Annotated in this window: 50 protein-coding genes (1 of these 50 cut by a window edge); 32 read left to right on the forward strand and 18 right to left on the reverse strand. The window is 68.4% G+C overall.

Going from position 1 to position 57,304, the window contains the following annotated elements; translation table 11 throughout:
• The 3 genes from ACFV2O_RS12740 to ACFV2O_RS12750 form a co-directional block, all read left to right on the forward strand.
• Positions 1–10,809: amino acid adenylation domain-containing protein (locus ACFV2O_RS12740; RefSeq protein WP_379251926.1), on the forward strand; the 10,809-nt coding region annotated here is incomplete at its 5' end.
• Positions 10,810–11,047: 238 nt separating this feature from the next.
• A complete protein-coding gene (locus ACFV2O_RS12745; RefSeq protein ID WP_355076310.1) occupies positions 11,048–12,037 on the forward strand; it encodes an alpha/beta hydrolase family protein in 990 nt (329 codons plus the stop codon).
• Between the two features lie 134 nt (positions 12,038–12,171).
• On the forward strand, positions 12,172–13,413 hold the full coding sequence (locus ACFV2O_RS12750; RefSeq protein WP_355076312.1) for an Nramp family divalent metal transporter: 1,242 nt from the start codon (positions 12,172–12,174) through the stop codon (positions 13,411–13,413).
• Positions 13,414–13,435: 22 nt separating this feature from the next.
• Here ACFV2O_RS12750 and ACFV2O_RS12755 read toward each other — a convergent pair whose 3' ends face one another.
• Complete coding sequence (locus ACFV2O_RS12755; RefSeq protein ID WP_356964880.1) at positions 13,436–14,461, reverse strand: SDR family oxidoreductase; 1,026 nt, start codon at positions 14,459–14,461, stop codon at positions 13,436–13,438.
• A 48-nt stretch (positions 14,462–14,509) separates the two neighbouring features.
• Entirely contained in the window at positions 14,510–15,325 is an 816-nt protein-coding gene (locus ACFV2O_RS12760) for an enoyl-CoA hydratase-related protein (RefSeq protein ID WP_379251927.1), read from the reverse strand.
• A gap of 127 nt (positions 15,326–15,452) precedes the next feature.
• Here ACFV2O_RS12760 and ACFV2O_RS12765 point away from each other — a divergent pair, with 127 nt between their 5' ends.
• Positions 15,453–16,721: a TetR/AcrR family transcriptional regulator gene (locus ACFV2O_RS12765; RefSeq protein WP_379251928.1), complete on the forward strand. Its 1,269-nt coding sequence runs from the start codon at positions 15,453–15,455 to the stop codon at positions 16,719–16,721.
• A 254-nt stretch (positions 16,722–16,975) separates the two neighbouring features.
• Here the strand turns inward: ACFV2O_RS12765 and ACFV2O_RS12770 are convergent, their stop codons facing one another.
• On the reverse strand, positions 16,976–18,502 hold the full coding sequence (locus ACFV2O_RS12770) for an aldehyde dehydrogenase family protein (RefSeq protein WP_356964898.1): 1,527 nt from the start codon (positions 18,500–18,502) through the stop codon (positions 16,976–16,978).
• 365 nt (positions 18,503–18,867) lie between these two features.
• Between ACFV2O_RS12770 and ACFV2O_RS12775 the strand changes: the two genes are divergently transcribed.
• From ACFV2O_RS12775 to ACFV2O_RS12785, 3 genes are read left to right on the forward strand one after another with little or no spacing between them, the layout of a single operon-like run.
• Positions 18,868–19,851, forward strand: a complete 984-nt coding sequence (locus tag ACFV2O_RS12775; protein WP_355076010.1) for an ATP-binding cassette domain-containing protein — start codon at positions 18,868–18,870, stop codon at positions 19,849–19,851.
• Positions 19,852–19,886: 35 nt separating this feature from the next.
• On the forward strand, positions 19,887–20,672 hold the full coding sequence (locus ACFV2O_RS12780; protein WP_355076316.1) for an ABC transporter permease: 786 nt from the start codon (positions 19,887–19,889) through the stop codon (positions 20,670–20,672).
• The gene (locus ACFV2O_RS12785; RefSeq protein WP_356964876.1) at positions 20,669–21,547 is read left to right on the forward strand and encodes an ABC transporter permease; all 879 of its coding nucleotides are present in this window, start codon (positions 20,669–20,671) and stop codon (positions 21,545–21,547) included. The genes ACFV2O_RS12780 and ACFV2O_RS12785 overlap by 4 nt, the downstream gene beginning before the upstream one ends.
• Before the next feature lie 31 nt (positions 21,548–21,578).
• On the opposite strand, the gene ACFV2O_RS12790 is transcribed toward ACFV2O_RS12785, so the two are convergent.
• A complete protein-coding gene (locus tag ACFV2O_RS12790) occupies positions 21,579–22,775 on the reverse strand; it encodes a lycopene cyclase family protein (RefSeq protein ID WP_379251929.1) in 1,197 nt (398 codons plus the stop codon).
• A gap of 234 nt (positions 22,776–23,009) precedes the next feature.
• Here ACFV2O_RS12790 and ACFV2O_RS12795 point away from each other — a divergent pair, with 234 nt between their 5' ends.
• Genes ACFV2O_RS12795 through ACFV2O_RS12805 form a run of 3 tightly spaced genes read left to right on the forward strand, consistent with a single transcriptional unit; the run spans position 23,010 to position 25,749 of the window.
• Positions 23,010–24,017, forward strand: coding sequence for an alpha/beta hydrolase (locus tag ACFV2O_RS12795; protein ID WP_379251930.1), 1,008 nt, complete (start codon positions 23,010–23,012; stop codon positions 24,015–24,017).
• A gap of 16 nt (positions 24,018–24,033) precedes the next feature.
• A complete protein-coding gene (locus ACFV2O_RS12800) occupies positions 24,034–24,969 on the forward strand; it encodes a lipase family alpha/beta hydrolase (protein WP_379251931.1) in 936 nt (311 codons plus the stop codon).
• A gap of 42 nt (positions 24,970–25,011) precedes the next feature.
• Complete coding sequence (locus tag ACFV2O_RS12805; protein WP_379251932.1) at positions 25,012–25,749, forward strand: ATP-binding cassette domain-containing protein; 738 nt, start codon at positions 25,012–25,014, stop codon at positions 25,747–25,749.
• Here the strand turns inward: ACFV2O_RS12805 and ACFV2O_RS12810 are convergent.
• Positions 25,736–26,212: a hotdog fold domain-containing protein gene (locus ACFV2O_RS12810; protein WP_379251933.1), complete on the reverse strand. Its 477-nt coding sequence runs from the start codon at positions 26,210–26,212 to the stop codon at positions 25,736–25,738. The genes ACFV2O_RS12805 and ACFV2O_RS12810 overlap by 14 nt on opposite strands.
• Before the next feature lie 435 nt (positions 26,213–26,647).
• Between ACFV2O_RS12810 and rpsJ the strand changes: the two genes are divergently transcribed.
• The 12 genes from rpsJ (at position 26,648) to ACFV2O_RS12870 (ending at position 32,929) form a co-directional block, all read left to right on the forward strand.
• Positions 26,648–26,953 (forward strand): 30S ribosomal protein S10, encoded by a 306-nt coding sequence (gene rpsJ, locus ACFV2O_RS12815; RefSeq protein WP_003938093.1) that lies wholly within the window; start codon positions 26,648–26,650, stop codon positions 26,951–26,953.
• 14 nt (positions 26,954–26,967) lie between these two features.
• Entirely contained in the window at positions 26,968–27,633 is a 666-nt protein-coding gene (rplC, locus tag ACFV2O_RS12820; RefSeq protein ID WP_355076024.1) for a 50S ribosomal protein L3, read from the forward strand.
• A complete protein-coding gene (gene rplD, locus ACFV2O_RS12825; protein WP_039795438.1) occupies positions 27,630–28,304 on the forward strand; it encodes a 50S ribosomal protein L4 in 675 nt (224 codons plus the stop codon). The genes rplC and rplD overlap by 4 nt, the downstream gene beginning before the upstream one ends.
• Positions 28,301–28,606 carry a 50S ribosomal protein L23 gene (rplW, locus tag ACFV2O_RS12830; RefSeq protein WP_011207266.1) on the forward strand — a complete coding sequence of 102 codons (306 nt, stop codon included), beginning with the start codon at positions 28,301–28,303 and terminating at the stop codon, positions 28,604–28,606. The genes rplD and rplW overlap by 4 nt, the downstream gene beginning before the upstream one ends.
• A 33-nt stretch (positions 28,607–28,639) precedes the next feature.
• Positions 28,640–29,476, forward strand: coding sequence for a 50S ribosomal protein L2 (rplB, locus tag ACFV2O_RS12835; RefSeq protein ID WP_039795441.1), 837 nt, complete (start codon positions 28,640–28,642; stop codon positions 29,474–29,476).
• A 15-nt stretch (positions 29,477–29,491) separates the two neighbouring features.
• On the forward strand, positions 29,492–29,773 hold the full coding sequence (gene rpsS, locus ACFV2O_RS12840) for a 30S ribosomal protein S19 (protein ID WP_014981659.1): 282 nt from the start codon (positions 29,492–29,494) through the stop codon (positions 29,771–29,773).
• On the forward strand, positions 29,770–30,174 hold the full coding sequence (rplV, locus tag ACFV2O_RS12845; protein ID WP_063021257.1) for a 50S ribosomal protein L22: 405 nt from the start codon (positions 29,770–29,772) through the stop codon (positions 30,172–30,174). Before rpsS ends, rplV begins: the two co-directional genes overlap by 4 nt.
• Positions 30,175–30,969, forward strand: coding sequence for a 30S ribosomal protein S3 (rpsC, locus tag ACFV2O_RS12850; protein ID WP_379251934.1), 795 nt, complete (start codon positions 30,175–30,177; stop codon positions 30,967–30,969).
• Between the two features lie 3 nt (positions 30,970–30,972).
• Entirely contained in the window at positions 30,973–31,389 is a 417-nt protein-coding gene (rplP, locus tag ACFV2O_RS12855) for a 50S ribosomal protein L16 (RefSeq protein ID WP_063021258.1), read from the forward strand.
• Positions 31,389–31,628 carry a 50S ribosomal protein L29 gene (gene rpmC, locus ACFV2O_RS12860; RefSeq protein ID WP_040864843.1) on the forward strand — a complete coding sequence of 80 codons (240 nt, stop codon included), beginning with the start codon at positions 31,389–31,391 and terminating at the stop codon, positions 31,626–31,628. The genes rplP and rpmC overlap by 1 nt, the downstream gene beginning before the upstream one ends.
• A complete protein-coding gene (gene rpsQ / locus ACFV2O_RS12865) occupies positions 31,625–31,897 on the forward strand; it encodes a 30S ribosomal protein S17 (protein WP_355076029.1) in 273 nt (90 codons plus the stop codon). The genes rpmC and rpsQ overlap by 4 nt, the downstream gene beginning before the upstream one ends.
• A gap of 219 nt (positions 31,898–32,116) precedes the next feature.
• Positions 32,117–32,929, forward strand: a complete 813-nt coding sequence (locus tag ACFV2O_RS12870) for a phosphatase (RefSeq protein WP_379251935.1) — start codon at positions 32,117–32,119, stop codon at positions 32,927–32,929.
• Here ACFV2O_RS12870 and ACFV2O_RS12875 read toward each other — a convergent pair.
• Complete coding sequence (locus ACFV2O_RS12875) at positions 32,919–33,824, reverse strand: NAD-dependent epimerase/dehydratase family protein (protein WP_379251936.1); 906 nt, start codon at positions 33,822–33,824, stop codon at positions 32,919–32,921. The genes ACFV2O_RS12870 and ACFV2O_RS12875 overlap by 11 nt on opposite strands.
• A gap of 82 nt (positions 33,825–33,906) precedes the next feature.
• Here ACFV2O_RS12875 and ACFV2O_RS12880 point away from each other — a divergent pair, with 82 nt between their 5' ends.
• From ACFV2O_RS12880 to ACFV2O_RS12900, 5 genes are all read left to right on the forward strand, one after another.
• Complete coding sequence (locus ACFV2O_RS12880) at positions 33,907–34,131, forward strand: CopG family transcriptional regulator (protein ID WP_051046219.1); 225 nt, start codon at positions 33,907–33,909, stop codon at positions 34,129–34,131.
• Entirely contained in the window at positions 34,128–34,574 is a 447-nt protein-coding gene (locus ACFV2O_RS12885; protein WP_379251937.1) for a type II toxin-antitoxin system VapC family toxin, read from the forward strand. The genes ACFV2O_RS12880 and ACFV2O_RS12885 overlap by 4 nt, the downstream gene beginning before the upstream one ends.
• A gap of 80 nt (positions 34,575–34,654) precedes the next feature.
• Complete coding sequence (locus ACFV2O_RS12890) at positions 34,655–35,113, forward strand: NUDIX domain-containing protein (protein ID WP_379252174.1); 459 nt, start codon at positions 34,655–34,657, stop codon at positions 35,111–35,113.
• A 200-nt stretch (positions 35,114–35,313) separates the two neighbouring features.
• Positions 35,314–35,793 carry an EXLDI protein gene (locus ACFV2O_RS12895; protein WP_364430669.1) on the forward strand — a complete coding sequence of 160 codons (480 nt, stop codon included), beginning with the start codon at positions 35,314–35,316 and terminating at the stop codon, positions 35,791–35,793.
• Between the two features lie 42 nt (positions 35,794–35,835).
• Positions 35,836–37,986 carry an MMPL family transporter gene (locus ACFV2O_RS12900; RefSeq protein ID WP_379251938.1) on the forward strand — a complete coding sequence of 717 codons (2,151 nt, stop codon included), beginning with the start codon at positions 35,836–35,838 and terminating at the stop codon, positions 37,984–37,986.
• A gap of 387 nt (positions 37,987–38,373) precedes the next feature.
• Here ACFV2O_RS12900 and ACFV2O_RS12905 read toward each other — a convergent pair whose 3' ends face one another.
• Entirely contained in the window at positions 38,374–39,561 is a 1,188-nt protein-coding gene (locus ACFV2O_RS12905; protein WP_379251939.1) for a helix-turn-helix domain-containing protein, read from the reverse strand.
• A 142-nt stretch (positions 39,562–39,703) separates the two neighbouring features.
• On the opposite strand from ACFV2O_RS12905, the gene ACFV2O_RS12910 reads away from it, so the two are divergent.
• Entirely contained in the window at positions 39,704–39,868 is a 165-nt protein-coding gene (locus tag ACFV2O_RS12910) for a hypothetical protein (protein ID WP_379251940.1), read from the forward strand.
• Positions 39,869–40,075: 207 nt separating this feature from the next.
• Here the strand turns inward: ACFV2O_RS12910 and ACFV2O_RS12915 are convergent, their stop codons facing one another.
• Positions 40,076–41,185: an FAD-dependent oxidoreductase gene (locus ACFV2O_RS12915; RefSeq protein ID WP_379251941.1), complete on the reverse strand. Its 1,110-nt coding sequence runs from the start codon at positions 41,183–41,185 to the stop codon at positions 40,076–40,078.
• Positions 41,186–41,290: 105 nt separating this feature from the next.
• On the opposite strand from ACFV2O_RS12915, the gene ACFV2O_RS12920 reads away from it, so the two are divergent.
• Positions 41,291–41,932: a TetR/AcrR family transcriptional regulator gene (locus ACFV2O_RS12920; RefSeq protein WP_379251942.1), complete on the forward strand. Its 642-nt coding sequence runs from the start codon at positions 41,291–41,293 to the stop codon at positions 41,930–41,932.
• Between the two features lie 129 nt (positions 41,933–42,061).
• Here the strand turns inward: ACFV2O_RS12920 and ACFV2O_RS12925 are convergent, their stop codons facing one another.
• The 3 genes from ACFV2O_RS12925 to ACFV2O_RS12935 form a co-directional block, all read right to left on the reverse strand.
• Positions 42,062–44,638: a hypothetical protein gene (locus ACFV2O_RS12925; protein WP_379251943.1), complete on the reverse strand. Its 2,577-nt coding sequence runs from the start codon at positions 44,636–44,638 to the stop codon at positions 42,062–42,064.
• 429 nt (positions 44,639–45,067) lie between these two features.
• Positions 45,068–46,432 carry a flavin monoamine oxidase family protein gene (locus ACFV2O_RS12930; protein ID WP_379251944.1) on the reverse strand — a complete coding sequence of 455 codons (1,365 nt, stop codon included), beginning with the start codon at positions 46,430–46,432 and terminating at the stop codon, positions 45,068–45,070.
• Positions 46,433–46,668: 236 nt separating this feature from the next.
• Positions 46,669–47,322 carry a TetR/AcrR family transcriptional regulator gene (locus tag ACFV2O_RS12935; RefSeq protein ID WP_379251945.1) on the reverse strand — a complete coding sequence of 218 codons (654 nt, stop codon included), beginning with the start codon at positions 47,320–47,322 and terminating at the stop codon, positions 46,669–46,671.
• Between the two features lie 112 nt (positions 47,323–47,434).
• Here ACFV2O_RS12935 and ACFV2O_RS12940 point away from each other — a divergent pair, with 112 nt between their 5' ends.
• The gene (locus ACFV2O_RS12940; RefSeq protein ID WP_379251946.1) at positions 47,435–48,790 is read left to right on the forward strand and encodes a flavin monoamine oxidase family protein; all 1,356 of its coding nucleotides are present in this window, start codon (positions 47,435–47,437) and stop codon (positions 48,788–48,790) included.
• 46 nt (positions 48,791–48,836) lie between these two features.
• Here the strand turns inward: ACFV2O_RS12940 and ACFV2O_RS12945 are convergent, their stop codons facing one another.
• The 5 genes from ACFV2O_RS12945 to ACFV2O_RS12965 all read right to left on the reverse strand — a co-directional run bounded on the left by ACFV2O_RS12945 (position 48,837) and on the right by ACFV2O_RS12965 (position 52,203).
• Complete coding sequence (locus tag ACFV2O_RS12945; RefSeq protein ID WP_379251947.1) at positions 48,837–49,580, reverse strand: CPBP family intramembrane glutamic endopeptidase; 744 nt, start codon at positions 49,578–49,580, stop codon at positions 48,837–48,839.
• A gap of 218 nt (positions 49,581–49,798) precedes the next feature.
• On the reverse strand, positions 49,799–50,728 hold the full coding sequence (locus ACFV2O_RS12950) for an RluA family pseudouridine synthase (RefSeq protein ID WP_379251948.1): 930 nt from the start codon (positions 50,726–50,728) through the stop codon (positions 49,799–49,801).
• A 182-nt stretch (positions 50,729–50,910) separates the two neighbouring features.
• Positions 50,911–51,492, reverse strand: coding sequence for a putative glycolipid-binding domain-containing protein (locus tag ACFV2O_RS12955; protein ID WP_379251949.1), 582 nt, complete (start codon positions 51,490–51,492; stop codon positions 50,911–50,913).
• Positions 51,493–51,497: 5 nt separating this feature from the next.
• Positions 51,498–51,950 (reverse strand): TIGR03667 family PPOX class F420-dependent oxidoreductase, encoded by a 453-nt coding sequence (locus ACFV2O_RS12960; protein WP_364430699.1) that lies wholly within the window; start codon positions 51,948–51,950, stop codon positions 51,498–51,500.
• Positions 51,951–52,023: 73 nt separating this feature from the next.
• Complete coding sequence (locus tag ACFV2O_RS12965) at positions 52,024–52,203, reverse strand: hypothetical protein (protein WP_355076057.1); 180 nt, start codon at positions 52,201–52,203, stop codon at positions 52,024–52,026.
• Positions 52,204–52,617: 414 nt separating this feature from the next.
• Between ACFV2O_RS12965 and ACFV2O_RS12970 the strand changes: the two genes are divergently transcribed.
• Together ACFV2O_RS12970 and ACFV2O_RS12975 are read left to right on the forward strand one after the other, a co-directional pair.
• Complete coding sequence (locus tag ACFV2O_RS12970; RefSeq protein WP_379251950.1) at positions 52,618–54,477, forward strand: ABC transporter ATP-binding protein; 1,860 nt, start codon at positions 52,618–52,620, stop codon at positions 54,475–54,477.
• Positions 54,474–56,210 (forward strand): ABC transporter ATP-binding protein, encoded by a 1,737-nt coding sequence (locus ACFV2O_RS12975; protein ID WP_379251951.1) that lies wholly within the window; start codon positions 54,474–54,476, stop codon positions 56,208–56,210. The genes ACFV2O_RS12970 and ACFV2O_RS12975 overlap by 4 nt, the downstream gene beginning before the upstream one ends.
• A 219-nt stretch (positions 56,211–56,429) precedes the next feature.
• Here the strand turns inward: ACFV2O_RS12975 and ACFV2O_RS12980 are convergent, their stop codons facing one another.
• On the reverse strand, positions 56,430–57,137 hold the full coding sequence (locus ACFV2O_RS12980) for a siderophore-interacting protein (protein ID WP_379251952.1): 708 nt from the start codon (positions 57,135–57,137) through the stop codon (positions 56,430–56,432).
• Positions 57,138–57,244: 107 nt separating this feature from the next.
• Positions 57,245–57,304: the end of a hypothetical protein gene (locus ACFV2O_RS12985; protein WP_379251953.1), read on the reverse strand. It continues 411 nt past the right edge of the window; the window shows 60 of its 471 coding nt (coding positions 412–471); its start codon lies beyond the right edge, outside the window — the gene reads right to left on this strand; it ends in the stop codon at positions 57,245–57,247.

Consider the following 57,304-nt stretch of genomic DNA (forward strand, 5'->3'; position numbering starts at 1 on the left):
GATGATCTGATCGGTATGTTCGTCAATACCGTGGTGTTCCGGTCCCGGATCGATGGCGGCGAGTCGTTCGCGGATGTGCTCGCCCGTCAGCGGGATATCGATCTGGCTGCGTTCGCGCATGCGGATGTGCCGTTCGAGCGGTTGGTGGAGGTGTTGAATCCGCCGCGGTCGACGGCGCGTCATCCGTTGTTCCAGGTGGGGTTGTCGTTTCAGAACGTCGCGCGGGCGGTGTTGGAGTTGCCGGGTTTGTCGGTGGCTGGTGTGGACGCGGATTTGGATGTGTCGCAGTTCGATCTGCATTTGATCGTGGGTGATGCTTATGCGGAGTCGGGTGCTGCTGGGGGTATCGGTGGGTTTTTGACGTATGCGACCGATCTTTTCGATCGGGCGACGGTCGAAGGGTTCGCTGATCGGCTCTCGCGCATCCTCGCCGCCGTGGTCGCCGATCCCACCGTCCCGGTCGGGGATATAGACCTACTCGCCGACACCGAGCGCACCGACGTGCTCACCGCGTGGAACGACACCACCCATCCGGTGGAACCCGCCACATTGGCATCGCTACTGCGCCGGACCGTCGCGGCGACGCCGGGAGCCGTCGCGCTGGTCGCGGACCTATCCGGCGGCGACCGCGTCGAGCTCAGCTACGCCGAGCTGGCCGCCCGGGTGAACCGCCTAGCCCGTTACCTGATCTCGGTGGGCGTCGGCCCCGAAACCCGGGTCGCGCTCGCGTTCCGCCGATCGGTGGATCTGGTCGTGGCGATGTACGCGGTGGCCGAAGCCGGTGGGGCGTATGTACCGGTCGACCCCGACCAAGCCGCGGACCGGACCGACTACATCCTCTCCGTCTCCGCCCCGGTGTGTGTGCTGAGCAACGCGGAGTCGGACTTCGATACCGATGTCGCTCCGGTGGTGCGGCTCGAAGACCTGGAACTGACCGCGGTCGCGAGCGTGCCGCTCACCGACTCCGAGCGGGGCGTGCCCCTACGGCCGGAGAACACGGCCTATGTCATCTTCACGTCGGGTTCGACCGGACGCCCGAAGGGCGTCGCGGTGCCACACGCGGCGGTCGTGAACCAGTTGCTATGGAAGACGGCCGAGTTCGAGCTGACGCAGGACGACTCGGTGCTGCTGAAGACGGCGGCCACGTTCGACTTGTCGGTGTGGGAGTTCTGGTCGGCCGCGGTCTGCGGTGGCCGTCTGGTGATCGCCGCGCCGGATGGTCATCGGGACCCCGCGTATCTGCACGAGCTTATGGTGCGGGAATCGGTCACCACCCTGCACGCGGTGCCGTCGATGCTGAGGGCGCTGTCGGCACACCGGCCTGCGGCGGACGACTGGTCGCCACGGCGGGTGTTGGCGATCGGTGAAGCGTTGCCGGGTGCGTTGGCGCAGCGGTTCTTGCGTGAGAATCCGCGTACGGAATTGTTCAATTTGTATGGTCCGACCGAGGCGGCGGTGTCCATCACCAGCCACCGGGTCGGTGATACCGACCGGGTTTCGGTTCCCATTGGTGCGCCGGTGTGGAACAGTCGGGTGTTTGTGCTGGATGGGCGTTTGCGTCCGGTGCCGGTGGGTGTGTCGGGTGAGTTGTATTTGGCTGGTGCGCAGTTGGCGCGTGGCTATTTCGGTCGTGCGGATCTGACGGCGGATCGGTTCGTGGCGAATCCGTTCGAGCCGGGTGCGCGGATGTATCGCACCGGTGATTTGGTCGCTTGGACCGGTACGGGTGAGCTCGAGTATCGGGGTCGTACGGACTTCCAGGTGAAGATCCGTGGTTTCCGTATCGAGCTCGGTGAGATCGAAGCAGCGTTGCTCGCCCTGCCGCAGATCGCGCAGACGGCGGTGATCGCGAAGTCCGACCCCAGGACGGGTGACCGGTTGGTGGCTTACCTGGTGGCGAGTGACGCCGAGGTCGGTGTGGATGTGGCGCAGGTGAAGTCGGAGCTCACCGCCAACCTGCCGTCGTACATGGTGCCGTCGGCGTTCGTGGTGTTGGATGCTCTGCCGTTGAACGTCAATGGCAAGTTGGATCGTAAGGCGTTGCCGGAGCCGGAGTTCGAGGTCCAAGCCTTCCGGGCACCGTCGACTCCGATCGAGGAGATCGTGGCGTCGGTGTTCGCCGAGGTGCTCGGGGTGGAGCGTGTCGGTGCGGATGACGATTTCTTCGCTTTGGGTGGTAATTCGCTGTTGGCGACGCAGGTGGCGGCGCGGATCGGCGCGGCACTGGATGCCCGTGTGCCGGTCCGCGCGATCTTCGAGGCAGCGACCGTCGCCGCACTCGCGATCAAGGTCGAGCGGGGCTCCGGTGAACGCAAACGCATCCCGCTCGTCGCGGGTCCGCGTCCGGACCGCATCCCGCTGTCGTTCGCGCAACAGCGCATGTGGTTCCTCAACCAGTTCGACACCTCGGCCTCGGTCTACAACATCTCGGCCGCTATCCGCTTGTCCGGCGACCTGGACGTGGCCGCGTTGCGGCTTGCCGTCGCCGACCTCGTCGCCCGTCACGAGATCCTGCGCACGATCTACCCGCAGACGCCGGACGGCCCGGTACAGCGGGTCCTCGCTCCGCACGAGGTTGCGGTGGATCTGGCTCCCGTGCAGATCGGCGACGAGCACGTCGCGGGCGAGATTCAGCGGGTCGTCGCCGCGGGCTTCGACGTGACGGTCGAGGCGCCGTTGCGCGCGAAGCTGTTCCAGCTCGCGGGCACCGAATACGTGCTGGTCTTCGTCGCCCACCACATCAGCGCCGACGGCTGGTCGATGGGCCCGCTGACCAGGGACCTGATGCTGGCCTACGTGGCGCGCACCGGCGGCCAGGCGCCGTCCTGGGCCCCGCTGCCCATCCAGTACGCCGACTACGCGCTCTGGCAGCGCGACGCGCTCGGCCCCGACGACGACCCCGAGTCGCCGGCGGGCGAGCAATTGGATTACTGGACCACCGAACTCGCCGACCTGCCCGACGAGCTGAACCTGCCCGCGGACCGGCCGCGCCCGCCCGCCCAGTCCTTCGCGGGCGGAAGAACGGATTTCGTCGTCGAGGCCGACGTGCACGCCGCGCTGGCCGATCTCGCGCGGCGGCACAACGCCACGCTGTTCATGGTGGTACACGCCGCGTTCGCGGTGTTATCGGCTCGTCTGTCCGGCACCGAGGACATCGCCATCGGCACGCCCGTCGCGGGCCGCGGCGAAGCCGAACTGGACGACCTGATCGGCATGTTCGTCAACACGCTGGTGCTGCGCAGCCGGGTCACGCCCGGTCTCGGCTTCACCGAACTGCTGGCCCGCACGCGGGAAACGGACCTGCGCGCCTTCGCCAACGCCGACATCCCGTTCGAGCGACTGGTCGAAGTGCTCGCCCCCGAACGCTCGGCCGGTCGCCATCCGCTGTTCCAGGTGGCGCTGTCGTTCGAGAACCTGTCCGCGACCGGCTTCGAGCTACCCGGTCTGAGCCTCACCGCGCTCGACCCGGCCGCCGACACCGCCAAGTTCGACCTGCTGCTGACCGTGCGCGAGCAGCGCGCCGAATCCGGTGCGGAAGCCGGCCTGGCCGCCGAATTCACCTACGCTCGTGACCTGTTCGACGAAGCGACCGTGGTCGAGTTCGGCCGCAGGTTCCGTCGCATCCTGTCCGCGGTCGCCCAGCGCCCGGACACCGCCGTCGGGGATCTGGAGATCTTGGACGACTCCGAGCGCGCGGAGCTGATCGCCCGTACCGGCGCACCCGCCGTGCCGCCGCGCACGCTGCCGGAACTGATGGCCGCGGCCGTCGCCGGGAATCCGGCCGGAATCGCCGTGGTCGCGGACGACCGCACCTTCAGTTACGCAGAACTCGACGCGGCTTCGGCGCAATTGGCGCGGGCGCTGATCGACCGCGGCGCGGGACCGGAAGTGCCGGTCGCCATCGCGATCCGTCGTTCGGTGGAATCCGTGCTGGCACTGTGGGCGGTGACCAAGACCGGGGCGGCGTTCGTTCCGATCGACCCGACCTATCCGGCCGACCGCGTCGCGCGCATGGTCGCGGACTCCGGCGTAGCACTCGGCGTGACGCTCACCGCCGAACTGGACAACCTGCCCCTGCCCGGCGGCTGGCTCGCCTTGGACGATCAGGACTTCACCCTCGACGTCGCAATGCGCTCGGATAAGCCATTGCGGCCCGACGAGCTGCGCGGACCGCTGCGCGCGAGCAACGCCGCGTATGTGATCTACACATCCGGCTCCACCGGCGTGCCGAAGGGCGTCGTGGTGACCCACGAAGGCCTGGCGAATTTCAGCGCCGAACAGGTGGAGCGCTATCGGCTCGACAGTTCCACCCGTGCTCTGGCGTTCGCGTCGCCTTCGTTCGACGCGTCGGTGCTGGAACTGCTGCTCGCCCTGGGTTCCGCGGGCGTGCTCGTGGTTGCGCCGCCATCGACCTTCGGTGGCGCGGAACTGGCCGAGCTGATCCGCGCCGGAGGCGTCACGCACGCCTTCCTCACGCCGTCGGTGCTCGCCTCGCTCGATCCGGACGCGTTGCCGGGAATGCGGGCCGTCGTGGCGGGCGGCGAAGCGGTGCCCGCCGATCTGGCGGCCAAGTGGACGACCGTGTCCGAACGCGATTTCCACAATGGTTACGGGCCGACCGAAACCACCATCATGACCAACATCAGCGACCCGCTCCGGCCCGGCGAACCGGTCACGATCGGCGGACCGATCCGCGGGATGCGGTCGTTGGTGCTCGACAGCAGGCTGCGCCCGGTGCCCGAGGGCGTCGCGGGCGAGTTGTATCTGGGCGGCATCCAGCTCGCGCGCGGCTATCACGCGCGCTCGGCACTGACCGCCGCTCGCTTCGTGGCGGACCCGTACGGCGTGCCCGGCGAGCGTCTCTACCGCACCGGCGATCTGGTGCGCTGGCGCCGCGGCAGCGGTGCGCCGGTCCTGGAGTACCTGGGCCGCAACGACTTCCAGGTCAAGGTGCGCGGCTTCCGCATCGAACTCGGCGAGATCGACGCCGCGCTCACAGCCCAGCCCGAAGTCGACTTCGCCGTGACACTCGGCCGCGAAACCGGTTCGGGCGCCACCATGCTGGTCTCGTACGTGCTACCCGCCGAGGGGGCGACGGCCGACCCGTCCGTGCTGACCGAACGGATCGGACGCAGACTGCCGGAGTACATGGTTCCGGCGGCGATCGTCGTGCTCGACGCGATTCCGCTGACCCCAGCGGGCAAACTGGACCGCAAGGCGCTGCCCGCGCCCGAGCCGGCCCTCCGCGCCTACCGCGCGCCGCGAACCCCCGCCGAACTGGTGATCGCCGAGGTGATCGGCGAGGTGCTCGGTCTCGAACGGGTCGGGATCGATGACGACTTCTTCGCCCTCGGCGGCGACAGCATCGTGTCCATCCAAGTGGTCTCCCGCTCGCGCGCACGAGGTGTGACCTTCGCGCCGCGGGACGTCTTCGAATGCCGGACCGTCGCCGCGCTGGCCCGCGCCGCCGCGGTGGAGGGCGGCGGCCCCGGTGACGAGGCGGGCGAACTACCGCTGACGCCGGACGCCGCGCGGATGCTGGACGAAGGCATCGAAGTGCGGGCCATCGCGCTCGACATCCCCGAGACCTGCTCCGTGGATACGGTGCACGGCGCGGTCGCCGCCGTGCTCGAGCGGCATCCGATGTTGTGGGTACAGCTGCGCTACGGCGAGGACGGCACGCCGGTGCTGCGCATTCCCGCCGCCGCCGAACGCACCGGCGAGGCGTTCCGCAGGCTGGACCCGCAGCGCGGCGAGACTTCGCTGCCCATCGACGACGTTGTGCAGGCGGTCGCGGCCGCCCTCGACCCCGAACAGGGCCGCAACATCTACTTCGTGCTCACCGGCGGACCCGAGGCTCGCTCCACACTGATCGTCGTGGCCAGCAGCCTCGTCATCGACGACGTTTCCTGGCGGGCGGTCGTCGACCAGCTCACCGCACGATGGGAGCGGGCGCGCCACGCCGCGCCCGCGAGCGCCGAAGCCGACCTCGGCGTGCTCATCCGCGCCCTCTCGGCCAAGGCGCACGATCCGGTCACCGTCGCCGAAATGGATTGGTGGCGACCAGCGCTCGGCTCCGTCCCGGAGGGCGCGGGAACCGAGGGACGGGATCTGCACGCACGCAGCCGGGTATCGCTCACCATCACCGCGGAGGGTGCGGCGGCCGTCGCCGCGGCCGCCGAGGCCTACCACGCCGGGGTGGAGGACATCCTGCTCACCGCGCTGGCGCTGGCACTGCAGACCTCCGCGGGAGAGACCGTTACACGCGCCATCGGTTCGGTCGTCCGGCTGTCCGCCGACGGTCGCGCGGCCACCGACGCCGATGGGGCGAGCACGGTGGGCGGCTTCGTCACCGAATATCCGCTGCCGTTGCGGTTGAGCCGCATCGACATCGATGAGGCCCTGATCGGCGGACCGGCGGCGGGCATCGCGATCGCGCAGATCAAGGAGTTGCGTCGGTCGGTGCCCTCGCGCGGTGTCGGCTACGGCCTGTTGCGCCATCTCAATGCCGAGACCGCCGCCGAGCTGCGTGGCCTCGGGCGTGGCCGGTTCGCGCTGCGCTACCGGGATCTGCGTCCGGCGCGGGTGCACACCGACATCCCGTCCGACGACCTGCTGCTCGTACTGACCGTCGACGCCACCGACGACGGCCTGCTCGCCCGGTTCGACTTCGCCGCCGCCGCGTTCCGCGGTGAGGACGCGAAAACGTTCGCCGAGCACTGGATCCGCGCGCTCGGCGGCCTCGCCGAGCACGGACTGCGCCCGGACGCGGGCGGCTACACCCCCTCCGATTTTCCGCTGGTGCGGCTCAAACAGCCCGACATCGACCGCTTCGCCCGCGCCTACCCCGACCTGTCCGACGCCTGGCCGCTCACCCCGCTGCAATCGGGCATGTTGTTCCACGCCCTGCTCGCGGAGCGCTCGGTGGACGTCTACACCACCCAGTTCGTGCTCGATCTCAGCGGCGCGGTGGACGCCCGCCGGATGCGCGCGGCCGCGCAAGCGGTGCTGGACCGGCACGACAACCTGCGCGTCGCCTTCGCCGACGACAGCGAGGGCAAGCCCGTACAGATCGTGCAGGATTCGCTGGAGGTGCCGTGGCGGCTGATCGATCTGGGTCAGCTGGAACCCGAAGCGGCCCGAGCCGAACTGGAGCGGATCAAGGCGGCGGATCTGGCCGACCACTTCGACATGCGGACCGCGCCGCTGCTGCGGTTCGCGCTGATCCGCTCCGCCGCGGCCCGCTACCACCTGCTGGTGACCAGTCACCACATCCTCGTCGACGGCTGGTCCATGCCGCTGTTGATGAAGGATCTGCTCACCCTGTACGCGTTCGGCGGCAAATCCCGGCACCTGCCCTCGGTGCCGTCCTACCGCGACTATCTGGCCTGGCTGGTCGCTCAGGACGCGGAAGCGGCCCGTTCCGCGTGGCGCGCCGCGCTGGCCGGTGTCACCGAGCCGACGCCGCTGGCGCCGGTCGATCCCGGCCGCGAGATCGCCTCGGGCGTGGGCGAAGTCGGGTTCGAGTTGTCCCCGGCCGACACCACCGCGCTGACCCGGCTCGCGTCGGGGCTGGGCGTCACGGTGAACACCGTGGTGCAGGCGGCCTGGGGGCTGTTGATCGGTCGCACCGCCGACCGTGACGACGTTGTCTTCGGCGCCACCGTGTCCGGCAGGCCGCCTCAGCTGGACGGTGTCGAGGCGATGGTCGGCCTGTTCCTCAACGCGATCCCGGTGCGGGTGCGGCTCGACCCGACCGGCACGCTGGGCGGGCTGCTGCGGCAGCTACAGGCCGAGCAGGCCGCCCTGCTGGACTATCACTACCTGGGGCTGAGCGACATTCAGGAAGCCGTCGGCGTGGAGGGGCTGTTCGACTCGCTCGTCGTGTTCGAGTCGTTCCCGGTGGACCGGGAGGGCCTGGACCGGGCGGGCGCCATCGACGGTATGAGCGTCACCGGCGTCGGCGCGGTCAACGGAACCCATTACCCGTTCACGGTCATGGTGGTGCTGGACAACCAATTGCGCGTCTCGGTGAAATACCTGCGCGACGTCATCGACGAACCGGCGGCGCTCGCGCTCGCACAGCGGCTCTCGGCGCTGATCGGCCGCTTCGTGACCACTCCTCAGGCGCGCGTCGGCGATATCGACGTGCTGCTGGACGCCGAGCGCGCCGAGCTGGCCGCGCACAACGCCACCGACGTGCCGGAACTGCTCGACGGCGCGACGTTGACCTCCCTGTTCGACGCGCAGGTGGCGCGCACGCCGGACGCGCCGGCGGTCCGCTTCGGCGACACCACGCTCACCTACGCCGAACTCGACTCGCGCGCCCGGTCGTTGGCCGTCGAGCTGATGCGCTGGGGCGTCGGCCCGGAGACGCTGGTCGCCGTGGCCATGCGGCGCGGCATCGACCTGGTCGTCGCGATCTACGCGGTGCTGCGCGCCGGTGGCGGTTACGTCCCGATCGACCCGGACCACCCGGCCGAACGCAACGAGTACGTCCTCGGCAGCGCCGCCCCGATCTGCGTTCTGACCACCACCGCGGACGCGTTCGACACCGCGACCGGTGTGCCGGTGGTCGCCGTGGACACGCTGTATCTGCTTCCGTACGAGGGCCCTTGGCCGCAGGAGGAGGTGCGTCCGGACACCGTCGCCTACGTCATCTACACCTCCGGCTCCACCGGCCACCCCAAAGGCGTGATGATCACGCACCGGCAGATGGTGAATCAGTTCCGCTGGGCGCAGTCGGCCTACCCGCACGGCGGCGACGACGTGGTGCTGCACAAGACGCCGATCACGTTCGACATCTCCGCCTGGGAGTTGTTCTGGCCGTTGCAGACCGGGGCGTCGATCGTGGTCGCCGCGCCCGACGGGCATCGCGACCCGGCCTATCTGGCCCGCGTCATCGTCGACAACGCGGTGACCACGGCGCATTTCGTGCCATCGATGCTGGACGCGTTCTCGGATCCGGTGGCAGGCCCGACCGTGGCGTACCCCTCGCTGCGCCGGGTGTTCGCCGCGGGCGAGGCGTTGTCCGGGGCGACCGCGAGGAAGTTCGCCGCGGCCGTGCCGGGCGCCGAGCTGATCAACTGGTACGGCCCCGCCGAGGCCACCGTGGTCACCGGCCATCGCGTGCGCGACACCGCCGCGGCGGCGGTTCCGATCGGCGTCCCGGCGGCCAATACCCGCGTGCACGTGCTCGACCGGCAGTTGCAGCCGGTGCCGCCGGGCGCGGCGGGCGAGTTGTACGTCGCGGGTGCGCAATTGTCGCGCGGCTATCTCGGAGCCCCGGCCCTGACGGCCGAGCGTTTCGTCGCCCATGCGGGCGGCACCCGGCTCTATCGCACCGGGGATATCGTGCGCTGGCACGACGGCGCGCTGGAATACCTGGGCCGCAGCGACTTCCAGGTCAAACTGCGCGGCCAGCGCGTGGAACTCGGTGAGATCGAGGCCGTGCTGACGAGTCATCCGCAGGTGCGGCACGCCGCGGTCTCGGTGGTGCGTGGCGCCACCGGCGATCGGCTGGTCGCGTACGTCGTCGGCGCGCCGGGGACGACCCTCGACGAAGCCGCGTTGGCGGCGCACGCCCGCGCCGCGCTGCCGTCGTACATGGTGCCCTCGGCTGTCGTCGCGCTCGCCGAGCTTCCGCTCAACGCCAGCGGCAAACTCGACCGCAAGGCGCTGCCCGCGCCGCCGTTGGTGGCGCGTCCGTACCGCGCGCCGGGCACGCCGCTGGAGCGGACCGTGCTCGAGGTGTTCGACGAGGTCCTCGAACCCGGCCCGGTGCATCGGGTCGGGATGGACGACGACTTCTTCGGCCTCGGCGGCACCTCGCTGGTCGCCACGCGGGCGGTCAGCAGGCTGCGCACGCTCACCGGCGCCGAGGTGCGGGTGCAGTGGTTCTTCACCGACCCGACCCCGGCGGCGCTGGCGGCCCGGATCATGGCCGCGCTGGCCGACGATCACGACTACGACCAGGACTCGAACGCGGCGCTCGGCGTGCTGCTGCCGATCCGCACCATGGTGCCGCACGACGTGGCCGCCGCCGAGCCGCTGTTCTGCCTGCATCCGATGTACGGGTTGTCCTGGTGCTACGCGGGCCTCGCGCGCTACGTGCCCGCAGGCACGCCGATCTTCGGCCTGCAGTCCCCCGCGCTCACCGAAGAGGGCTACCTGCCGGAGTCGCTGTTCGAGATGGCGCACCGCTACGTGGCCGAGATCCGCGCGGTGCAGCCGCACGGGCCCTACCGGCTGCTCGGCTGGTCGCTCGGTGGTGTGCTGGCGCACGCGGTGGCGACCGAGCTCCAGGCCGCGGGCGAAGAGATCGGCCTGCTGACCATGCTCGACAGTCACCCCGACATCGACGTCACGGATTTCCGGGCGGCGATCCGCGAGGCGCTGGCCGAACTCGGCATCGGCGCGGACGCCCTGCTGCCCGGCGAGGGCGACGTCCACGATCTGAGCGAGGACGCGCTGGCCGCGCTGCACGCCACCATCCCGCCGGACATGGCGGTGCTCACCCCGGACCGGGTGCGCCGGATCTACCGCAGCGCGGTGCGCTCGGCCGAGTTGATCGCCGAGCACCGGCCGGACGTCTTCCGGGGCCGATTGGACTACTTCAGCGCGGCCGGTCACGACACCGCGGCGGCCGGCTGGCAACCTTATGTCGACGGCCGGGTGGACGACCATCCCGTCGGTGTATCGCACGATCAGATGACATCGCCGGAAGCGCTCGCGCAGATAGGTCCCAGATTGTCCGAGTTGCTCGATCCCCCGGGGTGGGAAGCGACACGGAACATGGGGCGGTCATGATCGAGCCGACACCGTTCCGGCATGATAGGGCAACGGTGCGGTAACGAAGTCCACTGTTGTGACGACTACATAGGCCGTATGGTCGGGCGGGATGCCTGGGCATCCACCCCGGCGTGTGGGGCATGCAGAGCGAATCTCGAGACGAAGCGAAGGTGCGAAATTGATACGTCGACAGAGCCGGCGCGGTGGCCTGCGGGCCGCGGCCGCCATCGCGGCAACCGCGGTGCTCGCGGGGATGATGACCGGTCTCGGCGCGTCCAGCGCGACAGCTGATCCGATCATCGATTCCAAGACTCTGTTGGGCAACCCGGTCGCCCCGGACGGTTCGCGTATCACCAAGGCCGAGTACAAGGACGCGCGCAGCATCCGGCTGTACGTGTACTCGGCGGCGATGGACGAGAAGGTCATCATCGACGTCCAGCGCCCGGCCGACGCCTCCGTGCCGCGTCCGACGCTGTACCTGCTCAACGGCGCGGGCGGCGGCGAGGACGAAGCCTCGTGGCAGGCGAAGACCGACGCGCTGCAGTTCCTGTCGGACAAGAACGTCAACGTGATCCAGCCGATCGGCGGCAAGTGGAGCTACTACACCGACTGGATCAAGGACGACCCGGTACTCGGCCGCAACAAGTGGAAGACCTTCTTCACCGAGGAGCTGCCCCCGCTGGTCGACGGCGCGCTGGGCACCAACGGCGTGAACGCCATCGCGGGCCTGTCCACCTCGGGCACCACGGTGCTTGCGCTGCCGATCGCCAAGCCGGGCCTGTACCGGGCGGCCGCGGCCTACAGCGGTTGCGCGCAGACCAGTGACCCGGTCGGCTCCGAGTTCGTCAAGCTGACCGTCGAGACCTGGGGCGGCGGCAACACCGACAACATGTGGGGTCCGGAAGGCTCGCCGGACTGGGTGGCCAACGACCCGTACGTGAACGCCGAGGGGTTGCGCGGGCTCGACCTCTACATCTCCACCGGCAACGGCCTGCCCGGCCAGTACGACACGCTCAACGGTCCGTACGCGCTGCCCGGCGCATACGGTCTGGCCAACCAGATCGTCATCGGAGGCGTGATCGAGGCGGGCACCAACTACTGCACGCACAACCTGAAGAACAAGCTGGACCAGCTGGGCATCCCGGCCACCTACAACTTCCGCGACTCGGGCACCCACTCGTGGGGCTACTGGCGCGACGAGTTCCAGCTGTCGTGGCCCGTGCTCGCGAAGGGGCTCGGTATCTGATCCGAATCGAGCCGGGACCGCCCGGCCAGATTCCTCCGACCGCCTGGTCGCCGCTGTCGCGCGACCAGGCGGTCGTCTTTATGGGGTAGCCTTCACAAAAAAGTTCGGGAACCCGTAAAATTCAGTTCGTGGGTATTACGTTGGTCGAGTCGACCAAGTCCGTCACCGGGCGCGCGCGTGCCGCGACCGTTCTGCTGGGGCCCGCGTTCGTCGCGGCCATCGCGTACGTCGATCCCGGCAACGTCGCGTCCAACATCAGCGCGGGCGCGCAGTTCGGCTACCTCCTGGTCTGGGTCATCGTGCTGGCCAACGTGATGGCGGGGCTGGTCCAGTTCCTCTCGGCCAAGCTCGGCCTGGTCACCGGGTGGTCGCTGCCGGAGGCGGTGCGCGCGAAGGCGAGCGGTCCGGTCCGGCTGGCCTACTGGGGCCAGGCGGAGACGGTCGCGATCGCCACCGACCTGGCCGAGGTGGTCGGCGGCGCCATCGCGCTCCATCTGCTGTTCGGCCTGCCCCTGCTGGTCGGCGGCGTGATCACCGGCGCGGTGTCGATGGTTCTGCTGCTGGTGCAGGACCGTCGCGGCCAGCAACCGTTCGAGCGGGTGATCACCGGGATGCTCGCGATCATCGCGATCGGATTCCTGGCGAGCGTGGTCATCGCCCCGCCGTCGGCCGGGGGCACGGTGGGCGGTCTCCTGCCGCGCTTCCAGGGCACCGAGAGCGTGCTGCTCGCCGCCGCCATGATCGGCGCCACGGTCATGCCGCACGCGGTCTACTTGCACTCCGGCCTGGCCCGCGACCGGCACGGGCAACCGGCGCCGGGGCCGCTTCGCGCGAGGCTGCTGCGGATCACCAAGGTCGACGTCGGGCTGGCCATGATCTTGGCGGGCACGGTGAACCTGGCCATGCTGCTCATGGCGGCCAACACCCTGCGGGGCCGAAACGTCGAGACCATCGAGGACGCGCACGCGGCCGTCGGCGACGTGCTCGGCCCGGCCGCCGCGCTGCTGCTCGCGATCGGCCTGCTCGCCTCCGGCCTGGCCTCGACGTCGGTCGGCGCCTACGCGGGCGCGATGATCATGCAGGGCCTGTTGCACCGGCGAATCCCACTGATCACACGCAGGCTGATCACGTTGATCCCCGCCATCGCGGTCCTGGCGCTGGGGATCGACCCGACCCGCGCGCTCATCATCTCCCAGGTGGTGCTGTCGTTCGGCATCCCGTTCGCGCTGATTCCCTTGGTGCGCTTCACGAGTGACCCCACGCTGATGGGCGCGGACGTCAACCATCGCGTGACCACCGCGTTGGCCTGGACGGTCGCGGCGATCATCTCCGTGCTCAATGCCGCCCTGATCTATCTCACCGTCACCGGGCGGTAGGCCGCCCGGCGCGGCGCGCCGATCAGACCCAGTTCTCGATCCAGTACTTCCAGATCCGTGGTGCGTAGGCGTCCAACGGCGGAACCCTGATGTCGGTGCCCGCCAGGGCCGCGCTGGTGTGCCTGCAGTCGAACCAGCAGGCGAATTCACTGTGCTCCAGCACGTCCAGCGGCACACCGACCCGGGGCAGCAGCCAGTTCGCGCCGGGGACCCGCAACATCATGTCCAACGTGCGCTTGGGCATCACCTCGACCAGATGCGGCGCGCCCGCCTCGTCGGCGAACAGGTTCAGCGCGTCGACCGCGCTCTGCCTGCGCGGATCCACCAGGTGATAGGTGATCTTGTCCGAGCCGGCGCGATGCGCGATGTGATCGAGGGCGCGAGCCACGAAATCCACCGGGACCATGTTCGTCTCGCCCAGTTTGGGCACCAGGACCGGCAGCAGCCTCGGCAGCTGCGCGCCCATGCGCAGTAGGCGGAAGAAGTAGTACGGGCCGTCGATCCGATCGATCTCGCCGGTCCTGGAATGCCCGATCACGATCGACGGGCGATAGATCCGCCAGCGCAGCGACGATTCCCGGACGATCCGCTCGCCCTCGAACTTCGCTCGCTGCATCGGGGTGGCCAGCGCCTGCCCGTGATCGAACATGTCCTCGGTGAACAGGCCCTCGGTGGACCCGGCCACCTCCACGGTCGAGACGTGGTGCAGCAAGCCGACGCCCAGCTCCTCGGCGACGTCGACCAGGTGCCTGGTCCCGCCGCCGCGCTCGGTCAGGTCGTAGCCCCCGGCCAGATGGAAGACGTGCTCGATGGCGCCGCGATGCCGGGCCAGCCAGGTCGGATCGATGCCGAGTCCCGGGGCGCCCAGATCGCCGCGCACCGGACGGACGCGGTCGCCGCCCGCCCATTCCTGCGCGCAGCAGGCGAACCGGTCGGCCGAGGCGTCGCCCGGCCGAACCAGCACGTGAATATCACCCTCGCGTTTCAGGAGCTCAGGGATGAGAAAACGACCGATGAACCCAGTTGCCCCGGTAACCAGGTAAGTCATAGCCGATGAACATAGTCGCCTGTCGGTGGCTACGTTCCGGCGGGCTGATCAGTCGGCGAAGACGGGCTTGCGCTTGCTGAGCATCGCGGTGGCGCCCTCGATGAAATCGGGGGAGCGCAGCAGCTCGGTCTGACCCGCCTTCTCGGCGGCCAGGGCCGCGTCCAGCGCCGTCAGCGTGGCCTGGTTCAGCGCGTGCTTGGTGAGTTCCAGCGCGCGGCGCGGACCCGTGGCGATCTTCTCGACCCCGGCCTCGACCGCGGCGTCGAGTTCGTCGTCGGGCACGACGGCGGTGAACAGACCGGCGGCCGCGGCTTCCCGGGCGGGCAGCCGTTCGCCGAGCAGTGCCATCCGCGCCGCCAGCGGGCGGCCCGCCGCCGCGGCCACCAGCGCGGCCGCCCCGCCGTCGGGCATCAAGCCGATGTTGATGAAGGCCAGCAGCAGGTAGGAGTCCTCGCTCGCGTAGACCAGGTCGGCGGCCAGCGCGATGCCGACGCCGACGCCCGCCGCGGCGCCGCGGATGCGCACGATCACCGGGACCGGCGCGTCGACGATGGCCCGCACCAGCCGGTTCGCCGCGTCCATCACCATGTCCGAGGTGATGCCCCGCTGCGCCTCGTCCGCGCTCGCGGAGAGATCGGCGCCGGTGCAGAAATCGCCGCCCTCGCCGGTCAGTACGATCGCCCGCACCGCGCGGTCGTCCGCCGCCGCGCGGAAGGCGTCCCCGAGCGCGACCATGGTGTCGTAATCGATGGCGTTCTTCCGCTTCGGGTTGGTGATCGTGATCCGGAGCACCTTGCCGTCCTGGACCGCGCTGAACTTCGCGGCGGAGGGGGCGGCCGGGGCCGCGGAATCATTGTTGCTCACGTTTGCTCCTAAGCTGCAATTCGCCGGACGCCAGGCTGTGAATAGTGGTTAACTTTGCGAATTGTGGTTAACTTAGGTTCCATTGTCGGGCGCTGTCAACCAGCGCCGCCGGAGAACGGAGAGGTGCATGGTCGCGGATCGCAGCGAGGTCGATCTCGCTCCCGCGCGCCCCGAACCGGGCAGGCGGGCGAGCGCTGAGGGCGTGCCGTCGGTGCGCCGCCGTCCGAAGGACCGCAAGGTACAGATCATCCGGGCGGCCGCCCGCGCGTTCAGCGAACGCGGGTACTACCCGGTCGGCGTGGACGAGATCGCCGCCGAGGTCGGCATCTCCGGTCCCGCCCTCTACCGGCATTTCACGAACAAGTACGCGTTGCTGGTCGCCGCCGCGGAGGAGGGCGCGCAACACCTGCTGAACGTCGCCGAGGGGGCCGACGACACTCGGCTGGACCCGGTGCGGCGCGCCGACGCGCTGATCCGCGCGATCAGCGAGCACACCGTCGACATCCGCCGCGAGGCCGGGCTCTACCGCTGGGAGCGGCGCTATCTCGAGCGGGACGACCGCGTCCGGATCAAGAAGATCTACGACGACCTGAACAACACCCTCGCGGCGCCGATCGCGCTGCTGCGACCCGAGGCGCCGCCCGCGGACGTGGCGATGCTGGCCGCGGGCGTGCTCAGCGCGATCGCCAGCATCGCCGCGCACCGCACCGCACTGTCGAGCGCTCGGCTGCTTCCGCTGTTGCGCCAGATGTCCTGGGCCATCCTGCGCACCGAACTGCCTCCCGCGCCGGCCGAGCCGGATCCCGGCCCGCACGTGCGCGGCATCCCGGTGACCTCCAAGCGCGAACAATTGCTCACCGAGGCCATCCGGATCTTCGGCAGGCAGGGGTATCACGAGGCGAGCATCGAGGAGATCGGCGCCGCCGTCGGCATCAACGCTTCCAGCGTGTACCGGTACTTCGCGAGTAAGGCCGACCTGCTCGCCGCGGCGTTCCACCGCACCGGCGACCGGCTGGCCATCGCGATCACCGAGGCGCTGGCCGAAGCCACGAGCCGGGCGGACGCCGCGCGCAACGTGGCCGACCGCTACGCCAAATTGAGTTTCGCCATGCCCGAGATCATGGCGGTGTACTACGCCGAGTTCGGCAACCTGCCGCAGGCCGAGCAGCACAAGCTGCGCGCCATCCAGCGGCAGAACGTGCTGGAATGGGCCAACCTGCTGGACGGCGACCCGGTGGAAGCGCGTTTCCGGGTGCACGCCGCCATCAGTCAGGTGATCGATGTGGGCAGGCTGATCCGATTCGATTCCCGGCCCGAGCAACTGGCCCGGGTCACCGCGCTGATGGACGCGGTGCTGCTCGCCGACAAGGCGCGCCCGGACGACGCCCGCCGTTAGCCCGCGCATGGCCGCAGCGGAGGTCGGAGGTACGCCGATAGGGTGCGGCCGTGCAGTGTCCGTGGTTGATCCGCGTATGGCCGCGGGGGAGGCCGGAGGTACGCCGATGGGGCGCGGCCGGGCAGTGTCCGTCGTTGATCCGCGTATGGCCGCCTCGGAGGTCGGAGGTACGCCGATAGGGTGCGGCCGTGCAGTGTCCGTGGTTGATCCGCGCATCGCCGCAGCGAAGGCGGAGGTACGCGTGGGCGCGCCGCTCAGGGGCGGCGGCCGTGCCGGATCCGGAAGATCGTTCTGGCCAGGCGGAGATGGCGCGGGTGCCGGTCGAACGTGGACAGATTCACCGGCGCCTGATACCGCTTGCGGGTGATGGCCAGGGTCCGGCTGAACTCTCGTAGTCCCTGGTCGCCGTGGCTGTGGCCCTGGCCGTATTCGCCCACACCGCCGAAAGGCAGCGCGGGAATGCCCGCGTACGCGGTCGAGGAGTTGATGGTCACCACCCCGGCGCGCAGTTGCTCGGCGAACGCCTCGATCTCGTGCACGTCCCTGGTGAACACCGACACCGCGACGTCGGTGCCCACCGCGTTGATCCGCTCGGCGGCCTCGTCCATGCTCGCCACCTTGTTCACGATGAGCACCGGGCCGATGCCCTCGCCGGTGATCGCGGTGCTCTCCTCCGGCACTTCGGCCAGCACGATCGGCTCGATGTAGGGATCGCGGATGGAGTCCAGCCCGCCGACGACCGCGCGGCCGCCGCGGGCCACCGCGTCGCGCACCTGCCTGCGCACCACTTCGATCTGTGACTCCATGATCATCGGGCCGTAGGACGCCTTCCGGTCCGCGCCCGGCCGCAGCTTGCGGGCCTGATCCGCGACCAGCTCCAGGAAGCGGTCGTAGACGGATTGGGCGACGTAGGCCCGTTGGATGCCGGTGGCGTTCTGCCCGGCGTTGGCCATCGCGCCGAACACGGCGGCCTCGGCGGCGTCGTCGAGTTTCGCGTCGACGTGCACGACCATGCTGCCCTTGCCGCTGCGCTCCACGACGACCGGCGTCATGGTCTGGGCGCACACCGAGATCACCTCGCGCGCACCGGCTTCGGAGCCGGCGTAGGCGATCTTGTCGACCTTCGCGCGGCACAGCGCGGTGCCGGTGGCCTTGTCTCCCGTAACCACTTGCAGCACAGGCTGGTTCGGTGCGAGCCGGGACCAGCTGTCGGCCAGCCACACGCCGACGCCGGTGGTCAGCTCGTGCGGCTTGAACACCACGGCGTTGCCCGCCGCCATCGCGTAGGCGATCGAACCCATCGGGGTGAACACCGGGTTGTTCCACGGGCCGAGCACGCCGACGACGCCCAGCGGCAGATACCCGACGGAGGCCCGCTGATTGCGGGTGAGCCAGTTGGAACCGATGCGCCGCCGGTCGAGTGCGCGGCCCGCGTTGCGCGCGGCCCAGTCGAGGTTCTCCACCGCGAGCATCACCTCGATCGCGGCGTCGGCTACCGGCTTCCCGGTCTCCTCGCACAGCAGTGAGACCAATTCGCCCGAGCGCCGGGCGATCTCGCGTTTCCAGTCCAGCAGCCACCGCTTCCGGCTGCTGAATCCGAGTTCGGCCCACCATTTTTCGGCGGAGCGAGCCGCTCGCACGGCGCGATTCAGTTCGCCCGCGCTCATCACGGCGTAGTTGCCGACGACCTCGCCGGTGCGCGGGTCATAGGACGTCAGGACGTTCGTTCGGCCCGTTCCTCCCGGACGCGCCGCCAACCGTGACTGCGCGGACTCGGCCATGATCACCTCTCGCAGTGTCGAAACCGGCGTGCGGACCGCTCAGCTGGGCCACATCCGTGGACGAGTGAGTGTTTTCCCCCGCAAAGCAGACTATGGTCTGGCGCAGCGGGCCGACAAGGCTCGGCCGCGGCCTCGGTGTCCGGATCGGATCGCGCTCACCAGCGCCGATTCTCCGCACGGCGAACGGGCGGCGGAAAATGTGAGTAAGGACACAATGGGCGCACGCTGGTGCGGGTACCTCACGCGACGCGGCAGCCCGGGCGATCGGGCCGGTAACATCACGCCGAGCGCGACGGATCACCAATCCGAGCGTGCGCCCGCGCTCGGGCGACCTGGTCGCCGTACCGGCCGATAGTGGAGAGTTGATGCCGAGTTCCAACCAAGCGGATTCGCATGCGAGTGAGCCTGCGGTCCGGGTAACGGACGTTCGCAAGTCGTTCGGCGATGTGCACGCACTGCAGGGCGTCAGCTTCGTCGCCGAACGCGCTTCCGTCCTCGGCATCCTGGGGCCGAACGGCGCGGGCAAGACGACCATGGTGAAGGTCCTCTCCACGCTGCTGCGTGCCGACTCCGGCACCGCCGTCGTGGCCGGGTACGACGTGTCGAAGGACCCGGCGGGCGTGCGCCGCTCGATCATGATGACCGGCCAGTACGCGGCGCTGGACGAGAACCTCTCCGGCCGGGAGAACCTCGAGCTGTTCGGCAGACTGATGGGCCTGGGCAAGTCCACGGCCCGCAAGCGCGCCGACACCTTGCTCGAGGAATTCGATCTGGTGAGCGCGGGCCGCCGGGCCGTGCGCCACTACTCGGGCGGCATGCGCCGCCGCGTGGACATCGCCTGCGGGCTGGTGGTGCGTCCCGAGGTGGTGTTCCTGGACGAGCCGACCACCGGCCTGGACCCGCGCAGCAGGCAGGGCGTCTGGGACCTGGTGACCGCGCTGAAGACACAGGGCATCACGGTGCTGCTGACCACGCAGTACCTGGAGGAAGCCGACGTGCTCAGCGACAACATCATCGTGATCGACAAGGGCACGGTGATCGCCGAGGGCACCGCCGACGAACTCAAGGAGAAGACCGGCGGCAGCTACTGCGAGGTCGTCCCGCTGGATCAGAAGAAACTGCGCACCGCCGCGTACGCCCTTGGCGACCTGGTGCCGCCCGCGGTGCTGGCCGACATCGACGGCGGCGACCGGCTGTCCATCCCGGCGCCGGAAGGCGCAGCCACGCTGACCGAGGCGCTGCGCAGGCTCGACAGCGCCGGTGTGGAGCTGGCCGACATCGCGCTGCGCCGCCCCTCGCTCGACGACGTGTTCCTGTCCATCACCGGCCACTCGGGCGGGCGAGCGTGACCGCTGCGACCGCCCCGGAGCACACCGAGGCCGAGGTGACGCTGTTCGCCGAGTTGCCCGCGGCGCGGCTGTCGTCGTTCGCGCAGTGGCGCGCGCTGACCGGCCGCATCGTCCGCACCATGGCGACCAAGGGCGAGCTGATCGTCGCCGCGGTCACGCCGCTGATCTTCACCCTCGGTTTCTATCTGCCGTTGCGCTACGTGATGAAGATCCAGGGCGTCGACTACGCCCAGTACGTCATGCCGATCATCGTGTTGCAGACCATGGCCTTCACCATGATGTCGAACGCGCAGCTGGCCGCGTTCGAGGCGATGACCGGCCTGAGTACCCGACTGCAGACCATGCCGATCGGCACGCTGGTGCCGTTCACCTCGCGCATCTGCGCCGGGCTGGTCCGGTCGGTGACCTCGCTGACCGCCGCGGTGCTGTTCGGGTACCTGATCGGTTTCCGCTTCGTCGCAGGCGTCGGGCAGGCCGTGCTGTTCTGCGCGTTCTCTCTCGCGGTCGGCACGGTGCTCGCGGTCGGCGCCGACGGGCTCGGCAGTCTGACCAAGAGCCCGGAGTCGCTGAGTCAGGCGCTGACGCTGCCGACGCTGATCTTCGGCATGCTCTCCTGCGGATTCGTGCCGGAACGCAACTTCCCGGAATGGATTCGCCCGTTCGTGCGCAATCAGCCGATCTCCCAGTTCTCCTTCGCGCTGCGCGACATGGCGGCCGACGGCGTGACCTGGCACGTGCTGTGGGTTCCGCTGGTGTGGTTGATCGGGCTGGCGGCGGTGTTCACCCCGTTGGCGATCTGGGCGAGTGTGAGGCGGTCATGAGTTCGGTGGAATCGACCGTGGAGCGCACCGCGCCGCAGACCGAGGTGTTCGAGGGACGCCCGGCCGAACCGCTGCCCGTCGTCCGGACGAGGCCGGAAGGCTCGCTGGTCACCTGGGTGGTGCAGAGCCTGATCCAGTGCAAGCGGCTGCTGCTGGTCTGGGCGCGTGATCCGGCGACGACCATCCAGACGCTGGTGTATCCCGCGCTCACCTTGGTGATGTTCTACATCGTGCTGAACAAGCCCGTCTCCGGGGCCACCGGCATGCCCGCCGTGTACGGCACGGTCCCGTTGTTGACGTTGGTCGCGGCGATGTCCGGCGCGGTGGTCAGCGCCCTCGGCTTCAAGACCGAGAAGATGACCGGGCTGCTCGGCCGGTTCTGGACGATGCCGGTGCACCGTGCGGCCGGATTCACCGGGCGGCTGCTCGCCGAGGCGATCCGTGTCCTGGTGACAACGGTGTTCGTCGTCGCGGTCGGTCTGCTGCTCGGTTTCCGCTTCGATCAGGGACCGGTCGCGGCGCTGGCGTTGATCGGCATCCCGGTGCTGTTCGGGGTGGCGTTCGCCGTCCTGGTCACCGCGCTTGCCACCGTGTCCGAGGGCGTGATGCTGGTGAACATCATCGGCATGATCAGCACCTTGCTGATGTTCTTCAACTCGGGTTTCGTTCCGGTTTTCGCCTACCCGATCTGGTTGCAGGACGTAGTGGCGCATCAGCCGATGAGTTGCGCGATCGATGCGATGCGCGGGTTGTCCTACGGCGGTGCGGTCGCCGACCCGCTGCTCGAGACGCTCGCCTGGACGCTCGGGATGATCGTCGTCTTCGCCTACCCGGCGATCAGGGGATACCGGCGGGCCGCGGAAACGGGGCCGTAGCCACCAGTCGTCACCGTGCGCCGGGTTCCGATCATCGGACCCGGCGTTCGGCGTCTTCGCGCGGTTCGGCGAACTCGTAATCCAGCCAGCGGTTCCGATTGGCCCAGCCGACCAGGTCGTAACGCCAGCGGAACGGCCAGGTGTGCGCGACCGTGCCGAACAGCACAGCGCCCAGCGCCGTGTAGTCGTCGTGCGCGGACAGCAGGGCGCGCTGACCACGCGGGGTGGCGCTGAAGAACGCGTCGAACATGGCGATGGACTGCTCGGTGGTGAGTCTGCCGAGGCCGTAGAGGCCGCGCATCCGCATCCGATACACCAGCCGTGCGCGCGGCGGCCACAGCGCGGCGATGGGGTCGCGCCCTTCCAACAGCGCGGTGATCGCGGTGTCGACCAGTGCCAGTGAGTCGGCGACGCTGTACCCGGTGCACGGGTGCATCATGCCGCCGCGCGAGCCGAACGCAATCGCGCGCGCCTTGCCGGTGCGTGGCGGCGGCTGGTCGAGTGGATAGTGCGCCGCCTCGCTCGGTTCGTCGCCGGCGAGGCGGATGCCGTGCGCGGCGAGGCGCGCGAGTGTGCGCTTGCGCAGTTCGTGCTGCGGCATGCCGCCCCGGAGGCCGAGACTGGTCTCCTCGAAGATCACCGTGCCGTCGCCGAGCGGCACCGCGTAGAGGAACGACGGCGGCTCGTCCGGGCCCGCGCCGTTCTCCGGCCGCCAGTCCAGCAGCAGGCCCTCGCCTTCGGCGATCATCGGCGCGGCCGCCTCGGCGTCGACGAAGATGCCGTGCGCGCTCGCCCCGCGGCGGCGTCCCAGCGGGGGCAGCCCACGGGCGTCGAACACCGCCGCCGCCCGGTGCACCGTGCCGTCGGCGAGTTCGACCTCGTGCGCGCCCACCCGCGTGGCGCGGCCCGCGACGACGGTGGCGTCATCGAGCGGTAGCGCCGCGCGCAGGCCGGGCTTGGACAGCACGCAGTAGGGACGGTCGATGCGATGCTCGGTCTTCGTCCACACTCTGGGCGCCGGGATGGTCGTCGCGACAGCCGTGGACGGCAGCCATTGCGGCAGCTCGTCCACCCAGCAGGAGAAGGTGGGCGGCCACAGCCGTTCGGGGCGCGGGTCGATCGCGGTCACCGACAGCCCCGCGATCATGGCGCGGTGCGCGAGCGCCCGTCCGGTGGGACCGAGCCCGACCACGCACACATCGACTTCCCGGTCCGCGCTGACACCCATAGGGGCATTCAATCCGGTGGGCCGACGGAAGCGCAACTATTCCACGCCTGCGAGCCCAAGGAATTCGGGTCTCGCTATTTCGGAATCGGATCGGTTCGAAACGGTGCGAATTCCGGTGCACGGGCATGCCCCCAGAATCGGTGGCCCAGCAACTTCAGTCGTGAAACGGCTCGGGACAGTCCATAGCCTGAGCTCGGAACGCGAGGCGTTCCGGGATTCGGGATAAGGGGAGTCATGAGAGGGAGCCACCTCCGCCGGTTGCTGCTGTCGGCGGTCGTCGCCGGCGCTGCGGCCGCATCGGCAATGGTCTCGGTGCAGGCCCAGGCCGCGCCCGCGGAGTCTTCTATTGTTTCCGTGCAGGAGCACAGTGCGCGGAACCTGACATTGACGGTGCATTCCGCTGCCATGGATCTCGATATTCCGGTGGAAGTGCAGCGCGCCGCGGACACCAGCGTTCCCCGGCCGGTGCTGTATCTGCTGCTCGGCGCGGCCGGTGGCATCGACGGCTCGACCTGGGCCACGAAGACCGACGCGATGCAATTCCTCGCGGACAAGAACGTGCACGCGGTCACGCCGATCGGCGGCATGTTCAGCTACTACGCGGACTGGGAGAAGGACGACGCCAGGTTGGGGCGCCAGAAGTGGCGGACCTTCCTGAGCCGCGAACTGCCTCCGCTGATCGACTCGTATCTCGGGACCAGCGGGCGCAATGCCCTCGCGGGGTTCTCGATGTCGGGGACCACGACACTCGCGCTCGCCGCGACCACGGGTGACCTGTACTCCGGCGTCGCCGCATACAGCGGTTGCGCGCAGACCAGCGATCCGGTCGGCCGTGAGTTCGTCCGGCTGACCGTCGAGGAATGGGGTCTCGCGGAACTGGACAACATGTGGGGGCCCGCGGGCGACCCGCAATGGGTGGCCAATGATCCCTACGTGCAGGCGGAGGGATTGCGTGGCAAATCCATCTACATCGCCAGTGGAAATGGCATCCCCGGCGTCTACGACCGATACGGCGGGAAATATTCGCTGAACGGTCCGTGGGGTTTCGCGAATCAGCTCGTCGTCGGCGGTGTGATCGAAGCGGCCACCAATTACTGCTCGCACAACATGAAAGACCGGCTGGACAGCCTCGGAATCCCCGCGCGATACAACTTCCGCCCGGAAGGCACCCATTCCTGGGGCTATTGGGAGGACGCGCTGAAGGATTCGTGGCCGACGCTGGCCGCTCCATTGGGAATCTGATCCGCGGGAATTCGAAATGACTGTTCGCACTCGGGCCGCGCGTGTCGTCGGCCTCGTGATGGCCGCTGCCTGTGTGGCGCTGTGCCATGCGCCGACCGTGGCCGCCGCCCCGGAGACACCGGCGCTGGACGGCGCCAACGACTGGTCTTGCCTGCCCACACCGGCGCGACCGGAGCCGGTGGTGCTCGTGCACGGCTCGGGCACCGATATCGGCCGCAGCTTCCCCCTGCTCGCGCCGGCCATCCGGGCCGAGGGACATTGCGTGTTCGCCGCGAATCTCGGCGCCGCGCCGGGTGTCGTCGACGCGGTGAGCGGGCAGACCGGCTCCAGCTCCACCGGCGTCGGGCCGATCGGCGCCGCACTGCTGGGACGTGTCGTCTACGGCGTGGCCGACATCGACCGGATGGCGGGCGAGCTCGCCGAAGTCGTGCGGGCGGTGCGGGAGACGACGGGCGCGAGGCGGGTGGCGCTGGTCGGCCACTCCACCGGCGGTACGGTGATCCGGCAGTATCTGCGCGCCCGCGGCGCGGAGGCGGTGTCCCAAGTGGTGACTCTCGGCACGCCGTATCGCGGCTCGACCTGGGCCGGGTTGCGCGGCAGCTATCCGGACCTGGCCGCGCTCGGCCTGGGCGACGCGCAGATCGCGGCCCAGGTCTTCGGGACTCCGGGCCAGCAGCAGGTGGTCGGGTCACCGCTGCTGAACCGGCTGAACGCGGGAGGCGAGACCGTGCCCGGTCTCCGGTACACGGCCATCGCGTCCCGCGCCGACCAGGTGATCACGCCGCAGGACACCGCCCTGCTCGCTGCGCCCGACCCAGCCGACCGCAACGTGTGGCTGCAGGACGGATGTCCTGCCGACGCGGCCGACCACAGCGGCATGCTGGAAGACCCACGCGCCACCGCCGCCGTTCTCTCCGCGCTCGCCGGGGATCGGCGAACGTTGCCCTGCTGAGCGCACCCTGGCCGGACCGGATCACGAAGATGGAGAACCTCGGTGAGTCTCGGCATTACTTGTAGCGGGCTGCGCCGCGAATTCGCCGGAGTCGCGGTGGTCGACGACGTGACCTTCCGCGCCCCCGCGGGCCGGGTCACCGCGGTCGTCGGGCCGAACGGCGCGGGCAAGACGACGCTGTTGTCGATGCTCGCCGGTCGGTTGCGGCCACATCGAGGGTGGCTCCGCGTGGAGGACGCGGATCCGAGCGCAGAGCCATGGGTGGTCCGCTCCCGGGTCGGCTGGGTCCCCGACGTGTACGAGAGCAGCGAGACCTGGTCGGTCGCGGAGGTCGTGCGGTTCTCCGCGAAGATCGCGGGCCACAGCGCGGACGCGGCCGATGAACTGGTCGATCGGGCAATGCATCTCGCGCGTTTGGCGGACTCCGCTTCCACGCCCGTTCTCCGTCTGTCCCGGAGTGACAAGAAGTGGCTCGGCCTGGCCAGAGCGCTGGCCGCGGGTACGACGGCACTCGTACTGGACAACCCGATGGCCGACTTGGACCACGACGGGCGTCGCTATCTGGCCGGAATGCTGCGAGCTCTCGCGCGCCAGGACATGACGATCGTCGTTTCTGCTTGTCTCGCCGACGATCTCGCCGGATGCGCGGAGAACATCCTGCACATCGATCATGGGCGACTCGTCGCGGGCGACGCATCGGTTCCGGCCCCGGTCGAACCTCGGACAGCTTTCGCGGGACCGGACGCGCGCGGCTCGCGGAGGCCGGCTACTTCGGTGTGACCCAGGTGGTGATGTCCGCGTGCACCACTTCCAGGCCGTGCTTGTCGTAGATCGACACCGGCACCACCAGCTCGCGCCCCTCGGTGATGCTCGCGAAGTCGGGGATCTCGGCCAGCCGCGCGACGGCCCGCAGCCCGGTCTCGGCTTTCGCCAGATATCGCACGTTCATCGCCTTGGGGATCCATCGGTGCGTGGCGGGCACGGTCGCCTCGCTGAGCATGCCCATCGCGACCTCGGCCAGATTGCACGCCGCGATCGCGTGGAAGGTGCCCAGATGGTTGTGGATGCCGAACCACTTCGGGGAGGTGACCTCGCACAACCCCGGTTCGAGCCGGACCACGTTCGGCAACACGGTGCCGAAGTAGGGCACCCGCGCCACCATCCCGAGCGAGAACAGGGCATGCCCCAGCCGGTTGTCCGGCAGCTTCTTCCAGCCGCGATAGGTCACGGTCTCTTTTGCCATGCGGCGTATCTTACTCAAAAGTAAGTTCGTGGCCAGCCCCACCGATTTGAAGTGACTCGCGGGGATCGTGCATACTGTTCGGGTTGCCTTGCACCGGGCCGTGTCTGTTTCCAGGTGAAACAGCTGGTCGGGCGGGGCGAGCAGTACCCCATCGAGTACCTCGCCGGGTTTCTGGCGTGGGTACGTCCGGGACAGTGTTCCAGGCCTGAGATGCATCGCGATCCGAGGCCGAGGAATGAGCGGACGGGCGACACGCCCGACCGCGTGTACCGGAGAACCATGACAGATGAACAGCGGCGAGGATCGGGCGTGCCCGGTCAGGGTCTCCACTGAGACGTCTTCGTGTGTTCGGGCTGTGCAAATGAGGGTGGTCCAGAGGACTGGTATAGCCGGGCTTCCGGACCACGAAGGAAAGCGGAGAAAAGGACACTTAGCGTGGCGGGACAAAAGATCCGCATCAGGCTCAAGGCCTATGACCACGAGGCGATCGACGCATCGGCGCGCAAGATCGTGGAGACGGTGACCCGCACCGGGGCACGCGTCGTCGGCCCGGTGCCGTTGCCGACCGAGAAGAACGTGTACTGCGTCATCCGTTCGCCGCACAAGTACAAGGACTCGCGCGAGCACTTCGAGATGCGCACGCACAAGCGGCTTATCGACATCCTCGACCCGACGCCGAAGACGGTGGACGCGCTCATGCGCATCGACCTGCCGGCCAGCGTCGACGTCAACATTCAGTGACGGGGACTCGAGACATGACTGACAACAAGAACAGGCCGGCCGCCGGCATCCTGGGCACCAAGCTCGGTATGACCCAGGTCTTCGACGACAACAACCGCGTCGTTCCCGTGACCGTCATCAAGGCCGGGCCGAACGTCGTCACCCAGATTCGCACCGTGGAGCGCGACGGCTACAGCGCCGTCCAGGTCGCCTTCGGCGCCATCGATCCGCGCAAGGTGACCAAGCCGGTCTCCGGCCAGTTCACCAAGGCCGGTGTCACGCCGCGCCGCCACGTCGCCGAGATCCGCGTCGCGGACGCCTCCACCTTCGAGGTCGGCCAGGAGATCAGCGCCGAGGTGTTCGAAGAGGGCAGCTACGTCGACGTCACCGGCACCAGCAAGGGCAAGGGCTTCGCGGGCACCATGAAGCGCCACGGCTTCCGTGGCCAGGGCGCCTCGCACGGTGCGCAGGCCGTGCACCGCCGTCCGGGCTCGATCGGTGGCTGCGCCACCCCCGGCCGCGTGTTCAAGGGCATGCGCATGTCGGGCCGGATGGGTAACGACCGCGTCACCACGCAGAACCTGTCGGTGCACAAGGTCGACGCCGAGAACGGCCTGCTGCTGATCAAGGGAGCGATCCCGGGTCGCAAGGGCGGCGTCGTGATCGTCAAGAGCGCCGTGAAGGGTGGTGCGCACGCATGACGAGCCTCGAGAAGAAGGCCAACCTGACGTTGCCGGTCAAGGAGATCGGCGGCAAGACCAACGGCACTGTCGACCTCCCCGCGGAGATCTTCGACGTGACCGCCAACATCGCGCTGATGCACCAGGTTGTCGTGGCCCAGCAGGCCGCGGCCCGCCAGGGCACGCACGCGACCAAGACCCGTGGCCAGGTCTCCGGCGGCGGCAAGAAGCCGTACCGGCAGAAGGGCACCGGTCGCGCCCGCCAGGGTTCGACCCGCGCGCCGCAGTTCACCGGCGGTGGCACCGTGCACGGCCCGCAGCCGCGCGACTACACCCAGCGCCTGCCCAAGAAGATGAAGGTCGCCGCTCTGCGTGGCGCCCTGTCCGACCGGGCGCGCAACGAGCGCATCCACGTGATCACCGAACTGGTGGCGGGCCAGACCCCGTCCACCAAGACCGCCAAGAGCTTCCTGGCCGAGCTGTCGGACCGCAAGAAGCTCCTGGTCGTGGTCGGCCGCGAGGACGTCGCCGCGTGGAAGAGCGTGGCGAACCTGCAGAACGTGCACCCGATCGCCCCGGACCAGCTCAACACCTACGACGTGCTCAACAGCGACGACGTGGTGTTCAGCGTCGAGGCGCTCAACGCGTTCGTGCACGGCCCGGCCGAGGCTGCACAGGAGGAGAGCAAGTGACCACCATCGCCGACCCCCGCGACATTCTGCTGGCGCCGGTCATCTCCGAGAAGTCCTACGGACTGATCGAGGAAGGCACCTACACCTTCCTGGTGCACCCGGACTCGAACAAGACGCAGATCAAGATCGCCGTGGAGAAGGTCTTCGGTGTGAAGGTGACCAGCGTCAACACCGCCAACCGTCAGGGCAAGCGCAAGCGGACCCGCTTCGGTTACGGCAAGCGCAAGAACACCAAGCGCGCGCTCGTGACCATCTCGGCCGACAGCAAGCCCATCGAGATCTTCGGAGGCCCGGTCGCGTAAGCGCCCGGGAATCCAGAAAGCAGAGAAGAACTCATGGCAATCCGTAAGTACAAGCCGACTACGCCGGGCCGCCGCGGCTCCAGCGTCTCGGACTTCGCCGAGATCACCCGGTCGACCCCGGAGAAGTCGCTGCTGCGCCCGCTGACCAAGTCCGGCGGCCGCAACGCCCACGGCCGGATCACCACCCGGCACCGCGGTGGCGGGCACAAGCGCGCCTACCGTCTGATCGACTTCCGTCGTCTGGACAAGGACGGGATCCCGGCCAAGGTCGCGCACATCGAGTACGACCCGAACCGCACCGCGAACATCGCGCTGCTGCACTTCGTGGACGGCGAGAAGCGCTACATCATCGCCCCCAAGGGCGTGACGCAGGGCACCCGCATCGAGTCCGGCCCGACGGCCGACATCAAGCCGGGCAACAACCTGCCGCTGCGCAACATCCCGACCGGTACCACGATCCACGCCGTGGAGCTGCGTCCGGGCGGCGGCGCCAAGCTGGCCCGCTCGGCGGGCATGAGCATCCAGCTGCTGGGTAAGGAAGGCCCCTACGCCACGCTGCGTATGCCCTCCGGTGAGATCCGTCGCGTCGACGTGCGCTGCCGCGCCACCGTCGGCGAGGTCGGCAACGCCGAGCAGTCGAACATCAACTGGGGTAAGGCCGGCCGCATGCGCTGGAAGGGCCGCCGCCCCACGGTCCGTGGTGTCGTCATGAACCCGGTCGACCACCCGCATGGTGGTGGTGAGGGCAAGACCTCCGGTGGTCGCCACCCGGTCTCGCCCTGGGGTCAGCCGGAAGGCCGCACCCGCAAGCCCAACCGTCCGAGCGACAAGCTCATCGTCCGCCGTCGCAAGACCGGCAAGAAGCGCTGAAGGAGGAGGTAAGAAATGCCACGCAGCCTCAAGAAAGGCCCGTTCGTCGACGACCACCTCCTCGCGAAGGTGGACGTGCAGAACGAGAAGGGCACCAAGCAGGTCATCAAGACCTGGTCGCGTCGTTCGACCATCATCCCCGATTTCATCGGTCACACGTTCGCGGTGCACGACGGCCGCAAGCACGTGCCGGTGTTCATCTCGGACAACATGGTCGGGCACAAGCTCGGTGAGTTCGCGCCGACCAGGACGTTCAAGAGCCACGTCAAGGAAGACCGGAAGAGCAAGCGGCGATGACGACGACTGAGACTCAGAACCCGACCGCGCGCGCGACCGCCAAGCACGTTCGCGTGACCCCGATGAAGGCACGCCGTGTCGTGGACCTGGTCCGCGGCAAGCGCGTCGAGGACGCCCTCGCCCTGCTGAAGTTCGCGCCCCAGGCCGCGAGCGAGCCGGTCGCCAAGGTCGTCGCGAGCGCCGCGGCCAACGCCGAGAACAACCTCGGCCTGAACCCGGCCACGCTGGTGATCTCGACCGCCTACGTCGACGAGGGCACCACCCTGAAGCGGTTCCAGCCGCGTGCCCAGGGCCGTGCGTTCCGCATCCGCAAGCGCACCAGCCACATCACCATCGAGGTCGAGAGCATCCCCACCGCCGGTGGAGCCACTCGTAACCGCCGGAAGGGAGGGGCAAAGTAAATGGGACAGAAGATCAACCCCCACGGCTTCCGCCTCGGTATCACCACCGACTGGAAGTCACGTTGGTACGCGGACAAGCAGTACGCGGACTACGTGAAGGAAGACGTCGCGATCCGCAAGCTGCTGGCCACCGGCATGGAGCGGGCGGGCATCGCCAAGGTCGAGATCGAGCGCACCCGTGACCGCGTGCGGGTGGACATCCACACCGCGCGTCCGGGCATCGTGATCGGCCGCCGCGGCGCCGAGGCCGACCGCATCCGCGCCGAGCTGGAGAAGCTGACCGGCAAGCAGGTGCAGCTGAACATCCTCGAGGTCAAGAACCCCGAGTCGGATGCGCAGCTGGTCGCCCAGGCCGTGGCCGAGCAGCTGTCCAACCGTGTGGCGTTCCGTCGCGCGATGCGCAAGGCCATCCAGTCGGCCATGCGTTCGCCGAACGTCAAGGGCATCCGTGTGCAGTGCTCGGGCCGCCTCGGCGGCGCCGAAATGTCGCGCTCGGAGTTCTACCGCGAGGGTCGGGTGCCGCTGCACACGCTGCGCGCCGACGTCGACTACGGCCTCTACGAGGCCAGGACCACCTTCGGTCGCATCGGCGTGAAGGTCTGGATCTACAAGGGCGACATCGTCGGTGGCAAGCGTGAGCTGGCCGCCGCTGCCGCCGCGCCCGAGCGTCCGCGCCGGGAGCGGCCGAGCCGCCCGCGTCGGTCCGGTTCCACCGGCACCACCGCGACCAGCACCGAGGCCGGGCGCGCCGCCACCGCGGTGGCCGACGCCCCGGCAGAGACACAGGAGGGCTGACGCATGCTGATGCCTCGCAAGGTGAAGCACCGCAAGCAGCACCACCCGGGCCGTTCCGGTACGGCCAAGGGCGGCACCTCGGTGGCGTTCGGCGATTTCGGCATCCAGGCGCTGGAGCCGGCGTACGTCACCAACCGGCAGATCGAGTCGGCGCGTATCGCGATGACTCGCCATATCCGCCGTGGCGGCAAGATCTGGATCAACATCTACCCGGATCGCCCGCTGACCAAGAAGCCCGCCGAGACCCGCATGGGTTCCGGTAAGGGTTCGCCGGAGTGGTGGGTCGCGAACGTCAAGCCCGGTCGCGTGATGTTCGAGATGAGCTACCCGAACGAGGAGACCGCTCGTGAGGCCCTGCGCCGCGCGATGCACAAGCTCCCGATGAAGTGCAGGATCGTGACCAGGGAGGAGCAGTTCTGATGGCTACCGGAACACCGGCCGCAGAGCTCCGCGAGCTCACCGAAGAGGAGTTGGTGGCCAAGCTGCGCGACTCCAAGGAAGAGCTGTTCAACCTGCGCTTCCAGATGGCGACGGGTCAGCTGGACAACAACCGTCGTCTGCGCGTCGTCCGTCACGAGATCGCGCGCATCTACACGGTCATGCGTGAGCGCGAGCTCGGTCTGGCCACCGGACCCGCTGGCAAGGGAGATGCCGCATGAGCGACAAAGCAGAAGGGCAGCGCGGCACCCGTAAGGTGCGGGTCGGCTACGTTGTCTCGGACAAGATGAACAAGACGATCGTCGTCGAGCTGGAAGACCGCAACCGGCACCCGCTCTACGGCAAGATCATTCGCACCACCTCGAAGGTGAAGGCGCACGACGAGAACGAGGTCGCGGGCATCGGCGACCGCGTTCAGCTGATGGAGACCCGTCCGCTGTCGGCCACCAAGCGCTGGCGTCTGGTCGAGGTCCTGGAGAAGGCCAAGTAAGCCTCTCCGGCACGGCGTGAAACCCGAAGGCCCGCTTCCCGTTCTCGGAGGCGGGCCTTCGCCGTATCCGGGCGCGTCCGAGGAATTCTCTTGCCGTCCACCCTGCGTGGGTACTGTCGTGTTGCGGGTGGCGATCGAGCAAACCGGCGGACTCCTGGCCTGACCGGAACTGCGATAGGTGGCGCCGACGGCCGATGCGGAGGATGAGCGGTGGGGAATGTGAGTCGATCCGAACAGACCTATGATCGAGCGCTGCTGCGGGAACATCTGCTGAAAACGCGGATAGCGGGTGATGTCGCGACGCCTCGGGAGGGGAATCTCGCGAACTATCGCAAGATGGTGTCGAAGGATCCTGGGTATCAGTTCGGGCTGACACTGAAGGATTGGACCTTCGCCGAGACGCTGGAGATGATGGCGCGTCTGTGCGGGGTCAGCCCCGACCCGCGGCATGTGCGGGGTTCGGACACCATCGACGTCGACCTGACGCTCGACGCGCTCGACGCGATGGGAGCGCGGATCGGGCTCGCCGCTCGTCGTCGGGAGACGGTGATCCTGGCGACCGGGCATCCGGACACACTCATGGGCGTGTATCGCGCTGTCGAGGACGCGTTACGCGCGGCAGGATGCGTGGTGCTCGTGCCGGCTGCCGGGTGGTCCTATCGGGTCACCACGCCATGGGGCCCGCAGCATCGCGAGATCCTCTACACCTCGGGAGTTGCCGCGCTGGGCACCGACGGCACGCTGCGACACACTCATGACCCGCATCCGATGCGGGCGGCCCTGCGGGAGTTGCGCGAGGCCGAAACCGGCCAATGGCCCGACCTGGTCGTCGCCGACCACGGCTGGGCCGGTGCGGCAGGGGAGGCGGGCATCGAGACCGTGGGATTCGCCGACAGCAACGACCCCGCACTGTTCGCCGGGCAAGCGGAGGGGAAGATCGCGGTCACGGTGCCTCTCGATGACGGAGTCCATCCCGACTACTACGGTCCGCTGACCGCTTATCTGCTCGGCCAGGCCGGACTCACCGGCTGAGGACACCCCGGTGCCGTGTGTCGCACACGATGGTTTCCAGATCCGACTGCGCTGGGCGCCAAGGTAATTCGGCCATAGCCTTGGCTGGGTCGCTGATCAGGGCGGCCGGTTCTGGCGCCGGTGGTCGATGGATCAGCTGAATTCGACGTCCGGTCCGCCGCTCGACCGCGGCCACGACGTCGAGAATGCTGCTGCCGCGGCCGCTGCCGATGAGAAAGCGCCTGAATTCGCCTTTCGGCGGTATGTTCTCGATACACGCGACGAAAGCCGCTGCGGCGTCGTCGATATGCAGATAGTCGCGGACAGCGCTGCCGTCGCCGTTGACTTCCAGAGCCGAGCCCTTCCTCGCGGCGGCGAATGCTCGGGGAATCAAGCGCGTCGGGTCGGGATCCGCGCCGCCGGCCACGTTCATCAAGCGCAGCACGGTAGCGGACAAGCGACCGGTGCCCGCCTGCGCGCTGATCGCCCACTCGGCGGCCAGCTTGCTCGCCGCGTACGGGTGCGGGGGCGCGTCGGGTAGACGCTCTGTCATCGGCTGTCGTTCGGGAGTTCCGTATATCGAGCCGGTCGAAGCGAAGACGAGCCGCGATATTCCGGCGGCGGCCATGGCGTCCAGCAACGCGACGGTCCCGCCGGTATTGACGCGGAAGTACCGCAGCGGATCGGCCGCCGACTCGCGCGCCCGAGTAAGCCCACCGAGATGGCACACCGCCTCCACGCCGTCCACAGCTTTCCGAAGCCCGTCCTCATCCAGCAGGTCGGCGACCCGAGTCGGCGCCCGCAGAGGCGAACCGCAGTCGCGAACCATCGCGATCGGCTCGTGCCCGGCTCCAGCCAGCAGTCTTACGACCGCCTGGCCCAGATAGCCGTTCGCTCCGGTGACGAGAACGCGCACCATGCGATTTTGTCACTGCTGTTGCCTGAGAAGGCGGAACAAACAAAGAGCCTATTGGTATCAGATCTGATACCATCAGTGTATGGCTTGGACCATGCGGTTGCCGGAGGACGAAGAGGCGGCGCTGAATGCGCAAGCGGATGCCGAGGGGCGCTCGAAACACGAGATCACTCGTGATGCTGTCCGGGCTTACCTCATGCGACATCGCAGGTGGGAGTCGCCACTGCTCAGCGATGACGAGACTTTCGATCTAGGTGGGCCCATTGGTAAGGATGACATCCGTAATGCGATGAACCGGCCGGCATGATCGTAATCGCAGATACCTCAGGAATCCTCGCGCTCTTCAATCGCTCGGACCCTGAGCACTTTGCGGTGCGCCGAGCTGCCGATTCGGCGAGCGCCATCGTTGTCAGTCCGCTGGCGCTGACCGAGGTGCATCATGTGGCGAGCGCCCGAGCCGGACGCGAGGCGGCCGACGGCATCCTCGCTCTGATCGCCGACCGGGTGGCGTCGACGCGGATCGTCATCTCAGGCGTCGATGCGGCACAGCTGCACGCCGCGATCGACATCCGTGGAAAGTACGGCAATCTGAATCTGGACCTGGTGGACGCTGTATGCGTAGCTCTGGCAGACGAATTCGATACCGACGCGATCCTCACGCTCGACCGCCGCGATTTTCGAACCTTGCGGCCCGTCGGCCGTTACTCCGCTTTCCGCGTCTTGCCGGACGATTGGCGTTCCGATACCTAGATGCCCCAGCTGGCACGGCAAGGTGGACCGGGCGCAGGCTCGGAATGAACCGTGATCGAGGACTGCCGTGGTTGAGTAGGGTGGTGGAGGTCGGGCGAGCTCGGTTGGCCGCGGGAGCGTTGTTCGTGCGCGGCGATGACGTGTTGCTCGTGCACAAGACGTATGGCAATGGGTGGGATCTACCGGGTGGGTATGTGGAGCCGGGGGAGGCGCCCGCTGCGGCTTGTCGGCGGGAACTCTTGGAGGAGCTCGGGATCGGCCGTTCCGTTCATCGGCTGCTGGTGCACGACTGGGCGCCGAGCCCTGGTGAGGGCGACAAGGTCCTGTACATATTCGACTGCGGTGCACTCGGCGACGATGAGCGGGTCCTCCGATTGCAGGAGTCGGAACTCGATGCCTGGCGGTGGGTCTCGGTCGCCGGCGTTCATGACTACGTGTTGCCGCGTCTGGCTCGACGTCTGCGGCAAGCACACCTGGCATACATCGACGGCTGTCCCCGGTATCTCGAACACGGATATCCGGTCGGGCAGGTCGATTAGCTGAGCGAAGGCTCGCAGCGGCAGGTCGGACCGGCGGTCGTGCGGGGTCTTGCGCTATACGTATACATCTACTTATAGTGAGACGACGGCCCGGACTTTCTGGGAACATCGAATCCGCACCGGTAGAGGCGGATTCGGGGTGGGCCGGTCGACGGTAGACGCATGCCTACATGCGCACTGATCTATGAAACGGGGAAATCATGACCACTGATCCGAACAACCTGAGCGGCGTGGACACTGTCGAGGAGCAGGCCTGCGGCGTCACCATCGTCAAGGAATCAGCCGAGCCGGGCGACGTGGACGACCTGCGCCAAATCGTGTTGCGCGTGGGTCCGGGTGGCGGGCGTCAGCAGCGGTTCTTCGGCAGACTGCTCGGCGAATCCCGCGAATACGGCAAGGTCGGGATGAACGTCGTGCGGGTCTACGTGAGCCGGAAAGGCAAATTCGTGGTGCACCGCCGGGAATCGGACTGGCGCGAAATGTCCGTCGCGATCGACTGGACCGAATGGAAGAACTGGCGCGAGCTGCTGCGGCCCGGCAGTGGCGAGCGCGAATGGGGTGACTACACGGTGGAGATCGTGGACTCGCCCGCCGAGTTGCGGGGCCGGATTCCGGAGCACATCTACCGGACCGTCGTCGACGTGGCCGAGCACCCGAACTCGCAGGACCTGCAGATCTGAGATACCGCCGCTTTTCCACATCCGGAAAGGATCTATTCGCAGATGTTCGCACGACTGGGGGCCGTGGTCGTCCACAATCCGTGGAAGGTGATCGGCCTGTGGGTGCTGCTCGCCATCGCGGTGGTGGCCGCGGCGCCGGAACTGAAATCCACTACAGACCAATCAGCTTTCCTGCCCTCGCATTACGAGTCCATCCAGGCGTTGGAGTTGCAGCAGAAGGCTTTCCCGGACAGCTCCGCTCCCGCGGCGATCATCGTGTTCGCCCGGAAGGACGGCACGCCGTTGACCGGTGCGGACGCCGCTTCGGTCGTCTCGATCGGCAATGAGCTGCGCGACGCGCAGGTCAAGGACGTCATCGGGATGCAACCGACGCCGCCGTCGGAGAACCGCCTGGTCCAGATCATCGCGGTGCAGATGACGAAGGTGACGAATCCGAACGACACCACCCAAGGCGACGCGGTCAAGGCGCTGCGCAAGGAGCTGACCGCGCGCGTCGCGAACACCGAGCTGAAGGCGGGCATCACCGGCCAGGCGGCGCAGGTGCTGGACCAGCGGGAATCGGGCGACAAGGGGCTGGCCATCGTCGGTATCGCCACCGTCGTGCTGATCCTGGTGCTGTTGCTGGTCATCTTCCGCAGCCCGGTGATCGCGTTGCTGCCGATCGTCGTGATCGGCGCGATCTCCAGCATGGTGAGTGGGCTGATCGCCGTGGTGGCCAAGGCCTTCGACTTGCAGATCGACGCATCGATCAATGCCATTCTGGTGGTGGTGCTGTTCGGTGTCGGCACCGACTACATCCTGTTCCTGATGTTCCGCTACCGCGAGCGGCTGCGCGCGGGCGAGGATTCGAAGACCGCCATGGTCAACGCCGTCACCCGGGTGGGTGAGGCGATCACGTCCGCGGCGGGCGCGGTGATCATCGCGTTCATGGCACTGGTGCTGTCCACGCTCGGCATGTTCCGCGCCATGGGCCCGGCGCTGGCGATCGCGGTGGCGGTCGCGCTGGCGGCGGGGCTGACGCTGGTGCCTGCGGTGGTCTCGCTGCTGGGCACCAAGGTGTTCTGGCCGTCCAAGGCGTGGCGCATCGAACCGAAGGGCGCGCGATTCACCGCGATCGGCAATGCGCTCGGCCGGCGGCCCGCTGTGTTCGCCGCGGTCTCCGGCGGTTTGCTGGTCGTGCTCGGGATCTTCGCCTTGGGTTTCCACCCCACATTCGACCTCAGCTCGGGGCAAACTTCGGAGGCCTCCGAATCCGTTGTCTACAGCAAGGAATTGGTCAAGGGCCTGCCCGCGGGGACGACCCAGCCTTCGGACGTCCTGTTGCAGTCCGGCGGTGGTGAATTGGCGGTCGATCAACTCGCCGCCTACCGCGCCGCGCTGGCCGCGGTGCCGGGAGTGGGACAGGTGGGGGAGCCGAAGTTGTCCGCGGACAAGTCGATCGCCGACTTCGCGGTGACGCTCTCTGCCGCGCCCGAGTCGGACGCCGCGCTGGACACCGTCAAGGGACCGTTGCGCGATGTCGCGCATTCCGCGGCGCCCGCCGGTGCCACCGCCGCCGTCGGTGGTCTGACCTCGGTCTTCGTCGACTTCCAGGAAGCGATGGCGCGTGACTACGCGATCGTGTTCCCGGTGGCGGCGATCCTGATCATGATCGTGCTGGGGTTGCTGCTGCGTAGCCTGGTCGCGCCGTGGTACCTGATGGCCTCGGTGTTCCTCGGCTTCGCCGCCACGCTCGGTGCCGCGGTGCTGGTGTTCCAGCACTTCCGGGGCGAGACCGGTCTGATCTTCACGCTGCCGGTGATCATGTACCTGTTCGTGGTCGCGCTGGGCACCGACTACAACATCCTCATGGTCGCCCGGTTGCGGGAAGAAGCGCGCGAGGGCAACGAACCGAAACGGGCCGCGGCGCTGGCCGTGCGGCACACCGGCCCCACCATCGCGGCGGCCGGGGTGATCCTGGCGGGCACCTTCGCATCGATGATGCTGGCGGGCAACAACGTTCTCGCACAGATGGGCTTCGCCATCTCGGTGGGTATCGCGATCGCCGCCTTCGTCATGGCGATGTTCTTCACGCCCGCGCTCACGGCGCTCATCGGGCACAAGGCGTGGTGGCCGGGGCATGGGGACGAGAAGCCCGAGGGCTCTGGACCGGAGTCTCGCGAGGTCGTCGGGACTTCGGTCGGCGAGAGCTGAGCGGGACCGGAACTCGCGGACACCGCGGATGAGTGAACCGGAATAGAGCTGTGCGCCCGATTCATCGGGCGCACAGCCTTTTCCGCACGAAGAACGCACGTCGTGACCGGACGGTCACCGGGCGCGGGAAACTCCGTGCGTGCGGTCCAGACCTTGTCCGGTGCCGCCACGCTCGATACTCATGCCCACGCGGCCATATAACCGCCGCTCACGGGTGATGCCGCCGCCCCAGCCGCAGGAGTCTCGCCACCTCCGACAGACGCCCTTCTCGTCCAGCTCTCTCTGAACGCCGCACCTCACGTTCCTGCTCGGCCGCCGCCGCGCCTCAGCCGCTGACCAACCGCACTACGTCGCGTGGTCGGCCGTGGCTGTGGTTTCCTACGAGACTCAAATCTTGACGTTGGCCCACTTCGCGAACCGGGCCAGGGAGTCGGTTCCGCGCCGGGTATTGGCGAGCACGCGGACGGTCTCGTGGACTTGGGGGTGGTTGCGTGTCAGCGCCGGTGCGATCCGGCGCGCCTGGTCGAGGCCGGCGAGGGCACGCTGCTTGTCGCCGTGAAGCAACCAGGCGCGGGACACGTCGATCCAGTGATGTCCAGCGCGGGATGGCGTCACCGATGCCGGTAGCCGAATCTGCTCGGCGCGTGCGACAGCGGTTGTGCCATCGGACAACTCGACCGGGACGGCGACGGAGTGAATAGCGACGTTCGGCAGATGGAACCCGGTCCCATACTCCTGGTATCGGTCGGAGCTGATCGTCTCGCCGATCCGGCGCGCTTCTCGAAGATGAGTGTCGGCGGTGTCGGCGTCGAGCGCACGGGCGGAAAGTATTGACGCCCGCAGGTGTAGCGCGCCCCGCACCGCAAGTACTTCCGGCGTCGCAGGTAGTTGCTCACTGGCTGCGTGTGCGCGCTCGATGATCCGCAGTCCACCGGCATACGCGCCGGAGTACAGCAGGATCAGCGCGCGATGGTATTCCGCCGCGATCGGCCACGCGGGGTCACCACTGCGTTCGGCGGCCCACACGCATCGTTCGGCGGCCAGTCCGGCGAGGTCGAGGTAGCCGTACCGGTAGGCGATCGATGACGCACTGTTATATGCGTAGGCGAGCGTCGAATAGATCCTCTCCAAACGCCGCCCGGATGCCTCGTCGGCGGCGAGCGCATGCAAACCATGGACTACGTCCGGCAGTTCGGCGGTGTGGTCGCCGTACCGGCCACGCCGTCTGCTCTCCTGTACCCGATGCAGCGCCGTGGTCAGCTCTTCCAGGGTGGTCGGCGCATTCAGTGGTTCGTCATTGAACGCCAGAATTTTTCGGCGCAACTCGCGGATCGTGGCGTGCGTTCCGGCATCGTCGCGCGCCGGGATGTAGGGCTGCCCGGTCAGATCCTCGATGTCGACCCCGAGTGCCCCGGCCACGGCCGCGATGAACGCGGGCGAGGCTGGGCGGGCGCCTCGCTCGACCTTGCGCAACAGCGACAACGACACGTTCGCCTTCTGCGCGAGCTGTTGCTGTGTGAGCCGGGTGAGCTTGCGCGCCCGGGCGGTGCGTTCCCCGATCCCGGCATCGTCCATGCCTCCACGGTGACACACGATGTGCCGCTTCGCATGAGTTCATCGAGGACAAAGTATCTGCAGGCCCCGGCGTCGGGTCGAGTCCTGAATCCCCGGCGCCGCGTGCCAACCAACCACCCACGACGTGCCGAAAGGTCACCGAATGACCGCAGAGCTCGCAACTGTCCTGATCGTCGTAGCCGCTGTCGGCGGACTGCTGATTCTCGTGTTCTGGGTGCTGCCCTGGCTACTCGAGCTCGGCGACGAACCGGACGAATCCGTACCGGCACGAGAGATCTTCGCGCGGCTGGAGGACGAGCGGCGATGACGACTCGGCGTTCCTGGGTGCAGGACTACTGTGAGGACGGCAACCTGCCCGCGGACGAGAAACACGCGCGCGGCCTGATGAAGATCCACCAGAACTGTGAACCGCCATGCCCGCGTAGAGCGTCCGCTGAGCGCTATCTAAGCGAGCGCGGCGTGCGCCGCGCGCCGGACGAATGGCGGAAACCATGAGCGCCGTATTCGGATACCTTCAGCCCGGTTGGAAGAACTCGAGCATTCTCCGGCTGGCGTCCGGCGATGTCAGGAGTTCCTGTATCCGTGCGGACATCCGGGCGGCGGCGCTGGTGCGTTCGAACATCTCGCGTTCGTATTCTTTTACGGCGGAGGAGAAGTCGTCCGGGCGCGCGGCCAGTGCGAGGCCGAGCACGGCGCCGTCGAGCAGCGCCATGTTGGCGCCCTCGCCCACCGGCGGCATCAGGTGCGCGGCGTCGCCGAGCAGCGTGACGTCCGGCCTCGACGGCCAGGTCAGGCCGATCGGGAGACTGGTGATCGACCGCGGTACGACGGTGTCGTCGCAGGCCGCGATCAGCGCGGTGAATCGCGCGTCCCAGCCGGGGAGCAGGTCGATCAGCCGCGCCCGGGCGGCGGCCGGGTCGTCGAACGGGATCCCGCTGGTAGTGAACCAGTCCTCGCCGGTGTTGTAGAAGCTGAGGCCGATGCGAACGCGGCCGTCGCCGTTGCGCTGTGCCGCCAGGGATAGTCCGTTGCCGAGCACCCAGTAGTTGCCGCGGCCGACCATCGCCGCGAGGTCGGGATGGGTGCGGTCGATGTCGGGAATGCCGAGCTCGACGACGTTCTGGCCGATATGCGCCGGGCGGGCGTCGGTGAGGAGTGCGCGGACCCGGGACTGCGCGCCGTCCGCGCCGACCAGCAGGTCATACGTCGCAGTGCTGCCGTCGGCGAAGTGGAGTAGGCCGTTGCCGGCGGATTCGAACGCGTGCCCCCAGCGCACCACGCCTTCGGGAAGGGAATCCAGCAGCAGGTTGCGCAGATCGGCGCGGTCGACCTCGGGTCGATCGAGCGGGGCGTCGTCGGGGGTGTCCTCCTGGAGCAGCAGGGTGCCGTCCGGCTCGAGCAGTCGCATGTCTTGGCCTTCACCACGGGCGATCGAGTGGAACCGGTCGATCAGTCCGGCCTCGCGCAGCGCCCGCTGGCCGGAGTGGATGTCGAGCATGCCGCCCTGGCCGCGAGCCTCGCGGGAGGCTTCGCGTTCGTACACGACGGCCTCGATGCCGTGCACGTGCAGCACCCGGGCAAGGGCCAGGCCGCCGAGTCCGGCTCCGACGATGGTGATGGTCATGATTGCCTCCGATACACCGTATTTTCCAATACACTGTATCGAACCATGCGATGTAGTGTCAGCGGCATGTTGGTGTGGGAGCGACCGGAGCCACCGAATCGACCGGTGCCGGCCCCGTTGAGCCGGGAGCGGATCGTGCGAGCGGCGATCCGGCTCGCCGACGCGGACGGCTTGGCGGCGGTGTCGCTGCGCAAGGTCGCCGCCGCGCTGGACGTCGGGCCGATGCGGCTGTACGGCTACATCGCCACCAAGGACGAATTGCTCGACTTGATGGTCGACGCGGTCTACGCCGAGATCCAGCCGGCCGGAGACGGTTGGCGGGAGGTGCTGAGCTCCCTTGCCGCAACCACCCGGCAAGCAGCTCACCAGCACGAATGGTTCGCCGACCTGCTCGGTGGGCGGCCGCAGCTCGGGCCGCACGCGATGGCCAGAGGGGAGGCCGTGCTGGCGGCACTGGGCGGCGTCGACGTGGACATGGCCATGCCGGTGGTCGCCGCGGTCAACGCGTACGTGATCGGCGCGGTGCGCCGGGAGATCGCCGACCGGCGCGCCGAGCGGGCCACCGGGATGGACGAGCACCAGTGGCAGATCGCCTTCGGCCCTTATCTGGAGCGAGCCTTCGCGACCGGCCGATTCCCCGCGCTGGAGACGGTCGTACGCGACGCCGCCCACCTCGACGCCGACCAAACCTTCCGCATGGGCCTCGACTTCCTGCTCGACGGCATCGAAGCCCGCATCTCGAGTTGACCGAGGACGCCCGGGCCGATTTCATCGCTGCACCCGTTGGCCGATCACGCCGACCTGTCCGCGTCTCGATGGTGGCGCGCCTGCCTTCCCAGCTTTTGCGCCATCGTTAGCCGCTCGGAGCGGCGGTGCTCAGCCGATGGTCGCGTAGGGGCGGTGGACTTTGACGGCGGAGTCCAGGACGCGGGTGACCGCGGAGCGGGGGACGCCGAGTTCGTTCGCGATGGCAGGGGTCGAGCCGCCCTGATCGGCGAGGGTCAGGATCTCTCTGACCTCCTCGATCGGGAGGTCGGACAGGTGGCGGTCGGTGATGGCTCGTGCGATCGCGGAGATTTCGTCGTCGTCGGTGTCGGCTTCCTCCGGCTCGGTGGGGAATTCGTCGTCCTCGTCGTCGTCCTCGAGGATCGGCATCGGTGCGATGGGGAGGGGCGAAAGCTCGGGGGTTTCCTCGAGGGCCAGTTGTTCGCTCTCCGCGTCGGCGGAGTGGTCGTTCTGCTCTGCGGACATCGACTTTCCGCGTTTCGCCGCGCGCGGGGCGGTGGCGTTGGGGTGCACCTGTGCGGCGGTGTCGGCGATTGCGGGGGACTGGGTGTGCATCGGTTCGGTGGAGCCGGGACGCCGGGCGGCGTCGTCTCCTCGATGCACGCGATCGGCCGAGCGTTCGCCTCGACCGGCGGGCGGAAGTGGCGGCGTCGCGCTGTTCGTCTGAGTGGAGGGACGTTCGTCGAACTCGAGTCCGTCCAGCGAAATCTGTTGTGCAGGTTGCGCGGGTTCTGGGCGCGGTTCACCGATATCGGACGCCCGCGTTCGCACTCGGCTCGGCGTTCCGTGCTCGAAGTCGGCCGGTGAAGGCTGCGCTGCTTCGGGATCGGCCGACCGGGTCGAACGTCCGTCCGACTGGACCTGCGAGACATGCTGGGCGGCAGATGAATCCGGATGCGTCGGGGAAGTCGTCAACTCGCGGCTGTTGGTGGCAGACGGAACCGGGCTTCCATGGGGAGCGACGGTGTCCGTGTGGTCTTCACTGGCGGGGGCGGTGTGCCGGTCGACCGGAAGCGCGTGCGCGTTGATGCCTGTGGGCGTCCCGGCGTCGTGACCATTGGCGGTTGGAACAGTGTCGTGCCCGTTGACTCGAACGTCTCCGGTCGCCGGGAACTCGGTGGTGTCATCGTCGGTGCCAGGGCGGAAGGGCTTTCCATTGACTCGCGGGTGCCGCTCGGTGCCCTCGGCGGGGGTCGGCACCGTGTGACCGTTGGTGGCCGGGCGCAAGGTATGTCCGTTGATGCGCGGGTGCCCGTTCCCGTTGATAGGTGTCCGGCTGGCCTTGCCGTCGATCGGCAGGACGTGGCCGTTCACGGACAGGTCGCCGCGGGTGTGGCCATTGACGGTGGGTTCGACGGCGTGGCCGTTCGTCGTGTGCGGGAATGCGACACCGTTCATGCCGGTATCGACCGCGTGACCGTTGGCCGTGCGAGTATCGGCGAGGCCCGAAGTGCTGAAGCCCTCGCGCACTTCGCCGTTGCCAGGGGTCGCCGCGGTGGACGCGACGCGGTCGACAGTGATGGGGTGGCCGTTGATCCGCGATCCGACCGCGTGACCATTGGTCGCCGACTTTGCGGGATCGACGCGTGCCGGGACAGGCATGGTCGGTGCGGCCGAGTCGAACTCGTCGGGGCGTTCTGCGGGACGAGCGCCCGTCATTTCGGTCGGGACAGCGTGGTGGGTCGAGGCTTCACTCCCGGCGTGATGGAGGTCGGCACCGCCCCGATGACCGGTCTGCGCTCCGTGATTCGCGTCGTGGTGCGCCTCGCGGTAATCGGTCACGCCAGCATAGGTTTCCCAGGGAAATCGGCCGCTGTTCACCGCTGCGTCGAGCGAGGGGTGACTACTCGCTTCCCCCTGCATGCCCGGGGTGAGTCGCGCATCGAGACGGATCGTTCGCGGGTCGGGATCGATCACCGGCGCGCCGTCGATCAGCACCGCGTACCGCGCGGAAACCCAGGCGTGCAACCAGATGACGACGCCGACCATCACCGGAGCGATCGCGTATTCGGCGGCGCGGCCGAGGTCGCCCGCGGCGAGATGCGGTCCCGTGTTCAGCGCGACGGTCGTGCCGAGTAGCGCCGCCTCGAAGAAGATCACCTTGCCGCGCGCCAGCTCCCGGCCCCATCGCGCCGCGGTCGTCGCCGCCACCATGATGGTGATGATCGGGATCGAGATCATCGCCTCGATGCCGTAGCTCAACCAGTACAACGGATCGGCCATGTCGCCGCTGGGCACCAGATTGTGCTGCACGTTGACACCGGCCCACACCATGCCGAGCACGACGACGGCGATCAAGGCGCGCGACGACCACTCCGCCCGCCGGTAGAGCTGCGCCAGGCGCGCGTCCTGGCTCGACGCCCGACGCCGCGCCGCCAGCGCGCGCCGATGCCAGCGGGCGTCGGCCTCCTCCGAGCGGCGCAACGCCGCGGACGACTTCCGGTCGCGCCGTTCGGTGGCCAGTTCCGCCTCGATGGCCCGTCGCCGCTGCTCGCGGCGGCGCGCGCGAATCCATTCCGCCAGCTCGCGCTCCGCGGCGATCTCGCGTTCGGACAGCACCTCCAGCAGCGCCGGATCGAGCTGCAGGGGCAGTTTGCCGCGCGCGGTCTCGACTTGCTGTGCCAGCGCGGCAATCTCGGAACTATCGTTCGAGGATTCGTCGGGCATCGCGAGCCTTCCCAAGAGCAGGTCTCATGTCGAGTGGTGGTGACATGATCGCTCGAACATATGTGTGATCGGAGTGAGATTAAACCGACCTCCGCCCGTGGTCAATGTGGCGCTCTCCGAGCAGAAGGCGACACGCCGAGTGCGGGAAATTCATGACCTCCCTCGAATATCCGGATGAGCGGCGCATTCGGCGGCGCTCTCTGCGTGTCGAAACTCCGTTCGAATGCACACGTATCCAGTGCACCGTATTTTCCGCCCGGGTTGCTCGGTTTGCGCTCCGCGCCGATCCCGGTCCAGGGCAAGGCGCGTAGATACGGGCCGGCGCGGGCACGCCGCCGAGGCTGCCCGGCGGTGCGGCATCCGGACATCGGCCATGTGGTCGAGCGCGCCTGTCCGGACGGCGATGAATGCCGGGCGGTCAGCGGCGAATCAGGGTTCGGTTCCGCCTGCGGAATTCGATAACCCGTCGTCACAGAGAATCTCGATGACCTCCTGTGCGGCGCGTTCGCCGGACTCGATGGCGCCCTCGATATAACCGGCGTGCTCGCAGGCGGTCTCGGTTCCCGCCCAATGGACGTTGCCCATTCGTTCCGCGGAGGCCGGAAAATATCCCTCGTCGTGTCCGATACTGGGCAGAGCCGAGTAGCCGCCACCGACATGCCGGTCCTGGTGCCACGACTTCTCGTGCCAACTTCGGGGAGCGAGGATCTCGGAGCCGAGGTGCGTAGCGAGTGGTCCCAGCACTGTTGTGCGGCGGGCGTCGGCGGCGAGACTGTCGAGTTCACGGGCCTCGGGGCCGGCGATGAGAATGCATAGGTGGCCGGGGCCGCCGGGGGGTGAGGTATCGAATACCGCCATGCCGGGATCGGTGAGCGCCATCAATTCGGCGTGGGTGCGGTCGCGCCAGAACGGACGGTCATAGACCGCGATCGCTTTGTACACCGAGCCCATGTAGGTGTTGTCCTGTAGGCGGGTTCGCGCGGCGGGGAGCGCGGGGTGATGTTCGATGCCCGCTGCCATCGGTGGCGGGACTGTCACGATCACTTTCGTCGCGCGGTATGTCCCAGAGGACGAGTGGATCGTGACACCGGTCTCGTCGCGGTGTAACGCGGTGACGGCGCTGTTCAACACCACTCTGTCATGGAGCGCGGCGGCCAGCCGTTCGATCAGCGTCCCGGCCCCTTCGACGACCAGGCTCTCCTGCGCACCGCCCTTCGTGGAGAGCATCGCCGTGAGCCCGCCCTGGTAACGGATCATCTCGAGGAAGGCGTGCACAGAGTAGCGATCGAGGTCGGCAGTGGTGGACACCGAGACGAGTACTTCCAGCAGCCGACGCCCTCGGCGGCCGGGCACGCGGCGCAGCCACGATCGCACGCTCTGCGTCTTCCATGTCCGGGGTGCGCCGAGTCGAGCGACGACCTCGCATGCCAGCAGGACTGCGCCGGCGATCCTCGAGTTCGCGACGGTCTTGTCACCGTCGACGATCCGAGGCCGTTCGGGCGTGCGCATCGCGAACACGGTCGTACCGAGTTCGGCGGCCAACGTCTCGAAGCGGCGGTGCCCGTGACCGATCCATTGACCGCCGAGGTCGACTCGCGAGCCGAGCGCGGTGGTCTCGGCCATGACCCGCCCGCCCGGCCGCGCGGCGGATTCGAGCACGATGACGTCGATGCCGCGGCAGTGCAGCTCGCGCGCTGCGATGAGCCCGGCCATGCCTGCGCCTATCACGGCGACCGTGACCGCTCGCGGCGAGTCTTGACCGTCGGGCCGGTCGTCGGGTTTCAGCTGGATCATTTCGTCTCACTCCAGAGGGCGAATCGTGGGCCGAGCGAGGAAACACGACCTGCGGCTCGGCGATCCCGGGTGGATGTGCCGGTGCCTGCTTCACGGGTCCGTCGCGACCGAACCGGCCGGGGCTTCTCCTCGCGACCCCAACAAGATAATCGAACTAAGTCGGACAACCGTACGAATTACGTTAAGGCGAAGGCGCTCCATGGCGCAATAGGCAGTCGATCGGCGGGTGGGGAGGGCTACTCGCGGTCGATGTGTGCGGGGCTTCGCCGCCGTGGCGCGCTACGGGCGACCGGTTGCGGGTCGGCGAACAGGACGAGCATGTCCAGTGCCTGGCCGAGGTCTCGCCGAGCTCGGCCGGCGTCGGGCTTCGCGACGTACTGCAGGATGAGCCCGTCGATCTGGGCGAGCGCAAGGCGTCCGAGGGTGTCGAAACCGACGGCGCATCGTTCTCCCGCGGCCTGGGCGGCCTGTTCGCAGAACTCGGTGACGACCGAGCTGTAGCGCTCGTATTGCAGCTGGGCCAAGTTGCCCCCGGCCTCGCTGCGCAGGGAGTAGGTCATCAGCTCGTACTGCATGATCTGCAGCCCGATCCGACTGTCGACCAGCTTCTCCCAGAAACTGGTCACGCCGTGACGCAGGGCGTGCTCGACGCCTTTGTCGAGCTCGAGTTCTGCTCGCAACACTGCGGAGATGTCGCGGATGAGCGTGGTGATGACCGAGCGCAGCAGCTGGTCCTTGGTCGGGAACACGTAATGCAGCGTGCCGAGCGGAACGCCGGCCTCGGCGGCGACCGCGCGCAGCGTGGTGGCGGGCACGCCGACGTCGCTGAGCACGGTGATAGCCGCCGCAACGATCTGCTCCTCGCGTTCGGACGCCTTGACGTAAACCACGGGTTCTCCTCGCTCCGCTGGCAGACGAACTTCGAGCAACTGTTGCACACCGCACTGGCGCGACCTATCTTACAGTCGTACAACCGACCGAGTTTTGTGTAAGGAATGGGACATGACCGATGTCGATGTTGTGGTGGTAGGCGCCGGTCTCGCCGGCTTGACCGCGGCCAGGACGCTCAAAGCCGCCGGGCGCAGTGTGCGGGTGCTCGAGGCGCGAGACCGCGTGGCTGGGCGCAATCTCGGGGGCCTGCTGTCGAGCGGGATTCCCGTGGAGATGGGCGGGCAATGGATCGGCCGCACGCAGACCGAGGTCCTGAAACTGGTCGACGAGTTCGGCCTGAAGACGGTTCCGACCTACGACGACGGTGAGTCGGTGACGCTCTACAACGGCACCGTCACACGCTACGGCGACGTCACCTTCGGCTTGTCCGAGGAGGCCGCCGGGGAAGTGGGCCGCCTGCAGGCCGAACTCGAAGCGATCGCCGAAACCGTTTCGCTGTCCTCGCCCTGGACGTCACCGCGCGCCGCCGAGCTCGATCGCCGGACCGTCGACGAGTGGCTGCGCGCGAACACGGAGAATCCCGAAGCACTGGCGTTCTGGGCCGCGGTCGTGCCCGCGCTCTTCTCCGCTGAGCCCTCGGAGATGTCGCTGCTGCACTTCCTGTTCTATATCAAGTCCGCGGGCATGCTCGACATCCTCGTGGGCGTCACCGGTGGCGCACAAGAGATGCGCGTCGTCGGCGGCACCCATCAGATCTCCGAACGGCTGGCCGCCGAACTCGGCGACGATGTCGTCACGCTCAACGCCCCGGTGCGCTCGATCACCCACGATGAAGAAGGCGTGAGCGTGACCTACGCAGGCGGCACGCTCACCGCCGGGCACGCGATCGTGGCTATCCCGCCCACCTTGGCGGGTCGGCTGCACTACCAGCCGGCCTTACCCGCTGCCCGCGACGGACTCACTCAGCAGATTCCGATGGGGTCGGTCATCAAGGTGCAGGTCGCCTATCCCACGCCGTTCTGGCGGAACTCGGGTCTCAACGGGTTCGCCTTCAGCCTTGATGACGCACTGAGCGTCACCCTCGACAACTCCCCGCCCGACGGAGTGTGCGGCGTGCTGGTCGGCTTCTTCGAAGGCGCTCACGCTCGGAGCGCGGCGCGCTGGAGCCCGGATGAACGCCGGACCGTCGCCGTGGCGACTCTGACCAAGCTGTTCGGTCCGGAGGCCGCGGAACCGATCGACTACGTCGAACAGAATTGGATGGCGGAGGAATACACCCGCGGCTGTTACGGCGGCCGGTTGGGCGCCGGTGTCTGGACACAGTTCGGAGCGGCGCTGTCCGAACCGGTCGGCCGCATCCACTGGGCAGGCGCGGAGACATCCGATGTGTGGAACGGCTATATGGACGGTGCCGTCCGATCCGGCTATCGCGCTGCGGCCGAAGTTCTCGACTGCCTGGGTTTCTGAAGAAGGATTCCTGGCCGAACTCTCGGTCCAGTTTCTCCGGCAGGTGTCAACTGAGCGTGGTGTGCCAGACGATGGCGGCGGCCAGGGCTCCCGCGCCGTTGACCGACCAGTGCAGGGCTATCGGGGCGAGCAGGCTGCCGCTGCGGTGGCGCAGCCAGGTGAACACCACGCCCGCCGCGGCTGTCGCGAGAACGGCGAGCAGGATGCCGACGATCTGGCCGGTCACGCCGCCGCCGACGAATGCGCTCAAGCCGCGATTGCCGGAGGTGAGACCGAGGGACGACGCGATGTGCCAGAGGCCGAACAGCAGGGAGCCCGCCGCGAAGACGCCGCGCGCACCGTACGCGCGGTCGAGTGTGCCGTACAGCACGCCACGGAAGGCCAGTTCCTCGGGGATCACGGTCTGCAACGGGATGACGATCATGGAGGCGATCAACGCGCCGGAGATGGTCGCATAGCGATCGGCTAGGAAGAACGGCCGCGTGAGCGGTAGTGCCGCCCCGATCGCGACGACCGCGAGGACCAACGCCACCGCGCCGAGCGCGTAGAGCGAACCGCGCCGCCAGTTCCGGGGCGAAAGGCCCAGTTCCGACCAGCCGAGACCACGCCTGCGGACCAGTGCGAGCAGCACGAGCGCCGAGACCGGCACCGTCACGATGCTCGCCCACGCGGTGGTGAAATGTGCGATGAGATTGGTGCCCACCAGGACGATCACCACCACGGCGACGTCGACGTAGGCGTGCACTTTGTGGCGTGGGCGGGTCGGTGCTGCTAGGTCCGGCTCAGACATCTCGACCGAGTCTACGGAACGAGAACACGTTCGCCGCGGATGCGGGCTTTATTGCCGGATCGATCACTTTTCGCCGCCGTTGGGGTCGAACGGGGTCCCCGCCGTGTGTACGGAAGGCGAGGCGGGTGTCGCGGAACCGTGTGCGAAGGCACGGCGCGGCGCTCGGCCGGGTGATCGTGTCGTGGCGACGCTGCTCGATGCGGGCGCTGACCGCGGTGTCAGCCGGCCCACCCGTGCGGGTCGGTCCAGGCCTGCAGCGTGCGGCTGGTCTCGAAACGGCGCGGCTCGTGGGTGACCGGATCGGTGAACTCGAGTGCGGCGGCCAGCAGTTGCAGCGGCCTGGTGAAGTCGTCGACCGGCTTGTCGGTGAGCACCGGGTAGAAGTCGTCGCCGAGGATGGGGACGCCGAGGCTGTTCATATGCAGGCGCAATTGGTGGGTCCGGCCGGTGTGCGGACGCAGCCGGTAGCGGCCGAGGCCGTCGCGGTGCTCGAGCAGTTCGATCCCGGTTTCCGCGTTGGGTTCGCCCGGGACCTCCTGGGCCGCGAGCACCTGTTTCTCCTTGATGATCCGGCTGCGCACCACGCGGGGCAGCGTGAGGCCGGGATCGAACGGGGCGATCGCCTCGTACTCTTTGCGCACGGTGCGCTTGTGGAACATGGTCTGGTACGCGCCGCGGCGAGCCGGGTTGATCACGAAGAGCACCAGGCCCGCCGTGACGCGGTCGAGCCGATGCGCCGGGACCAGATCGGGGAGGTCCAGCTCTCGGCGCAGCCGCACCAGCGCGGTCTGCAGGATGTGCTGACCGCGCGGGATCGTGGCCAGGAAGTGCGGTTTGTCCACCACCAGCAGGTCGTCGTCGCGATGCACGACGGGGATGTCGAACGGCACCACCGTCTCCTCGGGCAGATCGCGATGGAACCAGACCGCGCCGCCGGGCACGAACGGTGCGTCCGGAGCGATCGGGCCGTCCAGGTCGACGATGCCGCCCGCGTGCAGCAGTTCATCGATGCGCGCCGGGGAGACCCGGGGCAGGCGCTCCACCAGATGGTCCCGGATGGTCGCCCAATGCCCCTGCTCCGGTAGTCGCAACCGGGCCGGGTCCAAGCCGTGCCGTTTCGGCAACGGCGGTTGTTGCCGCCTTCTCATCGATACCGACCCTAATAGGTACAGTCGGATGGAGTCCGTCCTCAGCCCGCGCATGGCCGGAGCGAAGGCGGAGGTACGCCTAATAGGTGCAGTCGGACGCGGAGTCCGTCCTCAGTCCGCGCATGGCCGGAGCGAAGGCGGAAGTACGCCCGACCGCAGGCCTGACGTCCGAGGTGGCGGGCTCAGTGGGCGCGGATCGCGATGCCCGGGTAATCGAGCACCAAGCCCGACTTGTCGTAGTCCAGCGTGCAGGCGAAGTCGAACTCCGGGGCGGAGTACTGGAACCGCGGTCCGTGCGAGCCGTCGGCGACGCGGACGTAGCGCTGCTCCAACCGGGCCACGGCGGCGCCGGAGGCGTACACGTAGGCCGCGGGCGCGTCCGCGCCGTCGCCGATCTCCCGCGCGGACCGGTGCACGGGGAGCGCGTTGGTCAGCGCGGAGGACTCCAGGTCCAAATCCAGACAGCCGTCGAGCAGGGGCGCGGGCATGCCGTCCAGCAGCCAGGACCCCGCGCCGTCGGACTCCAGCACCAGCGTGTTCCAGCCGCCTGGCTTGCGCACGGCCACCTGTGCCCGGCGCGTGTGCCATTCGGTGTCCAGCGCGATCCGGTAGTCCACCACCCAGGCCGCGCCGTCCTCGACCGCTGTCGTGCAGCCGTCGATCAGCACGCCCTGCTCGGTGACCCGGAAATACGCCACCTCGAACCCCTCGCGGGCGGTGCGATGACGCCACGCGGCGGTGGGCGGCGGCGGCGCGAACTGCATCGGGTTCAGAATCCGCGCAGCCGGTCGGGCGTGATGCGCAGCACGACGGAGTACTCGGCGTAGAACTGCTCGTCGGTCAGGCCGATCGAGCGAAGGCCGTCAGCGTACTTCGTGGTGAAGGCGTCGATCTCCGTCGAACCGGGCCGTTGCTCGACCACCCGCGCCGTGCCGGTGAGTACCACCACGTCGCCGCCGGACGCGGTGCTGTTGAGGTTCAGCGCGACCCGGGGATTGCGCTGGATGTTGCGCACCTTCGGTTGGCCGGGCTTGCTGAAGATCAGGAACTCGCCGTCGCGCCACTGGAACCAGACGGGGTTGGGCTGCGGTGTTCCGGTGGGGCCGACGGTGGTCAGCCAGAGGATGGACTCGCGGTTCAGGCGTTCGGCGACTTTGGCGCCGAATTCGGTTTCGGTGTCGACGACAGGGGTGGCGGAACGATCGGATGCCGTTGCGGTCATGGCAGGGACAACACCCCGGCCGCCGTGACGATTCCGCGTCGTCGCGGGGGGAGCCACGAGCACGGTGCTCCTGTCACGGCGTGGCCCGTTCGTCCAGCACCATCAGCCGGGCTTCGACCAATGTCCTGCGGGCGCGCCGCCGGACCCGGCATATTTCGACGCTGCAATCCAGGTGCACTTGCATGGCGTGGTGCGCTTGGCCCGCGGTGAGTTCACCGGGATCCCTGGCGCAATTCGACAGAACCGAAAACATCTCCGTGCCATACATATTCGATCCTCCTGCGGGTCCGGTGGTTTCACTCGCATTCGAAGTTAGCGATGCACGCGGGCTATCGGACCAGGATGCGGGTTCGTTCACGGAGGCTTCCCGAGCGCGTCGACAGTTCGAAAACAGCGAGTTCGCAGCGGTTTTCGCACATTGACGAAATGAGTCACGAAAGACAACGGCCGGTAGGCGGGGACCGCCCAGGACGCGTGGTCTCGGCGGCGAAGCGGGCGACCCGTGCCGTGCCGGACGACCGCCTCCGTACTCGCGGGTCGATGGACCGCTCGCGAAGCTCCCACGGCGCCGGGAGGCAAAGATAACTTAGGCTAACCTTTCTTGCTGGGCGCTTCTGTGTGAGGATGAGGCGATTCCGGTGATGGATGCCGCGAGAGACGAGGTCAGATGACGGTAGAGGTCGCGCCGCTGCCTGCGGCGCAGACGGGGAACCGGCCGCCGAGGGCGGTGCTGAAAGAACGCAAGCAGCAGGAGGCCCAGGCGCGCAAGGAGATTCTCGCGCCCGTGCGCGGCCCGTTGACCGTCGCCAGCATCGTCATGGCCGTCGCGTCGGCGTGCGCGGTCGTGCCCTTCGTGCTGATCGTGGCGGCCTGCCGCGAACTGCTCCAGGATCAGGTGGACACCGACCGGGTGTGGCGTCAGCTGACGATCGCGGTGCTGGTCCTGGTGGTCCGCGCGCTGCTCCAGGCCGCGGCGTTGACGTGGACGCACCTGGTCGACGCCGGATATCAGCTCGCCGTGCGCCGGGCGCTGGCGGCCAAGCTGACCCGGGTGCCGCTGGGCTGGTTCGGCGAGCGGACCTCCGGCGAGGTGAAGAAGTATCTCCAGGACGATGTGGAGGCATTGCACTACCTGGTGGCGCACGCCCGCCTGGAGTTCGTCGGCGCCGTCACCGTTCCGCTGATCACGTTCGGCTATCTGCTCACCGTCGAATGGCGGCTGGCCTTGGTGCTGCTGGTGCCGGTCCTGGCGTACGCCGTGCTCTACAGCCGGATGATGGATCGGGACGGACGGGACCGCTTCGTGGTCTACACCCGCTCCGAGCAGGCCACCAAGCAAGCCGCCATCGAGTTCGTCGACGGCATTCAGGTGGTGCGCGCGTTCGGTCAGGCGGGCAAGGCGCACAGCGTCTTCCAGGACGCCGTCGAGCACCAAGCCCGCAGCGTAGACCGGCTGAAGACGCCGATCATCAAGGTGCAGGCGGCCTCCGACATCGTCGTCACCCCGGTGTTCGTGATGCTGGTCGTGGTCGTCGCGGGACTGGCCGCGGTGGGCCTGGACTGGGTGGAGCCGCTGGACGTGCTGCCGTTCCTGCTGGTCGGCCTCGGCCTGGGCAGTTCATTGCTGAGTCTCGGCTATGGCGCGCAGGCGCTGCGGGCCGCCGCGGTGGCGGCGCAACGCCTGCACGACCTGCAACGGACTCCCGAATTGAGTGGCGGTGCGCCGACCTCCGCCGCGCCGGAAGCCGAATCCGCGCCCGCCGGTCTGGTCCGGTTCGAAGGTGTCGACTTCGGCTATCGTTCCGGCCACGACGTGTTGCGAGGTATCGATCTCGAGCTCGCCCCCGGCACGATCACGGCACTGGTCGGCCCGAGCGGATCGGGCAAATCGACACTGGCCAAATTGCTGCCGCGGTTCTACGACGTGGGTTCGGGCCGGATCACCATCGGCGGCCGCGACATCCGTGACTTTCCGAGCGACGAGCTCTACCGCACCGTCGGGTTCGTCTTCCAGGATGTGCGGCTGATCCGCGGCAGTATCAGGGAGAACCTGCGCCTGGCCCGTCCCGACGCCGACGACGCCGCGGTGGAGCGGGCCGCCCGCGCCGCGCAGATCCACGATCGCATCATGGCGCTGCCGCGTGGTTACGACTCGGAGCTCGGTATCGACGCGACGCTCTCCGGCGGCGAGGCGCAACGGCTCTCGATAGCGCGCGCCCTGCTCGCGGACACCCCGGTCCTCGTGCTCGACGAAGCGACTGCCTTCGCGGACCCGGAATCCGAAGCGGCCGTGCAGGACGCGCTGGCCGTACTGGTCGCGGGGCGCACGGTCCTGGTCATCGCACACCGGTTGCACACCATCACCTCGGTGGATCGAATCCTGGTGCTCGAGCGGGGACGACTGGTCGAGCAGGGTGATCACGCGAGTCTCGTCACCGCGGGCGGCGCCTACCAGCGGCTATGGGAGATCAACGAAGCGGCGCTCGGCGATCTGGCGCTCGTCGACAGTGTGGAGGGTGTCCGATGATTCGCAAGGTGCTGGAGCTGGTTCCGGGCGAATTCGCCCATCTGACACCGAAGCTGTTCGCCGCCATAGTCGCGCAGGCCCTCAGCCAGGCCGTGGCGTACCTGCTGCTGGTGCCGGTGCTGACGGCGCTTTTCGACGACGACCTCGGCCGCGCGTGGCTCTGGGCGCTCGGCATGTTCGCCGCCGTCGCGGGCGTGGTGGTTTTCGGCTACCTGCAGGCGGCGATCGGCCTGCGCGTCGGCATCGGCATGCAGCGTGGATTGCAGACCCGGCTCGGCGACCACCTGAACGCACTGCCGCTCGGCTGGTTCGAGACCCATGACGCCGGGCCGCTCGGGCGGGTCATGGTCGACAACGTGCGGGAGCTGCAAGGCTTGGTCGCCTATCTGCTGGCCAGGATCTTCAGCGGCGTCATCGTGCCGCTCGCGGTCGCGGTCGGCATGCTGGCGGTCGACTGGCGTATCGCGCTGGCGATGCTGCTCGCCGCGCCAGTGCTCTACCTGGTGAACCGGCTGGCCGATCGCGCGTACACCAGCGCGGACCAGCGGATGCACGCGGCGGCGGCCGAAGCCGATTCGCGCGTCATCGAATTCGCCCAGGCGCAGCCGGTGCTGCGGGCGTTCGGCGCGGTGGGATCGGGCAACCGCGCGCTCGACGCGGCGTTGGCCGGGCAGCGCTCGGCCGGATCGCGCATGGTGTTCGCCAGCGTGCCGGGCCTGATCCTGTTCGCGCTGTTCGTGCAGGCCGTGTTCCTGGTTCTGGTGTACGTCGCGGTGGCGCGGGTGACCGACGGCGCCATCTCGGCCGCCGCCGCGATCGCGCTGATCGCGGTGAGCTCGCGGTTCATCGAACCGCTCAACCAAGCCGCGCAGCTGGGCACCGCGCTGCGTTCGGCGGGTGCGGCCGCGGACCGGATCAGCGAGCTGCTCGACGAACCGGTGCTCCCGGAGGCGGAAACGGCCGTCACCCCGCAAGCGCCGTCGGTGGTCTTCGACGACGTGAGTTTCGGATACCGTCCCGGTGAACCGGTGCTGTCGGGCGTGACGTTCAGCGTGCCCGCGGGCACCACGACGGCCATCGTCGGGCCCAGCGGTGCGGGTAAGACGACATTGCTGCGGCTGGCCGCGCGGTTCTACGACGCGGATTCGGGCCGGGTCGTGGTGGGCGGGCACGACGTGCGCGATCAGCCGTCGGCGACGCTGCTGAGTCAGTTGTCGCTGGTGTTCCAGAACGTCTACCTGTTCGACCAGTCGGTCGCGGACAACATCCGGATCGGCAGGCCGGATGCCGGTGACGACGAGGTGCGTCGCGCGGCGGCCGCGGCGCGCGTCGACGAGATCGTCGACCGGCTCCCGGACGGTTTCGACACTCGGGTCGGTGAGGGGGGCGCGGCGCTGTCCGGCGGTGAGCGGCAGCGCGTCTCGATCGCCAGGGCATTGCTGAAGGACGCGCCGATCGTGCTGCTCGACGAGGTGACCAGCGCGCTCGATCCGCACAGTGAAGCGGTCGTGGTGCGCGGGATGCACGAGATCACCAAGGACAAGACGGTGATCGTGGTCGCGCACCGGCTGGCCACCATCGCCCACGCCGATCAGATCCTGTTCGTGGACGGCGGGCGGATCGTGGAGCGCGGCACGCACGCCGAACTGCTCGCGCTGAACGGCCGATACGCCGCGTTCTGGAACGAGCGATCTCGCGCGTCGGGCTGGCATCTGGAGCCGGTCGCCATCTAGCGGCTCGCACGTCGAGCCGGTCACCGTGGACGCCGAGAACAACCGGCGCCCACGGTGATCCGTTCGCGCGAGTGGTTCGGCCAGGCGCGGGCGATGACCTCGGTCCCGCCGGGCGGGAGCCGACGAATCGGCTGTGGTCGCCGTTTTCGATCGGGACGTTGTCGATACCGGAAACGCCGCACCGCGCGAATACGGGTGCGGCGTGGAGCAGGGAAAGACCTACTTCCAGTAGGCCTGCGATTTGATCGCGGTCTTGGGCAGGTTGTGAATCGCCTTGAAGCTCTTCACGACCGAGCGGGTGGTGTGCCCATCGCAGGCGACCCAGGCGAAGGCGTCGGCCGGGCAGGTGAGTTCTTGGGCCGCTTCCCGCAGCAATCTGCCGTCATCGATCCGCTGCACCCAGGTCACTTGGTGGTGCGGTTTGTTGCGCAGCGGAATCGTGGTGTCGGACTCGTACTGCCATTCCAGCCAGACCCGGGCCGGGGTGTCGCCGATGGCGTCGAACAGCGAGTTGATCGCGGGCAGTGAGGCGGTGTCGCCGAAGATGAGGTATTCGCCGGGCGCGGATTCCGGCAGCTGGAAGTTCGAGCCGAGCACCGACGCGTCGAGTTCGTCACCGACCGAGGCGTTCTGCGCCCATCGGGCGGCGGGCCCGTCGTGGAGCGCGAACTCGATCGAGAAACGGTCGCCGTCCGGGTCGGGGTCGACCAGGGTGTAGCCGCGCTGTTGCAGCTTGCCGCTGTCGCCGTCAGGGAACCAGCCACGGATCCACTGCGTGGGGTGTACGGGATGATCGGCGAGCAGACCGCCCGCGGAGAAGCCGAGTCGCACGTATTTGTCCGTGACGTATTCGGTCGAGGTGACGGTCAGCCGGTAGTCGTTGCCGCCCCACGCCTTGACCATCAGACCGTTCAAACCTTTGCCCATGAACTAAGGTTAGCCTAACGAAAGTCGAATGTCGCGCGGTGGGTACGCACCACGCGACATTCGACGGCGACCGTGCCCGAGAGGGTCAGGGCGCGAGGGGTTTCGGGTCAGCAGGACAGCGCGAGCGCCGAAGCGAGACTGCACTCCGCCTGGCGCGTCAGCTTCCA

Origin of the sequence: Nocardia sp. NPDC059691 (assembly GCF_042733915.1) — a bacterium.
GTDB lineage: Bacteria > Actinomycetota > Actinomycetes > Mycobacteriales > Mycobacteriaceae > Nocardia > Nocardia sichangensis.

Coding starts and splice junctions, on each gene's coding strand:
- ACFV2O_RS12965 (WP_355076057.1), bottom strand. CDS start 52,203: ATGTTTTCGGTTCTGTCGAATTGCGCCAGGGATCCCGGTGAACTCACC.
- ACFV2O_RS12770 (WP_356964898.1), bottom strand. CDS start 18,502: ATGGCCGAGTCCGCGCAGTCACGGTTGGCGGCGCGTCCGGGAGGAACG.
- ACFV2O_RS12880 (WP_051046219.1), top strand. CDS start 33,907: ATGGCTTGGACCATGCGGTTGCCGGAGGACGAAGAGGCGGCGCTGAAT.
- ACFV2O_RS12950 (WP_379251948.1), bottom strand. CDS start 50,728: ATGAGAAGGCGGCAACAACCGCCGTTGCCGAAACGGCACGGCTTGGAC.
- rplV (WP_063021257.1), top strand. CDS start 29,770: ATGACGACGACTGAGACTCAGAACCCGACCGCGCGCGCGACCGCCAAG.
- ACFV2O_RS12785 (WP_356964876.1), top strand. CDS start 20,669: ATGAGTTCGGTGGAATCGACCGTGGAGCGCACCGCGCCGCAGACCGAG.
- rplC (WP_355076024.1), top strand. CDS start 26,968: ATGACTGACAACAAGAACAGGCCGGCCGCCGGCATCCTGGGCACCAAG.
- ACFV2O_RS12925 (WP_379251943.1), bottom strand. CDS start 44,638: ATGCCCGACGAATCCTCGAACGATAGTTCCGAGATTGCCGCGCTGGCA.
- ACFV2O_RS12980 (WP_379251952.1), bottom strand. CDS start 57,137: ATGGGCAAAGGTTTGAACGGTCTGATGGTCAAGGCGTGGGGCGGCAAC.
- ACFV2O_RS12955 (WP_379251949.1), bottom strand. CDS start 51,492: ATGCAGTTCGCGCCGCCGCCGCCCACCGCCGCGTGGCGTCATCGCACC.
- ACFV2O_RS12915 (WP_379251941.1), bottom strand. CDS start 41,185: ATGACCATCACCATCGTCGGAGCCGGACTCGGCGGCCTGGCCCTTGCC.
- ACFV2O_RS12930 (WP_379251944.1), bottom strand. CDS start 46,432: ATGATCCAGCTGAAACCCGACGACCGGCCCGACGGTCAAGACTCGCCG.
- ACFV2O_RS12765 (WP_379251928.1), top strand. CDS start 15,453: ATGGTCGCGGATCGCAGCGAGGTCGATCTCGCTCCCGCGCGCCCCGAA.
- ACFV2O_RS12960 (WP_364430699.1), bottom strand. CDS start 51,950: ATGACCGCAACGGCATCCGATCGTTCCGCCACCCCTGTCGTCGACACC.
- rplP (WP_063021258.1), top strand. CDS start 30,973: ATGCTGATGCCTCGCAAGGTGAAGCACCGCAAGCAGCACCACCCGGGC.
- ACFV2O_RS12745 (WP_355076310.1), top strand. CDS start 11,048: ATGACCGGTCTCGGCGCGTCCAGCGCGACAGCTGATCCGATCATCGAT.
- rplB (WP_039795441.1), top strand. CDS start 28,640: ATGGCAATCCGTAAGTACAAGCCGACTACGCCGGGCCGCCGCGGCTCC.
- ACFV2O_RS12755 (WP_356964880.1), bottom strand. CDS start 14,461: ATGACTTACCTGGTTACCGGGGCAACTGGGTTCATCGGTCGTTTTCTC.
- rpsS (WP_014981659.1), top strand. CDS start 29,492: ATGCCACGCAGCCTCAAGAAAGGCCCGTTCGTCGACGACCACCTCCTC.
- ACFV2O_RS12940 (WP_379251946.1), top strand. CDS start 47,435: ATGACCGATGTCGATGTTGTGGTGGTAGGCGCCGGTCTCGCCGGCTTG.
- ACFV2O_RS12900 (WP_379251938.1), top strand. CDS start 35,836: ATGTTCGCACGACTGGGGGCCGTGGTCGTCCACAATCCGTGGAAGGTG.
- ACFV2O_RS12945 (WP_379251947.1), bottom strand. CDS start 49,580: ATGTCTGAGCCGGACCTAGCAGCACCGACCCGCCCACGCCACAAAGTG.
- ACFV2O_RS12975 (WP_379251951.1), top strand. CDS start 54,474: ATGATTCGCAAGGTGCTGGAGCTGGTTCCGGGCGAATTCGCCCATCTG.
- ACFV2O_RS12910 (WP_379251940.1), top strand. CDS start 39,704: ATGACCGCAGAGCTCGCAACTGTCCTGATCGTCGTAGCCGCTGTCGGC.
- rpsC (WP_379251934.1), top strand. CDS start 30,175: ATGGGACAGAAGATCAACCCCCACGGCTTCCGCCTCGGTATCACCACC.
- ACFV2O_RS12795 (WP_379251930.1), top strand. CDS start 23,010: ATGAGAGGGAGCCACCTCCGCCGGTTGCTGCTGTCGGCGGTCGTCGCC.
- ACFV2O_RS12885 (WP_379251937.1), top strand. CDS start 34,128: ATGATCGTAATCGCAGATACCTCAGGAATCCTCGCGCTCTTCAATCGC.
- ACFV2O_RS12775 (WP_355076010.1), top strand. CDS start 18,868: ATGCCGAGTTCCAACCAAGCGGATTCGCATGCGAGTGAGCCTGCGGTC.
- ACFV2O_RS12790 (WP_379251929.1), bottom strand. CDS start 22,775: ATGGGTGTCAGCGCGGACCGGGAAGTCGATGTGTGCGTGGTCGGGCTC.
- rpsQ (WP_355076029.1), top strand. CDS start 31,625: ATGAGCGACAAAGCAGAAGGGCAGCGCGGCACCCGTAAGGTGCGGGTC.
- ACFV2O_RS12800 (WP_379251931.1), top strand. CDS start 24,034: ATGACTGTTCGCACTCGGGCCGCGCGTGTCGTCGGCCTCGTGATGGCC.
- ACFV2O_RS12895 (WP_364430669.1), top strand. CDS start 35,314: ATGACCACTGATCCGAACAACCTGAGCGGCGTGGACACTGTCGAGGAG.
- rplD (WP_039795438.1), top strand. CDS start 27,630: ATGACGAGCCTCGAGAAGAAGGCCAACCTGACGTTGCCGGTCAAGGAG.
- rpmC (WP_040864843.1), top strand. CDS start 31,389: ATGGCTACCGGAACACCGGCCGCAGAGCTCCGCGAGCTCACCGAAGAG.
- ACFV2O_RS12905 (WP_379251939.1), bottom strand. CDS start 39,561: ATGGACGATGCCGGGATCGGGGAACGCACCGCCCGGGCGCGCAAGCTC.
- ACFV2O_RS12810 (WP_379251933.1), bottom strand. CDS start 26,212: ATGGCAAAAGAGACCGTGACCTATCGCGGCTGGAAGAAGCTGCCGGAC.
- ACFV2O_RS12970 (WP_379251950.1), top strand. CDS start 52,618: ATGACGGTAGAGGTCGCGCCGCTGCCTGCGGCGCAGACGGGGAACCGG.